Annotated in this window: 42 protein-coding genes; 23 read left to right on the top strand and 19 right to left on the bottom strand. The window is 63.9% G+C overall.

Features of this window, described 5'->3' with window-relative positions:
- Window positions 1-51: 51 nt before the first annotated feature.
- Entirely contained in the window at window positions 52-540 is a 489-nt protein-coding gene (bkdR, locus tag PVZ78_RS18350) for a Bkd operon transcriptional regulator BkdR (RefSeq protein ID WP_009048410.1), read from the bottom strand.
- A gap of 197 nt (window positions 541-737) precedes the next feature.
- On the opposite strand from bkdR, the gene PVZ78_RS18355 reads away from it, so the two are divergent.
- The 5 genes from PVZ78_RS18355 (at window position 738) to PVZ78_RS18375 (ending at window position 7,054) form a co-directional block, all read left to right on the top strand.
- The gene (locus PVZ78_RS18355; RefSeq protein ID WP_016702794.1) at window positions 738-1,973 is read left to right on the top strand and encodes a 3-methyl-2-oxobutanoate dehydrogenase (2-methylpropanoyl-transferring) subunit alpha; all 1,236 of its coding nucleotides are present in this window, start codon (window positions 738-740) and stop codon (window positions 1,971-1,973) included.
- Window position 1,974: 1 nt separating this feature from the next.
- Window positions 1,975-3,033 carry an alpha-ketoacid dehydrogenase subunit beta gene (locus tag PVZ78_RS18360; RefSeq protein WP_028682773.1) on the top strand — a complete coding sequence of 353 codons (1,059 nt, stop codon included), beginning with the start codon at window positions 1,975-1,977 and terminating at the stop codon, window positions 3,031-3,033.
- A complete protein-coding gene (locus PVZ78_RS18365; protein ID WP_273829032.1) occupies window positions 3,034-4,323 on the top strand; it encodes a dihydrolipoamide acetyltransferase family protein in 1,290 nt (429 codons plus the stop codon).
- 18 nt (window positions 4,324-4,341) lie between these two features.
- On the top strand, window positions 4,342-5,733 hold the full coding sequence (gene lpdA / locus PVZ78_RS18370) for a dihydrolipoyl dehydrogenase (protein ID WP_273829033.1): 1,392 nt from the start codon (window positions 4,342-4,344) through the stop codon (window positions 5,731-5,733).
- Window positions 5,734-6,034: 301 nt separating this feature from the next.
- On the top strand, window positions 6,035-7,054 hold the full coding sequence (locus PVZ78_RS18375) for a branched-chain amino acid aminotransferase (RefSeq protein WP_009048405.1): 1,020 nt from the start codon (window positions 6,035-6,037) through the stop codon (window positions 7,052-7,054).
- Between the two features lie 91 nt (window positions 7,055-7,145).
- Here PVZ78_RS18375 and PVZ78_RS18380 read toward each other — a convergent pair whose 3' ends face one another.
- The 4 genes from PVZ78_RS18380 to PVZ78_RS18395 form a co-directional block, all read right to left on the bottom strand.
- Window positions 7,146-8,030 carry an N-acetylmuramoyl-L-alanine amidase gene (locus PVZ78_RS18380; protein WP_273829034.1) on the bottom strand — a complete coding sequence of 295 codons (885 nt, stop codon included), beginning with the start codon at window positions 8,028-8,030 and terminating at the stop codon, window positions 7,146-7,148.
- Window positions 8,031-8,257: 227 nt separating this feature from the next.
- Window positions 8,258-9,055 carry a transglutaminase family protein gene (locus PVZ78_RS18385; RefSeq protein ID WP_016702799.1) on the bottom strand — a complete coding sequence of 266 codons (798 nt, stop codon included), beginning with the start codon at window positions 9,053-9,055 and terminating at the stop codon, window positions 8,258-8,260.
- On the bottom strand, window positions 9,052-10,002 hold the full coding sequence (locus PVZ78_RS18390) for an alpha-E domain-containing protein (protein ID WP_007925069.1): 951 nt from the start codon (window positions 10,000-10,002) through the stop codon (window positions 9,052-9,054). The genes PVZ78_RS18385 and PVZ78_RS18390 overlap by 4 nt, the downstream gene beginning before the upstream one ends.
- 3 nt (window positions 10,003-10,005) lie before the next feature.
- A complete protein-coding gene (locus PVZ78_RS18395) occupies window positions 10,006-11,415 on the bottom strand; it encodes a circularly permuted type 2 ATP-grasp protein (RefSeq protein ID WP_009048402.1) in 1,410 nt (469 codons plus the stop codon).
- 215 nt (window positions 11,416-11,630) lie between these two features.
- Between PVZ78_RS18395 and PVZ78_RS18400 the strand changes: the two genes are divergently transcribed.
- Window positions 11,631-12,167 (top strand): hypothetical protein, encoded by a 537-nt coding sequence (locus PVZ78_RS18400; RefSeq protein ID WP_273829035.1) that lies wholly within the window; start codon window positions 11,631-11,633, stop codon window positions 12,165-12,167.
- A 312-nt stretch (window positions 12,168-12,479) separates the two neighbouring features.
- Here the strand turns inward: PVZ78_RS18400 and PVZ78_RS18405 are convergent, their stop codons facing one another.
- Both PVZ78_RS18405 and PVZ78_RS18410 read right to left on the bottom strand, forming a co-directional pair.
- Entirely contained in the window at window positions 12,480-12,977 is a 498-nt protein-coding gene (locus PVZ78_RS18405) for an AAA family ATPase (protein ID WP_273829036.1), read from the bottom strand.
- Window positions 12,978-13,048: 71 nt separating this feature from the next.
- Window positions 13,049-13,822 carry an ArsR/SmtB family transcription factor gene (locus tag PVZ78_RS18410; RefSeq protein ID WP_009048399.1) on the bottom strand — a complete coding sequence of 258 codons (774 nt, stop codon included), beginning with the start codon at window positions 13,820-13,822 and terminating at the stop codon, window positions 13,049-13,051.
- 81 nt (window positions 13,823-13,903) lie between these two features.
- On the opposite strand from PVZ78_RS18410, the gene PVZ78_RS18415 reads away from it, so the two are divergent.
- From PVZ78_RS18415 to PVZ78_RS18425, 3 genes are all read left to right on the top strand, one after another.
- The gene (locus PVZ78_RS18415; RefSeq protein ID WP_273829037.1) at window positions 13,904-15,046 is read left to right on the top strand and encodes a cytochrome P450; all 1,143 of its coding nucleotides are present in this window, start codon (window positions 13,904-13,906) and stop codon (window positions 15,044-15,046) included.
- Window positions 15,046-15,393 (top strand): antibiotic biosynthesis monooxygenase family protein, encoded by a 348-nt coding sequence (locus PVZ78_RS18420; protein ID WP_009048397.1) that lies wholly within the window; start codon window positions 15,046-15,048, stop codon window positions 15,391-15,393. The genes PVZ78_RS18415 and PVZ78_RS18420 overlap by 1 nt, the downstream gene beginning before the upstream one ends.
- 91 nt (window positions 15,394-15,484) lie before the next feature.
- Window positions 15,485-16,459 (top strand): alpha/beta fold hydrolase, encoded by a 975-nt coding sequence (locus PVZ78_RS18425; RefSeq protein ID WP_273829038.1) that lies wholly within the window; start codon window positions 15,485-15,487, stop codon window positions 16,457-16,459.
- A gap of 2 nt (window positions 16,460-16,461) precedes the next feature.
- Here the strand turns inward: PVZ78_RS18425 and dmeF are convergent, their stop codons facing one another.
- The 3 genes from dmeF to PVZ78_RS18440 all read right to left on the bottom strand — a co-directional run bounded on the left by dmeF (window position 16,462) and on the right by PVZ78_RS18440 (window position 18,282).
- A complete protein-coding gene (dmeF, locus tag PVZ78_RS18430; RefSeq protein WP_273829039.1) occupies window positions 16,462-17,418 on the bottom strand; it encodes a CDF family Co(II)/Ni(II) efflux transporter DmeF in 957 nt (318 codons plus the stop codon).
- A gap of 14 nt (window positions 17,419-17,432) precedes the next feature.
- Window positions 17,433-17,705: a metal/formaldehyde-sensitive transcriptional repressor gene (locus PVZ78_RS18435; RefSeq protein ID WP_009048394.1), complete on the bottom strand. Its 273-nt coding sequence runs from the start codon at window positions 17,703-17,705 to the stop codon at window positions 17,433-17,435.
- A gap of 238 nt (window positions 17,706-17,943) precedes the next feature.
- Window positions 17,944-18,282 (bottom strand): FKBP-type peptidyl-prolyl cis-trans isomerase, encoded by a 339-nt coding sequence (locus PVZ78_RS18440; protein WP_016702805.1) that lies wholly within the window; start codon window positions 18,280-18,282, stop codon window positions 17,944-17,946.
- A 269-nt stretch (window positions 18,283-18,551) separates the two neighbouring features.
- Between PVZ78_RS18440 and PVZ78_RS18445 the strand changes: the two genes are divergently transcribed.
- The 3 genes from PVZ78_RS18445 to PVZ78_RS18455 all read left to right on the top strand — a co-directional run bounded on the left by PVZ78_RS18445 (window position 18,552) and on the right by PVZ78_RS18455 (window position 20,493).
- Window positions 18,552-19,745, top strand: coding sequence for an S-type pyocin domain-containing protein (locus PVZ78_RS18445; RefSeq protein ID WP_041986772.1), 1,194 nt, complete (start codon window positions 18,552-18,554; stop codon window positions 19,743-19,745).
- An 18-nt stretch (window positions 19,746-19,763) separates the two neighbouring features.
- Window positions 19,764-20,120 (top strand): DUF6572 domain-containing protein, encoded by a 357-nt coding sequence (locus tag PVZ78_RS18450; protein ID WP_009048391.1) that lies wholly within the window; start codon window positions 19,764-19,766, stop codon window positions 20,118-20,120.
- 121 nt (window positions 20,121-20,241) lie between these two features.
- A complete protein-coding gene (locus PVZ78_RS18455; protein WP_016702807.1) occupies window positions 20,242-20,493 on the top strand; it encodes a bacteriocin immunity protein in 252 nt (83 codons plus the stop codon).
- 91 nt (window positions 20,494-20,584) lie between these two features.
- Here the strand turns inward: PVZ78_RS18455 and PVZ78_RS18460 are convergent, their stop codons facing one another.
- On the bottom strand, window positions 20,585-22,228 hold the full coding sequence (locus PVZ78_RS18460) for an ABC1 kinase family protein (RefSeq protein ID WP_273829040.1): 1,644 nt from the start codon (window positions 22,226-22,228) through the stop codon (window positions 20,585-20,587).
- Between the two features lie 280 nt (window positions 22,229-22,508).
- On the opposite strand from PVZ78_RS18460, the gene PVZ78_RS18465 reads away from it, so the two are divergent.
- On the top strand, window positions 22,509-23,105 hold the full coding sequence (locus PVZ78_RS18465; RefSeq protein ID WP_101282196.1) for a LemA family protein: 597 nt from the start codon (window positions 22,509-22,511) through the stop codon (window positions 23,103-23,105).
- A gap of 24 nt (window positions 23,106-23,129) precedes the next feature.
- Window positions 23,130-25,082 carry a M48 family metallopeptidase gene (locus PVZ78_RS18470; RefSeq protein ID WP_273829041.1) on the top strand — a complete coding sequence of 651 codons (1,953 nt, stop codon included), beginning with the start codon at window positions 23,130-23,132 and terminating at the stop codon, window positions 25,080-25,082.
- Window positions 25,083-25,134: 52 nt separating this feature from the next.
- Here the strand turns inward: PVZ78_RS18470 and PVZ78_RS18475 are convergent, their stop codons facing one another.
- The 4 genes from PVZ78_RS18475 to PVZ78_RS18490 all read right to left on the bottom strand — a co-directional run bounded on the left by PVZ78_RS18475 (window position 25,135) and on the right by PVZ78_RS18490 (window position 30,365).
- Window positions 25,135-26,388 (bottom strand): OprD family porin, encoded by a 1,254-nt coding sequence (locus tag PVZ78_RS18475; RefSeq protein WP_273829042.1) that lies wholly within the window; start codon window positions 26,386-26,388, stop codon window positions 25,135-25,137.
- A 100-nt stretch (window positions 26,389-26,488) separates the two neighbouring features.
- Window positions 26,489-27,793, bottom strand: a complete 1,305-nt coding sequence (locus PVZ78_RS18480; protein ID WP_009048385.1) for a CitMHS family transporter — start codon at window positions 27,791-27,793, stop codon at window positions 26,489-26,491.
- 127 nt (window positions 27,794-27,920) lie between these two features.
- On the bottom strand, window positions 27,921-29,243 hold the full coding sequence (gene dctA / locus PVZ78_RS18485; protein WP_009048384.1) for a C4-dicarboxylate transporter DctA: 1,323 nt from the start codon (window positions 29,241-29,243) through the stop codon (window positions 27,921-27,923).
- 45 nt (window positions 29,244-29,288) lie between these two features.
- Window positions 29,289-30,365, bottom strand: coding sequence for a 4-oxalomesaconate tautomerase (locus tag PVZ78_RS18490; RefSeq protein ID WP_009048383.1), 1,077 nt, complete (start codon window positions 30,363-30,365; stop codon window positions 29,289-29,291).
- Between the two features lie 168 nt (window positions 30,366-30,533).
- Here PVZ78_RS18490 and PVZ78_RS18495 point away from each other — a divergent pair, with 168 nt between their 5' ends.
- From PVZ78_RS18495 to PVZ78_RS18515, 5 genes are all read left to right on the top strand, one after another.
- The gene (locus PVZ78_RS18495) at window positions 30,534-31,424 is read left to right on the top strand and encodes a LysR family transcriptional regulator (protein WP_009048382.1); all 891 of its coding nucleotides are present in this window, start codon (window positions 30,534-30,536) and stop codon (window positions 31,422-31,424) included.
- Between the two features lie 219 nt (window positions 31,425-31,643).
- Entirely contained in the window at window positions 31,644-33,467 is a 1,824-nt protein-coding gene (locus PVZ78_RS18500) for a monovalent cation:proton antiporter-2 (CPA2) family protein (RefSeq protein ID WP_038631611.1), read from the top strand.
- A gap of 191 nt (window positions 33,468-33,658) precedes the next feature.
- Complete coding sequence (locus PVZ78_RS18505) at window positions 33,659-34,762, top strand: DNA alkylation repair protein (RefSeq protein ID WP_273829043.1); 1,104 nt, start codon at window positions 33,659-33,661, stop codon at window positions 34,760-34,762.
- A gap of 17 nt (window positions 34,763-34,779) precedes the next feature.
- A complete protein-coding gene (locus tag PVZ78_RS18510; protein WP_025809552.1) occupies window positions 34,780-35,175 on the top strand; it encodes a YybH family protein in 396 nt (131 codons plus the stop codon).
- Window positions 35,176-35,550: 375 nt separating this feature from the next.
- Complete coding sequence (locus PVZ78_RS18515; RefSeq protein ID WP_273829044.1) at window positions 35,551-37,431, top strand: DUF3857 domain-containing transglutaminase family protein; 1,881 nt, start codon at window positions 35,551-35,553, stop codon at window positions 37,429-37,431.
- Between the two features lie 133 nt (window positions 37,432-37,564).
- On the opposite strand, the gene PVZ78_RS18520 is transcribed toward PVZ78_RS18515, so the two are convergent.
- On the bottom strand, window positions 37,565-38,467 hold the full coding sequence (locus tag PVZ78_RS18520; protein WP_273829045.1) for a LysR family transcriptional regulator: 903 nt from the start codon (window positions 38,465-38,467) through the stop codon (window positions 37,565-37,567).
- 131 nt (window positions 38,468-38,598) lie between these two features.
- Here PVZ78_RS18520 and PVZ78_RS18525 point away from each other — a divergent pair, with 131 nt between their 5' ends.
- Together PVZ78_RS18525 and PVZ78_RS18530 are read left to right on the top strand one after the other, a co-directional pair.
- Window positions 38,599-40,245, top strand: coding sequence for a GMC family oxidoreductase (locus PVZ78_RS18525; RefSeq protein WP_273829046.1), 1,647 nt, complete (start codon window positions 38,599-38,601; stop codon window positions 40,243-40,245).
- A gap of 176 nt (window positions 40,246-40,421) precedes the next feature.
- Window positions 40,422-42,044, top strand: a complete 1,623-nt coding sequence (locus PVZ78_RS18530) for an MFS transporter (protein WP_009048375.1) — start codon at window positions 40,422-40,424, stop codon at window positions 42,042-42,044.
- Window positions 42,045-42,175: 131 nt separating this feature from the next.
- On the opposite strand, the gene PVZ78_RS18535 is transcribed toward PVZ78_RS18530, so the two are convergent.
- Window positions 42,176-43,609 carry a serralysin family metalloprotease gene (locus tag PVZ78_RS18535; RefSeq protein ID WP_016702821.1) on the bottom strand — a complete coding sequence of 478 codons (1,434 nt, stop codon included), beginning with the start codon at window positions 43,607-43,609 and terminating at the stop codon, window positions 42,176-42,178.
- Window positions 43,610-43,888: 279 nt separating this feature from the next.
- On the opposite strand from PVZ78_RS18535, the gene PVZ78_RS18540 reads away from it, so the two are divergent.
- Window positions 43,889-44,185, top strand: a complete 297-nt coding sequence (locus PVZ78_RS18540) for a hypothetical protein (protein ID WP_038580002.1) — start codon at window positions 43,889-43,891, stop codon at window positions 44,183-44,185.
- 174 nt (window positions 44,186-44,359) lie between these two features.
- Here PVZ78_RS18540 and PVZ78_RS18545 read toward each other — a convergent pair whose 3' ends face one another.
- Window positions 44,360-46,720, bottom strand: coding sequence for a DNA polymerase II (locus tag PVZ78_RS18545; protein ID WP_273829048.1), 2,361 nt, complete (start codon window positions 46,718-46,720; stop codon window positions 44,360-44,362).
- A gap of 569 nt (window positions 46,721-47,289) precedes the next feature.
- Here PVZ78_RS18545 and PVZ78_RS18550 point away from each other — a divergent pair.
- On the top strand, window positions 47,290-47,619 hold the full coding sequence (locus PVZ78_RS18550) for a hypothetical protein (RefSeq protein ID WP_009048371.1): 330 nt from the start codon (window positions 47,290-47,292) through the stop codon (window positions 47,617-47,619).
- Window positions 47,620-47,766: 147 nt separating this feature from the next.
- Here the strand turns inward: PVZ78_RS18550 and PVZ78_RS18555 are convergent.
- Window positions 47,767-48,243: isochorismatase family protein (locus PVZ78_RS18555; protein WP_273829047.1), on the bottom strand; the 477-nt coding region annotated here is incomplete at its 5' end.

Here is a 48,243-nt window from a genome sequence, read left to right on the forward strand (position 1 = left end):
GTAGGAGCGAGCTTGCTCGCGAGAGGCCGGGCCTGCGGTTCGCCCATCAAGTCAATTCCCCAGCGTCAGACCATTAGCCGGCAACGGCAGCGCAGTCTTGTAGCGCACCTGCTTGAGGGCGAAGCTGGAACGGATATTGGCCACGCCGGGCACCTTGGTCAGGAAGTCCATCATGAAGCGCTCCAGGGCCTGGATGGTCGGCACCAGCACGCGGATCAGGTAGTCCGGATCGCCGGCCATCAGGTAGCACTCCATGACTTCCGGGCGGTCGGCGATCGCCTCTTCGAAGTGCTGCAACGCCTCTTCCACCTGCTTCTCCAGGCTGACGTGAATGAACACGTTGACATGCAGCCCCAGCAGGTCGGCATCCAGCAGGGTCACCTGCTCGCGGATCAGCCCCAACTCCTCCATGGCACGCACGCGGTTGAAGCACGGGGTGGGCGAAAGGTTCACCGAACGGGCGAGGTCGGCGTTGGTGATGCGGGCGTTCTCCTGGAGGCTGTTGAGAATGCCGATGTCGGTACGGTCCAGTTTGCGCATGAGACAAATCAACCTGTTTTTTATGTTTATGCAGTTTTTTTATCTGCAAATCGTCTTTAGCGCAACGAAACAGAGATAAATATTCTCCTTGGCCCGGCCTATGATTGTTGTAGGACAAGATTTCTTTTACCCAAAGAATGACTGTCAGCTAAGCGCGCCCACTACAAGAAATTCACAAGATCGAGCGTAGACAAGCCATGACCCAAGCGTACGAACCGCTGCGCCTGCACGTGCCCGAACCCTCAGGCCGTCCCGGTTGCAAAACCGACTTCTCCTACCTGCGTCTGACCGACGCTGGCACGGTGCGCAAACCCCCAATCGATGTAGAACCCGCTGACACCGCCGACCTGGCCCGTGGCCTGATTCGCGTGCTCGACGACCAGGGCAATGCCTTGGGCGAATGGGCCGAAAGCGTGCCGAGCGAGGTGCTGCGCCAGGGCATGCGCGCCATGCTCAAGACGCGGATCTTCGACAACCGCATGGTGGTCGCCCAGCGCCAGAAGAAGATGTCGTTCTACATGCAGAGCCTCGGCGAGGAAGCCATCGGCAGCGCCCAGGCCCTGGCGTTGAACATCGACGACATGTGCTTCCCCACCTACCGCCAGCAAAGCATCCTGATGGCCCGCGACGTGCCGCTGGTGGACATGATCTGCCAGCTGTTGTCCAACGAGCGCGATCCGCTCAAGGGCCGCCAGCTGCCGATCATGTACTCGGTGAAAGAGGCCGGTTTCTTCACTATCTCCGGCAACCTGGCCACCCAGTTCGTGCAAGGCGTGGGCTGGGGCATGGCCTCGGCGATCAAGGGCGATACCAAGATCGCCTCGGCCTGGATCGGCGACGGCGCCACCGCGGAGTCGGACTTCCACACCGCCCTGACTTTCGCCCACGTGTACCGCGCGCCGGTGATCCTCAACGTGGTCAACAACCAGTGGGCGATCTCCACCTTCCAGGCCATCGCCGGCGGTGAAGCCACCACCTTCGCCGGACGCGGCGTCGGTTGCGGCATCGCCTCGCTGCGGGTGGACGGCAACGATTTCATCGCGGTCTACGCCGCGTCCCGCTGGGCCGCCGAACGCGCCCGGCGCAACCTCGGCCCGACCCTGATCGAATGGGTCACTTACCGCGCCGGCCCGCACTCCACCTCCGACGATCCGTCCAAGTACCGCCCGGCCGACGACTGGAGCCACTTCCCCCTCGGCGACCCGATCGCCCGCCTCAAGCAGCACCTGATCAAGATCGGCCAGTGGTCCGAAGAGGAACACGCCGCGGTCAGCGCCGAACTGGAAGCCGAAGTCATCGCCGCGCAGAAACAGGCCGAGCAGTACGGCACCCTCGCCGGCGGGCAGATCCCCAGCGCCGCGACCATGTTCGAGGACGTCTACAAGGAAATGCCCGAGCACCTCAAGCGCCAACGCCAGCAACTGGGAATCTGACATGAACGACCACAACAACAATATCCAGTTGGACACCGCCATGACCACGACCACCATGACCATGATCCAGGCCCTGCGCTCGGCCATGGATGTGATGCTAGAGCGTGATGACAACGTGGTGGTGTTCGGCCAGGACGTCGGTTATTTCGGCGGCGTGTTCCGTTGCACCGAAGGCCTGCAGGCCAAGTACGGCACCTCGCGGGTGTTCGACGCCCCGATCTCGGAAAGCGGCATCGTCGGCGTCGCCGTCGGCATGGGTGCCTACGGCCTGCGCCCGGTGGCAGAAATCCAGTTCGCCGACTACGTCTACCCGGCCACCGACCAGATCATTTCCGAAGCGGCGCGCCTGCGTTATCGCTCCGCCGGCCAGTTCACCGCGCCGCTGACCATGCGCATGCCTTGCGGCGGCGGCATCTACGGCGGCCAGACCCACAGCCAGAGCATCGAGGCGGTGTTCACCCAGGTCTGCGGCCTGCGCACCGTGATGCCGTCCAACCCCTACGACGCCAAGGGCCTGCTGATCGCCTCCATCGAAAACGATGACCCGGTGATCTTCCTCGAGCCCAAGCGCCTGTACAACGGCCCGTTCGACGGCCACCACGACCGCCCGGTAACCCCCTGGTCGAAACACCCCTCGGCCCAGGTGCCGGACGGTTACTACAAGGTGCCGCTGGACGTCGCCGCCATCACCCGGCCGGGCAAGGACGTCACCGTGCTGACCTACGGCACCACGGTGTATGTCTCGCAAGTGGCCGCCGAGGAAACCGGGATCGACGCCGAGGTCATCGACCTGCGCAGCCTGTGGCCGCTGGACCTGGAGACCATCGTCAAGTCGGTGAAAAAGACCGGCCGCTGCGTGGTGGTCCACGAAGCCACCCGCACCTGCGGCTTCGGCGCCGAGCTGGTGTCGCTGGTGCAAGAACACTGCTTCCACCACCTGGAAGCGCCTATCGAACGCGTGACCGGCTGGGACACCCCCTACCCGCACGCGCAGGAGTGGGCGTATTTCCCTGGCCCGTCCCGAGTGGGCGCGGCTTTGCAACGGGTCATGGAGGTCTGAATGGGCACGCACGTTATCAAGATGCCGGACATCGGCGAAGGCATCGCAGAAGTAGAACTGGCGCAGTGGCACGTCAAGGTCGGCGACCTGGTGGTCGAGGACCAGGTGCTGGCCGACGTCATGACCGACAAGGCCATGGTGGATATCCCCTCCCCGGTGCATGGCAAGGTCCTATCCCTGGGCGGCCAGCCCGGCGAAGTGATGGCGGTGGGCAGCATATTGATCAGCATCGAGGTCGAAGGCGCCGGCAACCTCAAGGCGTCCGATCATCTGGTCAAGGAACCTGCCCCTATTAAAGAAGCAGCACCAGCAGTAGCAGCGCCTAAGGTCGAAGCCGCGCCAGTGCTGGAAAGCAAACCCGCCGCCGCGTGCCGCCCCGCGCCACAGGCGCCGGTAGCCCGCGACGCCGACGAGCGCCCGCTGGCCTCCCCGGCCGTGCGCAAGCATGCGCTGGACCTGGGCATCCAGCTGCGCCTGGTGCAGGGCAGCGGCCCGGCCGGACGCATCCTCCACGAAGACCTGGACGCCTACCTGGCCCAGGGCACCCAGAACGCGCACCGCGGTTCGGCGCCGTCCGGTTATGCCCAGCGTCACGACGAGGAGCAGATCCCGGTGATCGGCATGCGTCGCAAGATCGCCCAGCGCATGCAGGAAGCCACCCAGCGCGCCGCCCACTTCAGTTATGTCGAGGAAATCGACGTCACCGCCGTGGAAGAACTGCGTGCGCACCTCAATGAAAAACACGGCGCCACTCGCGGCAAGCTGACCCTGCTGCCGTTCCTGGTGCGGGCCCTGGTCGTGGCCCTGCGCGACTTCCCGCAGATCAACGCGCGTTACGACGACGAAGCCCAGGTCATCACCCGCCACGGCGCGGTGCATGTCGGGGTGGCCACGCAAAGCGACGTCGGCCTGATGGTGCCGGTGGTGCGCCACGCCGAAGCCCGCAGCCTGTGGGACAGCGCCGCGGAAATCTCGCGCCTGGCTACAGCCGCGCGCAGCGGCAAGGCGGCCCGTGACGAACTGTCCGGCTCGACCATCACCCTGACCAGCCTCGGCGCCCTGGGCGGCATCGTCAGCACGCCGGTGCTGAACCTGCCGGAAGTGGCAATCGTCGGGGTGAACAAGATCGTCGAACGGCCGATGGTGATCAAAGGCCAGATCGTGGTCCGCAAGATGATGAACCTCTCCAGCTCCTTCGATCACCGGGTGGTCGACGGCATGGACGCGGCGCTCTTCATCCAGGCCATTCGCGGCCTGCTCGAACAACCCGCCAGTCTCTTTGTTGAATAGGCATTTCTGGAGTAAGGCATGCAACAAACTCTGAACACTACCTTGCTGATCATCGGCGGTGGCCCCGGCGGTTATGTGGCGGCGATCCGCGCCGGCCAGCTGGGCATCTCGACCATCCTGGTGGAAGGCCAGGCGCTGGGCGGCACCTGCCTGAACATCGGCTGCATCCCGTCCAAGGCGCTGATCCATGTCGCCGAACAGTTCCAGCAGACCCGCCATCACAGCCAGGGCTCGGCCCTGGGCATCAACGTCTCGGCACCGACCCTGGACATCGGCAAGAGCGTGGAATGGAAAGACGGCATCGTCGACCGCCTGACCACCGGCGTCGCCGCCCTGCTGAGAAAGCACAAGGTCCAGGTGATCCATGGCTGGGCCAAAGTCATCGACGGCAAGACCGTGGAAATCGAAGGCGCCGACACCCGCATCCAGTGCGAACACCTGCTGCTGGCCAGCGGCTCGAAAAGCGTCAACCTGCCGATGCTGCCGCTTGGCGGGCCGATCATCTCCTCCACCGAAGCCCTGGCGCCCAAGGCCCTGCCCAAGCGCTTGATCGTGGTCGGTGGCGGTTATATCGGCCTGGAGCTGGGCATCGCCTACCGCAAGCTTGGCGCCGAAGTCAGCGTGGTCGAGGCCCAGGAGCGCATCCTGCCGGCCTATGACGCCGAGCTGACCCAACCGGTGCTCGAATCGGTGAAACAACTGGGGATCAAGCTCTACCTCAAGCACAGCGTCGAAGGTTTCGATGCCGCGACCCACACCTTGCAGGTGCGCGACCCGAACGGCGACAGCCTGAAGCTGGACACCGACCAGGTGCTGGTGGCGGTCGGGCGCAAGCCGAACACCCAGGGCTGGAACCTCGAAGCGCTGAACCTGGACATGAACGGCTCGGCCATCCGCATTGACCAGCGTTGCCAGACCAGCATGCGCAATGTCTGGGCCATCGGCGACCTCGCCGGCGAACCGATGCTCGCGCACCGGGCCATGGCCCAGGGCGAGATGGTCGCCGAGCTGATCGCCGGCCAGCACCGGGAATTCAACCCGACGGCCATTGCCGCGGTGTGCTTCACCGATCCGGAACTGGTGGTGGTCGGCAAGACCCCGGACGAGGCCAAGGCCGCCGGCCTGGATTGCATCGTCTCGAGCTTCCCGTTCGCCGCCAACGGCCGCGCCATGACCCTGGAATCGAAAAACGGTTTCGTGCGGGTGGTGGCACGCCGTGACAATCACCTGATTGTCGGCTGGCAGGCGGTGGGCGTCGGCGTGTCCGAACTGTCCACGGCCTTCGGCCAGTCCCTGGAAATGGGCGCGCGCCTGGAAGATATCGCCGGCACCATCCACGCCCATCCGACCCTGGGCGAGGCGGTGCAGGAAGCGGCATTGCGCGCCCTGGGCCACGCGTTGCATCTATAAACACCGGGTCTGTAGGAGCGAAGCTTGCTCGCGATAGGGCCAGTGAGCACGGCAGGGATATCAAGCCGTCTGTGCCGACGCTATCGCGAGCAAGCTTCGCTCCTACAGAAACAGCTCGCCGCAGCCTTTGGGGTTCGCGCCACAGGACGACAGGAGGGTTCATGAGCAGGCTAAGTTTTTTTGCTTCCCCTCCCATCGCCCGGGATGCGGTGGCCCCCCGGAATGCAGTATTGTTGTGCCCATCCAAAAAACGTCAGAAGCCTTGAGCCGTTGCGACGGTTGTTAAGCGATAGAGGGTGTCATGGGTAACGAAAGCATCAATTGGGACAAGCTGGGTTTTGACTACATCAAGACAGACAAGCGCTATCTGTCGCACTGGCGTAACGGCGAGTGGGACAAAGGCACCCTGACCGAAGATAACGTGCTGCACATCAGCGAAGGCTCCACCGCCCTTCACTATGGCCAGCAGTGCTTCGAAGGCCTGAAGGCCTACCGCTGCAAGGACGGTTCGATCAACCTGTTCCGCCCGGACCAGAACGCCGCCCGCATGCAGCGCAGCTGCGCGCGCCTGCTGATGCCGCAGGTGTCCACCGAGCAATTTGTTGCCGCCTGTCAGGAAGTGGTTCGCGCCAACGAGCGCTTCATCCCGCCTTACGGCACCGGCGGCGCGCTGTACCTGCGCCCGTTCGTGATCGGCGTGGGTGACAACATCGGCGTGCGCACCGCCCCCGAGTTCATCTTCTCGATTTTCGCCATTCCGGTCGGTGCCTACTTCAAGGGCGGCCTGACCCCGCACAACTTCCTGATCTCCAGCTACGACCGCGCGGCGCCACAAGGCACCGGCGCGGCCAAGGTCGGTGGCAACTACGCCGCCAGCCTGATGCCAGGTTCGGAAGCCAAGAAGAAGCACTTCGCCGACTGCATCTACCTGGACCCTTTGACCCACTCGAAGATCGAGGAAGTCGGTTCGGCCAACTTCTTCGGCATCACCCACGACGACAAATTCGTCACGCCGAAGTCGCCGTCGGTACTGCCGGGCATCACCCGCCTGTCGCTGATCGAGCTGGCCAAGACCCGCCTGGGCCTGGAAGTGATCGAAGGCGACGTGCTGATCGACAAGCTGTCGGACTTCAAGGAAGCCGGCGCCTGCGGTACCGCCGCGGTGATCACGCCGATCGGCGGCATCGAGTACAAGGACAAGCTGCACGTGTTCTACAGCGAAAAAGAAGTCGGCCCGATCACCCAGAAGCTCTACAAAGAGCTGACCGGCGTACAGACCGGCGACATCGAAGCGCCAGCGGGCTGGATCGTCAAGGTCTGACCCTAGCCACCAGGTGCTGAAAAGCCCGCCCTTCGCAACCGCGAACGGCGGGCTTTTTCATAGTCGCCGCAGGCCGTCGAAACCTGTGCCCCTAGCCGAGCGCCGCCACTTCCGGCGGTAGCAGAATGGCGCTCGCCTTGTCCTTGCCGTGATATTTGTCGATCAGGGAAAACAGGATGGCCGCCGTGCGGATATCCACGATCCCGCTGACATTTTCCTGGTTGAAGCGCATCTGGAAGGCTTCCACCACCCTTTCCGGTTGTTGGTCCAGATAGCCATAACCATAGGTTTGCAGCGCCTTCGTGACCTGGATCATGCTCGGCGGCGCCACGCTGAAGCGGGCCAGGTAGTCGTCGAGGGTGCGCTCGTCGGGCCAGGCGCCAATGCCGGCTTCGGCAAGCCGTTTCCAGGGAAAGAACGGCCCCGGATCGATCTTGCGCCCGGGGGCGATATCCGAGTGCCCGACGATGTCCGTCGGCTGTATGTCGTACTTACTGACCAGGTCGCGGGCCAGGCTGATCAGCAGTTCTATCTGCTGCTCGTTGTAGGGCTCGCCCAGCAACTGGCCGGTGTCCTGGTCCCAGCCAGCGTTGACGATCTCGATCCCGAGCGAGGTGTCATTCAGGTTGCTGCGGTTCTTCCACTGGCTCACTCCCGCATGCCAGGACCGGTCGTGGTCATCGACCAACTGGTCGGCCACCGGCAGGCCCTTGTGGGTCTTCGGCCGGTCGGGAATCAGGTAGTTGGCGCTAACGTGTTCCGATCGCGTCAGCGTTTCGAAGGACTGTGCCTGATCGAGCGCGGTGTAGTGCAGGACCAGGAAACGGATCCGGTGGTTCTTCGCCACCGCCCTTTCGCCTTTCGAAAGGACGTAGCCATCTTTCTCCGTGAGCGTGGCCTCGGAGGTGTCTTGGTGGCTGCTGGTACAACCGGTCATCGCCAGCAAGAGGCTTAAGACCGTGGTGTATTTCTTCATGACTTGCCCTTGAACGTTGCTTTCCTTTCCCCGCCTGGCTTGCTGCGTTGCAGGCCTGCGGAGCGGCGCATGCTAGGAGCCGGGGGGAAAGACTGTCTTTAGGAAAAGTCCGAAAGTCGCTGAGAAAGTCGACGACAGAAAGCGCAGATGGGCCATGCAGGGCTGCTGCGCCCCAAGGGGTGGGCATGCCGGGGCCGGCATGCCCGATGGTGCGGGAAAGGCCGCGGCTACTGGTGCTGGACCTGGAACATCGAGTTCACCTGGACCTGTGCCAGCATGTGCTCGGCGCCGCCGCCGCGACGCATGCCACGCACCGGGCAGGCGTCGAGGTAGTCGAGGCCGACCGCCAGCTTCAGGTGCCGTTCCGGCCGCGCCAGGCGGTTGGTCACGTCGAAGCTGTACCAGCCGCCGTCGATCCAGGCCTCGGCCCAGGCGTGGCTGGCCAGGTGGCTTTCGTCTTCGGTGCACAGGTAGCCGGAGACATAACGCGCGGGAATCCCCAGGCCGCGGGCGCAAGCCAGGAACGCATGGGTGTGGTCCTGGCAGACCCCGACCCCGCCGGCGAAAGCCTCGGCCGCGGTGGTGTCCACCGTGGTCGCGCCCGGGCTGTAGACCATGTGTGCGGCCAGGGCGTGCATCAGCTCGATCAGCGCCGCGCGGTCGCGCCGGGTGCCGCAGTGCTGCGCGGCGAAGGCGCTGAGGGCGGCGTCGGCCTTGGTCAGCGGGCTGCTGCGCAGGAATGGCAACGGCGACAGGCTGTCGTGCTCCACCTCCCGGGCCTGGTCGATTTCCACCTGGCCATAGGCGCTCAGGACCAGGGCGCCATGGGGTTCATCCATGGTCAGCACGTGCAGGATATTGCCGTAGGGGTCGAGCTGGCTGCGCACCAGGCGCGGCAGTTCCAGATGCCATTCGAGGATGTGCTGGCGCTCGCTGTTCTGCGGGGTCAGGCGCAGGAACTGGATGCTGGTGCAGACTTCATCGGCGTAGCTGTAGGTGGTGTCGTGGCGTATGGAAAGTTTCATACAACCTCCAGATAGGATTCGTGGACGGTCTGCCCCAGGTGACGGATCTGCGCGATGAAATCGCTCAGCCACAGGTGCAGGCCCGACGCGAGGATCTCGTCGATCCCGGTGTAGCGCAGGCGCGCGTTCAGCTCGGCGGCCAGGCGCTGGGCCGGACGGCCGTTGTTGCCCGGCAGGCTGGCGAGGATCTGGTCCAGCTCCTCGACGCAGGCATGCAGCGAGCGCGGTACGTCGGCACGCAACAGCAGCATCTCGGACACCTGCTCGGCTCCCGGTGCATTGCGGTAGATCTCGTTGAACGCCTCGAACGAGGACAGGGCACGGAGCAAGGCGCTCCACTGGTAGTAGCCACGGGCCGAGTTGTCGCTGACCTCCTCCGACTCCTCGCCGAACATTTCGTAGCGCGCGTCCAGCAGGCGCAGGGTGTTGTCGGCCCGCTCGATAAAGGTGCCCAGGCGAATGAAGCAATAGGCATCGTTGCGCATGATGGTGCCCGAGGTCGCGCCACGGAACAGGTGCGAACGCTCCTTGACCCATTCGCAGAAATGGCTGATGCCGTAGCGTCCCAGGCCACTCTTGGCGATGTTGCGCATCTCCAGCCAGGTGGCGTTGATGTTTTCCCACATGTCGGCGGTGATCCGCCCGCGCACCGCATGGGCGTTGGTCCGTGCCGCCCGCAGGCAGCAATAGATGCTGCCGGGGTTGGTTTCGTCGAGGGCGAAGAAGTGCAGCATGCGTTCGGTGTTCAGCTCGCCGTAACGCTGGTTGTAATCGTCCAGGGTGCCGGCGGCCAGCAGCGACATCGCCAGCTCGGCATGGCCATCGCTACGCCCCGCCTGGGGCATCAGCGACAGCGAGTAACTGACTTCGAGCATGCGCGCCAGGTTCTCGGCGCGCTCCAGGTAACGGGACATCCAGTAGAGGTCTGCAGCGGTTCTTGAAAGCATCGGTCAATCCTCCACGACCCAGGTGTCTTTGGTGCCGCCGCCTTGCGACGAGTTCACCACCAGCGAGCCTTCGCGCAAGGCCACGCGGGTCAGGCCGCCCGGCACCAACCGGGTTTCGCTGCCCGACAGCACAAACGGGCGCAGGTCGATATGCCGCGGCGCGATGCCGTTCTCGACAAAGGTCGGGCAGGTCGACAGGCACAGGGTGGGTTGGGCGATATAGGCTTCCGGACGGGCCTTGAGCCGGGCGCGGAAGTCTTCGATCTCCGCCGCCGTGGCCGCCGGCCCCACCAGCATGCCGTAGCCGCCGGAACCCTGGGTTTCCTTGACTACCAGGTCCGGCAGGTTGGCCAGTACGTGGGACAGCTCCGCGGGCTTGCGGCATTGCCAGGTCGGCACGTTCTTCAGGATCGGTTCCTCGCTCAGGTAGAAACGGATCATCTCGTCGACATAGGGGTAGATCGATTTGTCGTCCGCCACCCCGGTGCCCACCGCGTTGGCCAGCACCACGTTGCCGGAACGGTAGGCGGCGATCAGCCCGGGCACACCAAGCATGGAGTCGGGGTTGAACGACAAGGGGTCGAGGAAGGCGTCGTCGAGGCGACGGTAGATCACATCCACCGCCTGGGCGCCGGAAGTGGTGCGCATGAATACGCGGTCATCGCGCACGAACAGGTCGGCGCCTTCCACCAGTTCCACGCCCATCTCCCGGGCCAGGAACGCATGCTCGAAATAGGCGCTGTTGAAACGCCCCGGGGTCAGCACCACCACCGTCGGGTTGTCCAGCGGGCTGGAGCTTTTCAGGGTATCGAGCAGCAGGTTCGGGTAGTGGTCGATGGGCGCCACCCGTTGCGCGGCGAAGAGCTCGGGGAACAGGCGCATCATCATCTTGCGGTCTTCGAGCATGTAGCTGACGCCGCTGGGGGTGCGCAGGTTGTCTTCCAGCACGTAGTAGCTGCCGTCGCCGTCACGCACCAGGTCGACGCCGGAGATGTGCGAATAGATATTGCGATGCAGGTCCAGGCCGCGCATCGCCACCTGGTAACCCTCGTTGGCCAGCACCTGCTCGGCCGGGATGATGCCCTCCTTGAGAATTCGTTGCCCGTGGTAGATATCGGCCAGGAACATGTTCAATGCCTGGACCCGCTGGATGCAGCCGCGCTCGACGTTCCGCCATTCGCTGGCCTTGATGCTGCGCGGGATGATGTCGAAGGGAATCAGCCGTTCAGTGCCTTGCTCGTCACCGTACAACGTGAAGGTGATGCCAGCGCGGTGGAACAGCAGGTCGGCTTCGCGCCGACGCTGGTCCAGCAGCTCCACGGGGGTGTCCGCCAGCCAGCGGGCGAACTCCTGGTAATGTGGGCGGCAGCCACCACTCGCATCATACATTTCGTTAAAAAAAGCACGGGACATACCCCAACTCCTCGCCGTGGTTTAAACGGCTTTTTTATTTAAACTCTCTGTTTCAATAAATCGGGCCTTACGCTGAGCGATAGAAACTGTTCTGTTGTGCACCTCATTGTGCGGCTTGAATATTCCGCTCGATGCCGACGGAAATACCCCCACTTATTGACGCCAGTCGTTTGGCGAAACTTCCCGTATGGATTTTCGGCAATGGATCGCCCGCGATGACGTCCATTGGTTGTGGAACTCGTCACCTCCTTTTTCGTTTTAATGTGAACTTTCAAACTGAAAGTTTTCCGAAACTTCAACAGCACACTTCGTTGGATTTCAAAGGCTGTCTATCTGCTTTAGCAATCGCTGTGCCCAAATCCCGTCTCCCCGCGAATAAAGTCCCCAAGGGTGGAAAAACGACAGTTTGGCGACACTTTTCACTCAACCAGGGGGCTCCACTCCCTGTTGATGCTGAAACGTTTTATCCGGAAGGCCGCCGGAACGGCCTTGCACAACACTGGCGCGAACGAAAAAAGTGCAGAAACTGTCGAGGAAGGTTTTTTTGCCCTGACACGGGGATTTTTGGCAAAGCAGCTGTTATCGCTTTGCACAAAGCAAGAGTTGACGCGGCCTGCCGAGAGAAAGAACAGCGCACCATTAGCGGTCCGGAAAACGCACCAACGGCGAACGAAACACCCAATAGCGCCAACTATTGGCGCAATTTCGGCTTTTCGCCAGCGCTACTTTGTAAAAGTGTCGGACAGGATTGAATCGGGTAGTTCCGACTGTGCACGGTTCGCGCCCAAAGGAATAACGTTCGCCGACGTTATCCGCCGAACTCTTCATTCCACTTTTTATTGATTCAGTGCAATCAGCCAGGATTTATCGCCGCCCTACCCCCACCACCGAACCTGTAGGAGCGCAGCTTGCTCGCGATGCAGGCACCAGGGTGAATCAGGCACGCCGCCATCGCGAGCAAGCTCGCTCCTACAGTGATTCGCGGATAAATAGCTACTCGCACACACCGCAAAACGTGTAGGAGCCAGCTTGCTGGCGATCCAGGCATCGCGGTGGGTCAGGTACTACAAGGTTTCCAGGTGTTCGAGGATGATCCGCACCGCCTCGGCTGGCGACAGCAGGGAGCTGTCCAGCCTCAAGCACTCGCTGCTCCAGGCCTGGTAATCATGATCGAGCACCGACTGCCAGCTCGGCGGACGCAGGCCGGGCACATCCGCCTCACGGCTTTCCACCCGGCGCCGGTGCTCGGCGAGGTCCGTGCAGACCACCTCGACATTCAGTAAAGGGCTCTGCTCGGCCTCGGCAATGTCCTGCCAGGCCTGGCGGCTCTCGGCGAGCGGATTGACGCAGTCGGCCACCACCCGGTTGCCCAGGGCCAGGTTGCTGCGGGCCAGGGCATTGGCGACCTCGTACCCGGCCTTGCCGACCTCCGCCAAGCCGCCGTTGCGCAGCGCCTGCTCGATAGTGTCGATGCGCAGATAGGCGGCCCGCAGATGGCTGGCCAGTGCCCGGGCGATGGTGGTCTTGCCGCTGCCGGGCAGGCCACTGAAGACGATGAGCATAGGGAGAACTCCAAGCAAAGCACTGCATGCGCAGGCTGACGGCAGCGCCAGCCATGGGGTTGTGGACCGGCCTATGAAGCCTGGGTAACGGACGGCCGATCCGGTTTGGCAGCGCTCCCGACCCGCAGGGTTGGGCTGTCCGGTTCTTCGAGCTGGACCGCGAACCGAGTGGCAAGCTCCTTGCGCCCCAGGGCGGTCAATCCCAGCGCCCGGCTGTCCAGGTCCTGGGTCAGCCATTTGCGCCGGATCGCCTCCTGCAACAACGCGGCTCCCAGCGCACCACCCAGATGCGGGCGGCGCATGCTCCAGTCCAGGCACGGGCAGGCAAAGCGTCGACGCAAGGTCGCCAGGGCCTGCACATCGATACCCAATCCGGCGAAAAACCCTTCGCCGGCCGGGCTCAGGCTGTACTCCTGGGCGCCCTCCTGCGGCTCCTGCAACCAGCCGGCGTCGAGCATGCGGTCATGCAACTGCACCGCCAGGGTGCCGGCCATATGGTCGTAGCAGGTACGGGCGAACTGCAGGCGGTCCGGGGTGCGCGGGCTGAAAGCTGGCATGGCGTTGCGGCCGATCACCATCAGGGCCTCCAGGGCCTGGGCCACGCGCTGGTCGGCCAGGCTGTAGTAGCGATGGCGGCCCTGCACATGCAGGCGCACCAGGGCCAGGTCCTTGAGCTTGCCCAGGTGCGCGCTGGCGGTGGAGGCGCTGACATCGGCGATCGCCGCCAGCTCGGTGCTGGTGCGCGCGTGGCCGTCCATCAACGCGCAGAGCATCTTCGTCCGCGCCGGCTCGGCAATGGCCGCGGCGACCTGGGATACGGCGTTGTCGTGCTGCTGTGCATTCATATTTCGCTCCCGAACGAATCGTGCCCTTCGCAGGTTGCCGATAGTAGCAACACTTCTCCCCCGCGAATAAGGCCGCCCGTCATGGACCCGATCACCGCCGTCACCCACGCCGATCCCTACCCTTACTACGCCAGCCTGCGGGCCCGGAGCGGGCTGGCCTTCGACCCCGGACTGGGGATGTGGCTGGCCAGCAGCGCCGCAGCGGTGGCCGCGGTGCTGGCCCATCCCGAGTGCCGGGTACGTCCCGCCCGCGAGCCAGTGCCCCGGGCCATAGCCGACGGCGCCGCCGGCACAGTGTTCGGCCAACTGATGCGGATGAACGACGGCGAACGCCAGCGTTGCCCGCGGGCCGCGGTCGAGCCGGGCCTGCAACAGGTATATGCCGAGGAAATCCAGCAGCGGGTCGCCGCCCTGCTGCTGGGCCTGCCAAGGGATACCACTGCCAGGCTGCACGATTGCCAGTTCCGCCTGCCGGTGGCGGTGGTCGCCGGGCTGCTAGGCTTTGCCGCGCACCAGTTGCCCGAGATTGCCGGGCTGACCCGGGACTTTGTCGCCTGCCTGTCGCCGGCCAGCAATCAGGCACAACGGGAGGCCGCCCACCGGGCAGCCGAAGCGTTGAGCCGACACTTCGAGGTATTGCTCGATCAGGCCCCCGTCAGCCCGCTGTTGCAGCGGATCGTCAACGGCTTCGGCAGGCAGGAGCATGACAGCCTGATCGCCAACCTGATCGGCCTGTTGTCCCAGACCTTCGAGGCCAGCGCCGGGCTGATCGGCAACAGCCTCTGCGCCCTGCTGAACGATCGCCAGTTACTCGCGGACCTGCAGGCGACGCCCAACCGGATCGCCGACCTGCTGGCCGAAGTGCAGCGTCACGACCCGCCGGTGCAGAACACCCGGCGCTTCGTCGCCGCCCCTTGCAGCATCGCCGGGGTGACGCTGGAGCCGGGCGCTGTGGTGCTGGTGCTGCTGGCCTCGGCCAACCGCGACCCGCAACTGAACCCGGAGCCGGACCGCCTGCTGCTCGAACGCGAGGCCCGGCGCAGTTTCAGCTTTGGCAGCGGCCGCCACCAATGCCCCGGCCAGGCCCTGGCCCTGAGCATCGCCAGCGCGGTGGTCGGCGCGCTGCTGCGGCAATCGCCCCTCGACCAGCCCATCGCCTGGACCTACAAGCCCTCGCTCAACGGGCGCATCCCCCTGTTCACCCCCCTGCCGGAGTCGCACTGATGATCGCCGTGATATTCGAAGCCCTGCCCCGCCCGGAACATCGCCAGCGTTACCTGGACCTCGCCGCCGCGCTGAAACCGCTGCTGCTGGAGATCGACGGCTTCATTTCCATCGAACGTTTCCAGAGCCTGAGCGAGCCGGACAAGCTGCTGTCCCTGTCGTTCTGGCGCGACGAGCAGGCGGTCGAGGCCTGGCGCACCCTGGAACGCCATCGCACGGCCCAGGCCCTGGGGCGGACCCAGGTGTTCGCCGACTACCGGCTGCGGGTCGCCGCAGTGGCGCGCGACTACGGGCTGACCCAGCGCGACCAGGCGCCGGCGGACAGCCGCCGGGCCCATGCCGGGTAAAACTGCTGGGCGCCTATTCGACCAATGAATGGTGGTCAGAGGGTCATCGTGCTTCTGCTAGGGTCAGGCTTGGACTTGGGAGGACACCATCATGAGCCAGATCACCCAACACGCCCTGAAGCTCAACGGCATCGAATTGCACCTGCATGCCGATGGCCCGCTGGATGGACCGCCGGTGTGGCTGCTGCACGGTTTTCCCGAGTGCTGGTATTCGTGGCGCCGGCAGGTCGCGCCGCTGACGGCCGCCGGCTACCGGGTGCTGATCCCGCAGATGCGCGGCTACGGCGACAGCAGCGCCCCAGAGGAGGTAGCCGCCTATGACGTGCTGACCCTGTGCGCGGATATCCAGCAGGCGATGGATGCCCTGGGCCAGGAGCAGGCCTGCATCGTCGGTCACGACTGGGGTGCCGTGATCGCCTGGCACCTGGCGCTGCTGGAACCGCAGCGGGTCAAGGCCCTGGTGACCCTGTCGGTGCCTTTCGCCGGCCGCCCCAAGCGTCCGGCCGTGGAGATCATGGCCGAGCTGTTCGCCGAGCGTTTCAACTACATCCTGTACTTCCAGGAGCCCGGCGTCGCCGAGCGGGAACTGGACGCCGACATCGACCGCAGCCTGCTGCATTTCATGCACGACTGCGAACACCTGCTGGATGAAAAGAGTCCGTCGGCCCTGCTGTTCGACGGCATGCCGCCGCACCAGGCACCGCCCGCCTGGTGCACGCCGGAGGACTTTGCGGTGTACCGACGCACCTTTGCGGGGCGAGGTTTTCGCGGCGCCTTGAACTGGTACCGCAACTTCGAGCGCAACTGGCAGCGGACCGAACACCTGGGCGAACGCCAGGTGAGCCAACCGACCCTGTTCATGATCGGCGACCGCGACCCGGTGGGTCAGTTGGAAGCTCGCACTATGGAGCGCATGCCCGGCAAGGTGCCACGCCTGGAACAGCATCGGCTGGCGGATTGCGGGCACTGGATCCAGAGCGAACGGGCGGAAGAGGTCAATCTGCGGTTGCTGGATTTTCTTGGGAGAAATTACCCCTGCCCGCCTGCGGTGCAGACAGGGGCCTAGCGTTACAGGCTGCGATATTCGAGGGTGAGGTGCGACAGTTCGTGGACCGGCGCCAGGCGCTGGCGAATGGTCTCGGCACTGACGCCGGCAGCCGCTACCACACTGACGATCGCCGCCCGCGCCTGCGGGCCCACCTGCCACACATGCAGGTCGGTAATGCGCGCATCGCCGGCGGCTTCCACCGACTGGCGAATCTCGCCGGCCAGGTGTTCGTCCGTGGTGTCGAGCAGCACCGCCGCGCTGGACTTCATCAAGCCATAGGCCCAGCGGCCGATGACCAGCGCGCCGACCACACCCATCACCGGGTCGAGCCAGACCCAGCCCAGATAACGCCCCGCCAGCAAGGCGGCGATAGCCAGGACCGAGGTCAGGGCATCGGCCAGCACATGGACGTAGGCCGAGCGCAGGTTGTTGTCGTGGTGATGGCCGTGCCCGTGTGAATGCGGGTGCGGATGCTCATGAGCAGGCTGATGAGCGTGATCATGGCCGTGATGGGCATGGCCGCCGGAAAGCAGCAAGGCGCTGACAATATTCACCAGCAGCCCGACCACGGCGATCACGGTCGCCTCAGTGAACGCCACCTGGGTCGGCTGCAACAGCCGCAGCAACGACTCGCCGGCGATGCCGATGGCCACCAGGCCGAGGATCAGCGCCGAGGCGAACCCCGCCAGGTCGCCGACCTTGCCGGTGCCGAAACTGAAGCGCGCATTGTCGGCATTGCGCCGGGCGAAACCGTAGGCCGCCGCCGCGATGCCCAGGGCCCCGGCATGGGTCGCCATATGGAAGCCGTCGGCCAGCAAGGCCATGGAACCGGTGAGATAACCGGCGGCGATTTCGCCGATCATCATGATGAAGGTCAGCGCCACCACCCACAGCGTGCGTCGGGCGTTTTCATCGTGGGCGGCACCGAGGAAGTGGTGGTCGTGGGTCAAGCCTGCAGAGGGCAAGGTGGGGCGCATGGGGTGGTCTCCGGTCAGGAATAACGGCGAATGGCTTCGAGCAATTCGTTCACGCCCTTGGCCCGCTCTTCATCACTGAGCTCAGGGTGAGCCACATGCTCCAGGGCGTGGGCCTCGATGATTTCCCCCATCAGGCCGTTGATCGCACCGCGGGTGGCCGCCACCAGATGCAGGGTCTTGGCGCACTCCGCGCCGGACTCCAGGGCCCGCTCCACGGCCTGCACCTGGCCAAGAATGCGCCGGACCCGTTTGAGCAGATCGTCTTTCTGTGCGTGCGTATGCGACATACCTATACCCCCTATACCTATATGGCGCCCATCCTGGCCGATGACTGGAACAGACGCAAGAGGCCAAAGCCCGCTGCGTTTCAACCAGCCACAACCTGGCCCCGCCTGGCGAAAGCACGGAAGCACGATTTCAAGGGAGATCTAGGGAGCAAGGGCGTGGCGATTCTGTTCGAGCCCACACCCAGCCCGGGTAACGCGGCCCGATCAGGCAGAGCCCTGATCTGGCCAATAAGCGAAATCAGTCGTCGCGAGTCAGGACTTCCAGCAACTCGATCTCGAACACCAGATCGGAATTCGGCGGGATCTTGCCCATCGAGCGCTCGCCGTAGCCCAGGTGCGCCGGCACCAAGAGCTTGCGCTTGCCGCCGACCTGCATGCCCATCAGGCCCTGGTCCCAGCCCTTGATCACCCGCCCGGTGCCGATCACGCACTGGAACGGCTTGCCACGCTCCCAGGACGAATCGAAGGGCGTGCCGTCTTCCAGGAAACCGCGGTACTGGGTGGTGATCAAGGCGCCCTTGACCACCGCCTTGCCCTCGCCCACTTCGATATCGATCACCTGTAACAGGTCGCTCATCTATTCACTCTCTGTTGGAGGCAGCCAGCAGCGGCCACCGAGGGTGCGGAAAATAACAAATTTTCCGCCTCGCGACTTGTCAGGCATGCTCCTGGAAGGGGCTGAGGCAGGGCACATTATCGATGCCTCCTGGCCCAGCCAGCATTTTTCAGATTGTCCCTACAGACCCTCCATAGCCGAATCCAATAGCGTCCCTAAGCCAACTGCAAATGCTCTTCGCTCCCCTCTGACGGGGGCTTTCTTTATGGACAATGTGGACGCGAACAGGGATGAGTGGCTACGTACCGAACGCCCCGAAGGGCTATCGCAACAAGGGTGTAGAGCCCGTCGATCTTGGCGCCCAGCGCTGGGCGGAATACAAGGACCTGCCGCCAAAGGCAGAAGACAAGCCCGCCACCATGGGTTGTGTCTTTGCCAAAAGCTGCAACCTGCCTGACGGTGTGATCGATCACAAGAATCCGGCCGGATTTGTGCCTGTTGAGAAGCTGGCTGATTACGGGCTATGGGCTGTATTAGCTACCGGGACGGCAATCACAGCGCAAGGTTCCTCTCTCCAATTGGTGGGCGGCTCTGCCACTGGCAGCGCCATTGCCAAACGTCTTGGCGGATCATTGGCTCTCACATTGCTGGAAGGGTCAGGTGTTGTTGCTACTGGCGCTGTAGTGGGCACTGTTGCGTTGCTGATTCCAAACACCAGCATTTCGCCTGACAGTGCCTTCTATAAGAATGAGCAGTACGCAATGCTCAAGACAGGCCGCACACGTGTTCGTGTCAATGTGAAGACCTTGCCGGATGGCTCCGTTAACGCCTATGGCTTCTACACGGGCGGCAAGACGGATTGGGAAAATGTCCCAGTCATTGAGGGCAGGAAGGACGGTGAGAAGTTTATCGCCGACATTGGCAACGGGATCGGCCTCACTTGGACACCAGCGGCAAGCGGTGACGGTGTACTGGGTATTCCTGCACTGGAAGGCGCGTCACAGTTGCCACCTGTTTGGGTGTATCCACCTACAGCACAATCTGACACGGTGTTGGCGAACCCCGCACATCCACCTGAATTCCGAGATGCAATTATCTGGTTCCCTGACTCGGGGATTGAGCCAATCTACATTGTGCTCAGTACACAGTTGGAGAAGAACAAGACGGCTGGCGCTGCTTTTGAAGATAAGGCTTACCCTCCATTTGCCGAAGAAATGAACGAGTCAACTCAACAGGTAACGCTGAAAACAAAGAGCGGCACCAGAACTCGTCTCGATATGATTGGCAGGGACGCGAACGGAGACATTGCGTGCGTCGAATGCAAAGCCTCCGACACAGCACCACTTACACGCAATCAAAAGCTGGCGTTCCCGGAAATCGAAGAGAGCGGCGGAGTCATTGTTGGTAAAGGTAAACCTGGCTTCCCCGGAGGAACGGTTATACCGCCAACCCGAGTACAAATCTTGCGACCGAAAATAGACTAACGCAATCAAGGAACAGCTATGTCAGTTACAGATACCGAAGTCATCGACATGTGGGGAATCCCAAAATGGGATCACAACAAAATAGTTCTCGGGATCACAGACCATCTTGGGTGGGCTGACAAAACCGAACAGGGCGAGCACCTTCTTGCGCTTCAAGAAAAGCTGAATGCGTACATCGCTTTCATCGAAAGCGGCGACATCTACACCGAGATTCCCGGCGCCCTTGGTAAGTCCCCCATCATCCGCATCATCGGGAAGTATGAGCTTTCAGAGCAAGGTGAACTCCTTGTTGATCGCGCTACCGAGGTGTTAAAGGAAGTAGGCATTGGCCTAGAGTTCGTGCTTAAACAAGACGATGTGACAGACAACGAGTGACCGGCGATGCGCTCCAGCTTAGGGGAGAGGGCAAGGCGCCAAAGCTCTGGCTACAGGGATCAAGAACTGACAGAAAAAGAAAAGCCTATTCAATGTGGGCTCTCATAGGGGGAGTTGAGTAATGGAATTGAAGAGCCATTTGGCTTACTACACCGAACAGGAATTCAAGGCCCTGATCCAAGCGATTGAAAATGCACGAACTGAGGAAGAGCGAGCCGAGCTTGTCGATCACTTCAACAAGATCGTTCCCCATCCAGCAGGGAACGATTTAATGTTCTATCCAGAGGCTGGGGAAGACGATTCAGCCGATGGCGTAACGCGGACTGTCAGCAGCTATTGCCGTGACAAGGGCCTACCGGGTTTCAAGATCTGATCAAAGGTGCTGAACGCAAACACCAAGGAGGAACTCAGGCACATCTGGAATGTGCAGCACCGGACATGATCCCCACGCTCAACCTCCCCCCTCAAGATCGCTTGAACAAACTCCAGACAAACGCCATCAACCCACCCACAGTCGCCCCTCCCGCCAGCCAGCCCACCACCGACAACCCCTGCCAGGCCGGGCCGGCCGCGGCGAGCTGTGGGCCGAAGGCGATCAGCAGTGCGCTGATCAGCAGGGCCAGGGACACGCGGGTCGAGGCCAGGCGCAGGGATTTTTCCAGGCGCTCGACGCCCGGCATGTCGAGGCGCAGGTCGACCACGCCGTGTTTCAGGCGGTTGATCAGCAGGCGGGTCAACTGTGGCAGTTCGACGGCGACGCCGCGGCCCAGCTCCAGGCCGTCGAGGCCCAGGCGGCGAGCGAGCTTCCAGCTGAACTGCTGCTTGAGCATCTGGCTGATGGCCGGGCGCGCGGTGGCCACCAGGTCCAACTGAGGATCGAGACGGGTGAGCACGCCATCGGCGGTGATCAGCGCCTTGAACAGCACCAGCAGGTCGGCCGGCAGCAACAGTTGGTATGCGCGCATCAGGCCGAGGAAGTCCTCGATCATCGCACTCATGTTCAGCGCCTTGCCGCCGTGCCGGCCCATGAACTCCCGCGCAGCCTGTTCGATGGCGGACAGGTCGCGCACCTGCTCGCCGCTCCAGTCGATCAGCACCGCCACCAGCGCTTCGGTACTGCCCTCGGTCATGGCCCGCATAAAGCCCATGACCTCCAGGCGCCGGCGCTCGTCGAGGCGCCCGACCATGCCAAAGTCGATAAACCCGACGCGGTTGTCGTCCATGGCCCGCAGGTTGCCGGGGTGCGGATCGCCATGGAACAGGCCGTCCTCCAGCAGCATCTTGATAAAGGCCTGGGCCCCGCGCTGCGCCAGCAGGCTCGGGTCCAGCCCCTGCTCGATCAGGGCCTGGCGCTCCAGTGGTGTATGGCTGGGCAGGAATTCCTGGACCAGCAGGCGCTCGCTGCTGTGCAGCCAATGGATACGCGGAATGGCGATCTGCGGATGCTCGGCGAAATTCGCCGCCACGGTGTCGCAATGCTGGCCTTCCTGGGTGAAGTCCAGTTCTTCAAGCATCGCCCGGGCCAGTTGCCGGACCATCTGCCGCGGCTGGTAATGAGCCAGGGCGGCGTTCTCTTCCACCAGCATCGCCACGCCTTCCAGCAGTTGCAGGTCGGCGCTCATCTTGCGCCGCAGGCCGGGGCGCTGCACCTTGACCACCACCGCCTCGCCGCTGAGCAGGCGCGCGCGATAAACCTGGGCGATGGAGGCCGCCGCCAGGGGCTCGGTGTCGAATTCGGCGAACACCTGGTCCAGCTCAAAACCCAGGTCCTCGCGTACCTGGTCCTCCAGCTCGCTCCAGGGCAAGGTCGCGGCGCTGCTGTGCAACGACTCCAGTTCGCTGATCCAGTGCGGCGGCAGGATGTCGCTGCGGCTGGCGAGGATCTGCCCGAGCTTGATAAAGGTCGGCCCGAGTTTTTCCAGGGCCAGGCGCACCCGTTGCGGCGTCGAGTCCTGCGGCTGCGTTTCAGTACCGGCTTGCGACTCGCCCAGCAGGCGCCCCAGGCCCAGGCGCAGCAGCACATCCTGGGCACCGAAGGCCGCGAGCACGGCGACTATCTGATGCACCCGCTTATGGTGTTTGAGTGCCGTCCAGGTGGGTTCGAGCATGGTCGGGATGATCCTTCACAAGGTGACGCCCGCGGCGTGGCCGGCGGACTCAAGGTTGGGTGGCGCGCCTGCCGGGGACTCCGGCACCGACAACGCACCCTGCAAGGTCCGACCACAACGAGCGGCAATCATTCAGAACGCGGCAGCGCCGCTTGCAGGTCCTGCCTGGTTCGAGGTGCAGCCGAAGACCGCATGCCGGCGGTTGCCCATGGCGGCGCCCGCGATAAATTCGGTTACCATGGCGCCCCCCTGAAATCCGCACGCCGATAAGGACATCCGTATGGCTGTTTCAACTATTGTGGTTCTGCTCGCGCTCGCCCTGCTGGTGATCTACGTCATCACCGTCTACAACGGCCTGGTGGCCCGCCGGAACCGCTTCAAGAATGCCTTCGCGCAGATCGAAGTCCAGCTCAAGCGCCGTTACGACCTGATCCCCAACCTGGTGGAAACCGCCAAGGCTTACCTCAAGCACGAGCGCGACACCCTCGAAGCCGTGACCGCGGCGCGCAACGCCGCGCTGGCGGGTCTCAAGGCTGTCGCGGCCGAGCCCGGCAACCCGCAGCACATGGCCCAGCTGGGCCAGGCCGAAGGCGCGCTGTCCAGCGCCATGGGCCGGCTGAACCTGAGCATGGAGGCCTACCCGGACCTCAAGGCGTCGCAGAACATGCAACAGCTGAGCGAAGAACTGACCAGCACCGAAAACAAAGTGTCCTTTGCCCGCCAGGCCTTCAACGACACGGTGATGGATTACAACAGCTACAAGCAGAGTTTCCCGCCGGTGATCCTGGCCGGCCTGTTCGGCCATGGCGCCGATGCCAGCCTGCTGCAATTCGCCGACAGCGCCCTGATCCAGGAAGCCCCCAAGGTCGCCTTCTAACCCCCTGTCACCCTGGATGGTCCGATGAATTTTTTTGAACACCAGGCCCGGGCCAAACGGCGTACCGGCACCCTGGTGCTGCTGATGATCCTGGCCGTGCTGTGCCTGGTGACGGTCACCAGCCTGGCGCTGAACCTGCTCTGGCTGCAATTTCTCAAGGAGATGAAGCAGTCGCCGAGCTTCGACTGGCAGCTGACCGCGATGATCGCCGCGGTGGTGTTCCTGGTGGTGATCGGCAGCAGCATGGGCAAGCATTCCGAACTGAAAGCCGGCGGCAAGGTGGTCGCCAAGCGCCTGGGTGGCCGGCTGATCAACCTGCACCCGGACGGCCTGGAAGAACAACGGCTGCTCAATGTGGTCGAGGAAATGGCCCTGGCCTCGGGCACGCCGGTACCGCAGGTGTACGTGCTGCCCGATGCCGGGATCAATGCATTCGCCGCCGGCTTTACCCCACAGGAAGCGGTGATCGGGGTCACCCGCGGCGCCATCATGGTGTTCAACCGTGAGGAACTGCAGGCGGTGATCGCCCATGAGTTCAGCCATATCTACAACGGCGACATGCGCCTCAACACCCGGCTGGTGGCGATTGTCCACGGCATCCTGGTTATCGGCTTGACCGGCGAGGCAATGGCCAACGGGGTCAACCAGGCCGGCCGGCTGGCACAGAATCGGGTCGGCGGGCTGGCGATGTGGAGTGGCCTGGCGCTGATCCTGCTGGGCTCGGTCGGGACCTTTTTCGGCAATATGATCAAGGGCGCCATCAGCCGCGAGCGCGAGTTCCTCGCCGATGCCTCGGCGGTGCAGTTCACCCGCAACCCGGCCGGCCTGGTCGGCGCGCTGAAAAAAATCGGCGGTTATGCCGCCAGCTCGAAACTCGACAGCGCTTTCAGCTCCGAATACAGCCACTTGTATTTCAGTGAAGGGGCCACCCTCTCCGTCTACGGCCAGTCCGCGACCCATCCGCCCCTCTCGGCGCGGATCCGCCGCCTGGAACCCGGCTGGGACGGCCGCTTGCCCACCGTCGAAGCCGTCGAACTGCCGGCCGAGCCCGCCCGCGCCGGCCTGGACAGTTCCGGGGAGTTCAGCCGCCAGTCGCAAGCGACCAGCGCCCTGGTCTTCGACCTGAATGCGATCAAGCAGTCGATTGCCAGCATCGGCAGCCCGAACGCGCAACATCTGCTGGCGGCACAAGCGGCGCTGGTCAGCCTCGACCCGGCGCTCCAGCGCAGCGCCCACAGCACCACCGGCGCCCAGGCGCTGGTCTATGGCCTGCTGCTGTCCGCCAACGATTCGATACGCCGCCGGCAACTCGCGCAGCTGGAGGCCAACAGCCCCACCGAGGTCTTCGGTTGCCTGCAAGCCCTGCAAAAACAGCTGGCGGCCCTCGACCCGAACCTGCGCCTGCCGCTGCTCGACCTGTCGATACCGGCCCTGCAGCAGCTGGACAAGAAAGCCTGCAAGCCGTTCATGGACAACCTGCGACAACTGATCGACGCCGACGACCAGGTCGAGCTGCTGGAGTGGACGCTGCTGCGCATCGTGCAGCGCAATGTCGAAGGCCTGCCGGCGCCCGAATACAAATGGGGGCTGTTCCAGCGCAGCGAAGAACTGGCGGTCCTGCTCGGCGCCCTGGCCAGTGCCGGGCAAAAGACCGCGCAGCAGGCCCAACTGGCATTGGCCCATGCCTGGACCGGCCTGCCCTTCGCCCAGCCGCAACCGGCGCAGGTCGACCTCGAACACCTGGATGCCGCCCTGGTGCGCCTGCGCCAGCTGATGCCCGAGGAACGGCCGACGCTGCTGCAGGCCATGGCCCGTTGCGTCTGCTACGACGGCCAGGTCACCGTGGCCGAAGCCGAGCTGATGCGCGCCGTGGCCGATGTGCTGGATTGCCCGATGCCACCGCTGCTGTCCTCGGCAGTCGCCGAGCCAGCGTCTTCCCCGGCATCTGCCAGCGCCCCCCAGACCGCCACGCTCTGAGTACCGGTCAAGCATGCCTGCCCAGCGCCAGCCTGGGCAGGCACCGCCATCCTTACCAGAGCGCGATCTCGTAGGTGAAATAGAGGCGGTTGCTGTCGCGTCCCCGGGCGAATTCGGAACGGTACACGTAGTTGCGCAGCTTCACCCCCAGCCCCTTGAATCGGCCTTGCTGCACCACATAGGCCAGTTCGGCATCGCGCTCCCATTCCTTGATCGCGGTGTTCGAGCGGCCGTCGCTACCGCTCAGGTAGCGGGTGGAAAACGCCAGCCCCGGCACCCCGAGCGCGGCGAAGTTGTAGCCGTAGTTGAGCATCCAGGTTTTCTCGTCCTCCTCGATGAACTTGCCAATGCCCACGTTGCTGAACGAGTACACCGTGGCGCCGCTGATGTAAGGCAACCCGGCATCCCCGTTGAGCACCTGGTAGCCGCCGCCCAGGGTATGGCCGGCAATGGCATAGGACAGCAGGCCGCTGAGCATATCGTTGTCGATGTTGCCGCCGTAGGCCGAACCGCTGTCGCTGCTGTGGAAGTAACGCAAGTCACTGGTCAGTACGCCGGCGCCCAGCTTCAGGTCGTGCTGGATACCGGCGAAGTGCTGCCGGTAGAAGTTCTCGAGCTCGCCGTAGAAGTAGCTCAAACGCAGGTTCTTGCCGAGCTTGTAGTCGCCCCCGGCATAGGTGAAGTCCCCGGACTTGTCGCCGGCATAACCGTCCGCGACGATCGGCACGCTGTCGCTGGAATCGCGCAGCTTGAAGCGATCCAGCCGGCCAGCGGTGAGCGTCAGGTTGTCGATGTCGCTGCTGGTGAGCTGCGTGCCCTGGTAGGTCTGCGGCAGCAGGCGCGCGTCGTTGTAGATCAGCACCGGGTTCCTGGGTAGCAAGGTGCCGTACTTGAGCGTGGTCCCGGCCAGCCTGGCCTTGGCCGTGACACCGGCACTGGCGAACTCGTCGGCGGCGCGACCGTCGTCATGCACCGGCAACAAGCCGGTACCGCTGCGGCCCCGTCCCGAGTCGAGCTTGACCCCGACCAGGGCCAGCCCGTCGACGCCCAGGCCGAGGGTGCCGGGGGTGAAACCCGACTGGAAATCCAGCAGCAGGCCCTGGGCCCACTCCGTGCGCTCGCTCTTGGCCGTGCGTGCCGCACGGGCACTCAGGCCATGCTCGTCACGGAAGTTCTCATTGAAATAGACATTGCGCAGTTGCAGCTTGAGCGTGCTGTCGTCGCCGAAACCTGCCGCGCCAACGGTTGTCAGCGGCAACAGCGCGGCCAGGGGCAGCAACGCCCCACGGGTGATCGAAAGGGTCATATCGGACTACTCATTGTTGTTATTCGAGGTGTTGCGCGCGCCACGCCCGTGGCGCGCCGGGGAACCCTTGGTGGTTCAGGGATGGCCCAGGAGAACGGGCTCAGGAAAACAGGGTCAGCGCGCCGGTCAGCAGGGCCAGGGCGGTAATCACCAGGGAGGTCAGCACCGCCCATTTGACGGTGGCTCTCTGGAAGTCGCCGATGTCGCGATCGACCATCCCCACCAGCAGCAGGGTCGAGGCCACCAGCGGGCTCATCAGGTGCACCGGCTGGCCGAGGATCGAGGCCCGGGCGATTTCCAGCGGATCGATGCCATAGGCCGCCGCGGCATTGGCGAGGATCGGCACCACGCCGAAGTAGTAGGCATCGTTGGACAGCACGAAGGTCAGCGGCATGCTGGTGATGGCCACCACCAGCGGGAACAGGTGCCCCCACGACGGCGGAATCCACTCCACCAGGGTCTGTGCCAGGGCATCGACCATCTTGGTTCCGGAGAAGATCCCGGCAAAGATGCCAGCGGCGAACACCAGCAGCACCACCGTCATGGCATTGCCCGAATGGGCGAGGATCCGCTCTTTCTGCAGCTCCAGCTGCGGGTAGTTGATCATCAGCGCCAGCACGAAGCCGATCAGGAACAGGATCGCCGAATGCATCAGCCCCATCACCAGCGCCACCATCACCGCCACCACCAGCATCAGGTTGACGTAGGCCAGCTTCGGTCGCTTGCAGGGTGTGTCCTCGACTATGGCCTTGATGTAGCAGTTGCCTCCACCGCTCTGCAGTTGAGTGTTGCCGATGCGCTTGCGCTCGGCGCGGCCCAGCAGAAAGGCGCTGAACACCACCCAGGCCGCACCGCCGATCATGGTCGGCAGCAACGGCACGAAGTACTCGCCGGCATCCAGCCCGAGGGCGGCAATGGCCCGGGTGGCCGGACCGCCCCAGGGGGTCATGCCGCTCATGATGCTCAGGGAGAGCATGGCGATGGTGGCAAGGATCATCGGGTTCATGCCGATGCGCTTGTACAGCGGCAGCATCGCCGCGCAGGTGATCATGTAGGTGGTGGTGCCGTCACCGTCCAGGGCCACCAGCAGCGACAGCAACGCGGTGCCGACGGCGATCTTCACCGGGTCGCCGTTGACCCGCTTGAGGATCTTGCGGATCAGCGGGTCGAACAGGCCCGCGTCGATCATCAGGCCGAAGAACAGAATCGCAAACAGCAGCAGCGCCGCGGAGGGGGCGACCATTTTCAGGCCGTCGAGCATCATTTTTCCGGTGCTGCCGGCAAACCCGCCGATCACCGCGAAGACGATCGGCACCAGGGTCAGGGCAACGATCGGGGACAAGCGCTTGGTCATGATCAGGAACGTGAACACGACCACCATGGCCAGGCCGAGTAATGCAAGCATGAGGGATTTCTCTTGTTGTTATGGACAAGCATGGCCGACGCCCAGGCGCACGGCCCCCTACCCGCCAGGCGGAGCCTGGCGAGGGTTGCAACCGGGTCGAACGGTGTTGTGAGGGCGCCGCGAACGGCTAGAGGTGTTTGCCGGTCTGCACCGGCTCCCAGGCTTCGTCACTGGCCTGGGCATTGTTCGCCGCCTGGCCATCCAGGGCCTGCAGCAGCACCTGGCGTTCGCAGGCGTTTTCCGACAGCGAGATCACGACCGTGGCCACGGCATTGCTGGCCAGGCTGGTGAGCGCCCGGGCCTCGGACATGAAGCGATCGATGCCGATCAACAGCGCCAGCCCCGCCAAGGGGATGTCGTGGATCACCGTCAGGGTCGAGGCCAGCGCGACGAAGCCGCTGCCGGTGACACCCGCCGCGCCCTTGGACGACAGCAGCATGATCGCCAGCATCGTCAGCACCTGCCCCAGGCTCAAGTCGATGTTGCAGGCCTGGGCAATGAAAATCGCCGCCAGCGACAGGTAGATGGCCGTGCCGTCGAGGTTGAACGAGTAGCCGGTGGGCAGTACCAGGCCTACCACGCCTTTCTTGCAACCCAGCGCCTGGAGCTTTTCCAGCATGCGTGGCATCACCGGCTCGGTGGACGAGGTACCCAGCACCACCAGGAATTCTTCACGCAGGTAGCGCAACAGCTTCCACAGGCTGAACCCGTGGGCGCGACAAAGGCCGCCCAGCACCACGAAGACGAAGAATCCACAGGCGATGTAGAGGGTCATGATCAGCTTGGCCAGGGCGCCCAGGGAGGTAATGCCGTACTGGCCGACCGTGAAGGCCAGCGCGCCGAACGCTCCGATCGGGGCAAAGCGCATCAGGTAGGAGAAGATCTTGAACACCATGTGCGAGGCGGCTTCCAGCACATCCAGCACCGGCTTGCCGCGCTCGCCCAGGGACGACAGGGCAAAGCCGCAGAGCACTGCGATGAACAAGACCGGCAGCACCTCACCCTTGTTGAAGGCGCCGATAAAGGTCTCGGGAATGATGTGCATGAAAAACTCCACCACACCCAGCTTGGCCGCCGACTCGGTGTACTGCGACAGGCCCTGGGTACTCAGCTGGGTGGGGTCGATGTTCATCCCCGCGCCGGGCTTGAACAGGTAGACCGCCACCAGGCCGATGATCAGGCTGATCACCGTCAACGCCAGGAACAGCAGCAAGGTCTTGCTCAGGAGGCGCCCCAGGGAGCGCTTGTCGTTCATCCCGGCGATCCCGGTGACGATGGTGCAGAACACCACCGGCGCGATCATCATCTTGACCAGCCTGATGAAGGCATCGCCCAGGGGCTTGAGGGCAATGGCCTGCTGGGCCCAGAAGTGCCCGACCACCACGCCCAGCAGCACGGCACAGATGATCTGGAAGTAGAGCGATTTAACGACTTTCATGGCATCACCCATTTTTAGAATTGTTCTGATGCGAACGACTGTCACTGCGGTGCAGGACTATCCGGCCAGGCGTTGTGACGCCGGGGCGTAGACGAAACCGGAGAACAGCCTTCGCGCGGTGCGAACCACCGAGGCGCGAATGGTCTCTCCCTGGTTGCCGGTGTAGGACAATACGACATCGATCCCGCCACTGGGGTGCTCCAGGCGCACTTGCTTCAGTTGCGTGGCTCCGCCCAGCAGTTCGGCGGCGACACTGCCCGCGCTGACACAGGCGGTGGCCAGGCCGATGGAGCCGGTGATAGCCAGCGCGCGATGGCAACTGTGGGGCATGAAATAGCGCACCTGCAAGGTTCCGCCCGCCTTGGCCGGGGAAACCAGCACCGGTTTGGGAATCACCTTGTCACTGACGTCGCCCAGTCCCATGGCCAGGCCGGCCTGCAAGCGCAAGGACTCCAGCCGCTCCAGAAAGGCTTTGTCGGCGTCCAGCTCGGCGGGAGACTCATCGCCGCGCTTGCCCAATTGCCCTGCCTCGACGATCAGCATCGGCATGGCCATGTCGATGCAAGTCACCGGTACGCCATCGATCAGGTCCAGGGTGTTCCCGGTGGGAAAGAGTTTGCCGGTCTTGCTGCCCGCGGCGTCGAGGAACGTCAGTTGCACAGGAGCGGCGGTGCCGGGCACGCCATCGATGGCGGTATCGCCTTCGTAGCTGACCTTGCCCGCCGGCGTCTGCACCAGGGAGTGGACGAAGGTGCCGGTATTGAGATTGCGGATCCGCACCTGGGTCTGCTCGCCAGTGGCCTTGACCAGGCCTTGCTCGACGGCGAAGGGGCCGACCGCGCACAGCATGTTGCCGCAGTTGGGCGCCGTATCGACCCGGCGCTGGGACACCATCACCTGCACGAACAGGTAGTCGACATCGGCCTCGGGGTGCAGCGACGGGCTGACGATCGCGACCTTGCTGGTCTGCGGACTGCCACCGCCAATGCCGTCGATTTCCAGCTCATGCCCCGAGCCCATCAGGTCGAGCAGCAGCTCATCGCGCTGCTCGATGGACACCGGCAGATCCCAGGCGAGAAACACCGGTCCCTTGGAGGTACCGCCGCGCATGAGCACACAAGGAATTCGTTGCATGGACATAGACTCTTGTTAATCAATCGGGTTAATTGATGTTCTGGGCACAAGAGTGTCAGGGAACGAACGATGTTTCCAATGCAAAGATCGTAGCGATTATTGCGCTTCACACATGAAAATTCTAAAGTGGCAGCGCCTGCCTTCCTGCCCTCGCCTGAGACGAAAAACATGGAATATGAGCTCCAGGACATAAGATCCTTCGTGAAAATCGCCGAACTCGGCAGTTTCCATGAAGCCGCCGATGCCCTGCACTTGTCCCAACCGGCCCTGAGCCGCCGGATCAAGAAGCTGGAGGAAGGCCTGGGCACCGCCCTGCTCGACCGCACCACGCGCAAGGTCAGCCTGACCAGCGTCGGCCGGGATTTCCTGCCCAAGGCCCGGCGCCTGCTGGATGACTTCGACGATTCGATCCTCAATATCCGCGAACTGGCGGAACGGCAGATCGGCCAGGTGACCCTGGCCTGCATTCCCACCGCGGCCTTCTACTTCCTGCCGTCGGTGATCCGCCTTTATAACGAGCGCTATCCGAAAATCCGCATCCGCCTGCTCGACCTCAGCGCCAACGAAGGGCTGGAAGCGGTGCTGCGCGGCGAGGCGGACTTCGGTATCAACATGATGAGCGGCCAGCACCCGGACATCGAGTTCGTGCCCCTGGTCAACGAACCTTTCGTACTGGCGTGCAGGCGTGACCATGAGCTGGCGAAAAAGACCTCGGTCACCTGGTCGGAACTCAGTGATTACCGGCTGATCGGCGTCGGCCGCCTGAGCGGCAACCGCATGCTGCTGGACCATGCCCTGTCCGGCCTGAGCTGGCGTCCCCAGTGGTTCTACGAGGTGCAACACCTGTCCACCTCGCTGGGCATGGTCGAGGCCGGGCTCGGCGTGTCGGCCATGCCCAGCCTGGCCATGCCCGCGGCCGACCACCCGACCCTGGTGAGCATTCCGTTGAGCGAACCGGTGGTCAACCGCACCCTGGGCCTGGTCTACCGGCGCGGCGCCTCGCTGTCGCCCGCCGCGGAAAAGTTCGTGTCGATCCTGCTCGAGCAGTGGCCGCATTGACGGTTCGTGGCGCAGGCAAGCCAATGTGGAATAGCACGAACACCTGAAACCTGCGCCTGACAACCTGCGGCGTATCGGCCATTAACGGCTGACTGCGCCGGGCCCAGACTTTATGCTGCACAGCCATCCCCCCATGGAACCTGCGGGCCAAACGGTTGCCTGAGGCGCAGCCGTTTTTTCCGTGCACCACCCAATACCCGTTTTCCCAGGAGTAAGCCCATGCCCCATGAAGGCAACCTGTTGCAAGCCGCTGTCGTGTTCCTGTTCGCGGCGGTGCTGACCGTCCCCCTGGCCAAGCGCCTGCAACTGGGGGCCGTGCTTGGCTACCTGCTGGCCGGGGTGATCATCGGCCCGGCGGTGCTGGGGCTGGTGGGCAACCCGCAGAGCATCAGCCATGTGTCGGAACTGGGCGTGGTGTTGCTGCTGTTCATCATCGGCCTGGAGCTGTCGCCACGGCGCTTGTGGGTGATGCGTAAATCGGTGTTCGGCGTCGGCCTGGCCCAGGTGCTGCTGACCGGGGTGGTGATCGGCTGCGTGGCCCTGTTCCTGTTTGGCCAGCCGCTGAACAGCGCCATCGTGCTGGGCCTGGGCCTGGCGTTGTCGTCCACCGCCTTCGGCCTGCAAAGCCTGGCCGAACGCAAGGAGCTGACCAGCCCCCACGGGCGCCTGGCCTTCGCCATCCTGCTGTTCCAGGACATCGCGGCGATTCCGTTGATCGCCATGGTCCCGGTACTGGCCGGGGTCGACCACAACACCAGCAGCGCCGAAGACCTGCGCCATGGCCTGCAAGTGCTGGGCAGCATCGCCGTGGTGGTGATTGGCGGTCGCTACCTGTTGCGCCCGGTGTTCCGCGTGGTGGCGCGCACCGGCCTGCCGGAAGTATCTACCGCCACCGCCTTGCTGGTGGTGATCGGCACTGCGTGGCTGATGGACATGGTGGGCGTGTCCATGGCCCTCGGCGCCTTCCTCGCCGGCCTGCTGCTGGCGGACTCGGAATACCGCCACGAACTGGAAGCGCAGATCGAACCCTTCAAGGGCCTGCTGCTGGGGCTGTTTTTCATCAGCGTCGGCATGGGCGCCAATATCGGCCTGCTGTTCAGCGCGCCGATCGCGGTGCTGGGCCTGACCCTGCTGCTGATCGCCATCAAGCTGCCGCTGCTGTTCGTGGTCGGGCGCCTGGCCGGTGGCCTGGGGCGCTTGAGCGCGGTGCGCCTGGGCGTGGTGCTGGCGGCCGGCGGTGAATTCGCTTTCGTGGTGTTCAAGATCGGCCGCGACCAGGGCCTGTTCGAGGCGCGCCTGTATGACCTGCTGGTGCTGACCATCACCCTGTCCATGGCCGTGACCCCACTGCTGCTCCTGGCCTGCGCGCGCTTCTTGCAGCCCAAGGCCAAACCCGTGGAGATGCCCGCCGAGTACCGCGAGATCGAAACCGACGCGCCACGGGTGGTGATCGCCGGCATGGGCCGGATGGGCCAGATCGTCGCGCGGATCCTGCGGGCGCAGAAGATCCCCTTCGTCGCCCTCGACACCTCGGTCGACACCATCGAGCTGACCCGCAGCTTCGGCGGCATGCCGGTGTTCTACGGCGACCCGATGCGCGCGGAAATCCTCAAGGCGGCCAAGGTCGGCGAAGCGGAATATTTCGTGATCGCCACCGACGACCCGCAGACCAACATCAACACCGCGGCGGTGGTGCGCAAGCTCTATCCGCACATCAAGATCATCGCCCGCGCCCGTAACCGCCAGCACGTGCACAAGCTGGTGGACCTGGGTGCCGAGGCGGTGCGGGAAACCTACTACTCGAGCCTGGAAATGAGCCGCAAGGCGCTGATCGGCCTGGGCCTGACCCACGCCCAGGCCGACTCGCGGATCAAGCGCTTCACCGCCCACGACGAACAGGTGCTCGAAGCCCAGCACGCGATCTACGACGACCACGCCAAGATCCTGCAATCGGCCCAGGAAGCCCGGGCCGAACTGGCGCGGCTGTTCGAGGCGGATGAGCAGGACGAGCAGGCCGAAGGCGTGTTGCCGCCACCGCGCTGAGCATCGAGCTATGCGGTGCGGCTGAGATCTTTCGCGAGCAAGCTCGCTCCTACAGAGAAGCACCACGATCCCTGTAGGAGCGAGCTTGCTCGCGATGGCGTCGGGCCTGACTCCATCCCCTGGGCTCCTGACACCATCTGTCAGTCAGTTGCGCTACAGTGCTCGACGCCCCGTCCCGAATGGATACGCCGATGACCGCAGCCAGCCCCAGCGCCCCCGCCCTCAAGGAAATCTTCAACGTCGAACGCCTGGAACACATCGCCCGGGAAATGCTCGCGGTGTACCCGGCGTTCGACCACCGCGGCTTTCTCGCCCAGGCGAAACAGGGCCTCGCTGACCTCTCGGTGATGCAACGCCTGGCGCGGGTCAGCGAAAGCCTGCAGGCGGTACTGCCGGCGGATTACGAGGCCAACCTCGCACGGCTGTACGACCTGGCCCCGCGCCTGAACAGCCGCTTCGTCTGCATGTTCCTGCCGCACTATGTGGCCAGCTACGGCAGCCACGCCTTCGAGCGCTCGATGCAGGCGCTCAAGTATTTCACCGCCTTCGGCTCCTCGGAGTTCGCCATCCGCCCGTTCCTCGCCAATGACCTGCCGCGCACCCTGGCGGTGATGCGGGACTGGGCCCGGGACGACAACGAACATGTGCGCCGCCTGGCCAGCGAAGGCAGCCGCCCGCGCCTGCCCTGGTCGTTCCGCCTGGAGCGGATCCAGGCCGACCCAAGCCTGGCGGCGCCAATCCTCGAACGCCTCAAGGCCGACCCCAGCCTGTATGTGCGCAAGTCGGTGGCCAATCACCTCAACGACATCACCAAGGACCATCCCGACTGGGTCCTGGCGCTGATCGAAGGCTGGTCCCTGGACAACCCGCACACCGCCTGGATCGCCCGCCACGCCTTGCGCAGCCTGATCAAGCAGGGCAATCGCCGGGCGCTGGCGATCGTCGGCGCCGGCCAGGCGCCGCAGGTGAAGTTGCAGGGTCTGCGGGTCGAGCCGGCGGTGATCCGCCTGGGGGAACGGATCAACCTGTCCTTTGCCCTGGAGTCCACCGCCGACGCCAGCCAGCGCCTGGTGGTGGATTACGCCATCGACTACGTCAAGGCCTCCGGCGGCACCAGCGCCAAGGTGTTCAAGCTCAAGGCCTTCACCCTGCCCGCCAAGGCCCGGGAACAGCTCGGCCGCGCCCAGCACATCCGCGAACTGACCACCCGCCGCCACTATCCCGGGCGTCATGAGCTGCATATCCTGGTCAACGGCGAGCGCCTGGGCAGCACGGCGTTCGAGATCCACAACTGAAACCGCAAGGAGCGAGCATGCCGGCCCATCCGCTGAAAACCCTGATCGAAGCCGCCGACCGCGCGATCACCGCCGAAGACTTCGACAGCCTGATGGATTTCTACGCCGAGGACGCCACGCTGGTGGTCAAGCCGGGCCTGGAAGCCCGGGGCAAGGAACAGATCCGCCGGGCCTTCGTGGCCATCGCCGAGCACTTCAACCACAGCATGGTGGTCCGGCAAGGCGCGATGCAGGTCATCGAAGGCGCCGGCACCGCGCTGGTGATCATGCACACCCTGCTCGACACCCTGGACCGCGACGGCATCGCCAGCACCCTGGAACGGCGCGCCACCTATGTCTTTCGCCATGAGCCGTCGGGCGCCTGGCGCTGTGTGATCGACAACTCCTACGGCACCGACCTGCTCGACGGCTGAGCCCGCGGGCGGCGATCTCGTAACAAATTGTTTCGCAAAATCCGCCGAGCGACTTCTTGCGAAAACAACGGAAAACCACCTGGAAGCGTTCAGCTTGCAGATATGGCTTTGCGCCATATCTGCGGGGACGAAAACCCTGTTTCAAGGAAAAAATCCAGCGCCGCGAACGCCCTCTCCCGCTGTCCAACGATCTCGACTGATCCGAATAAACCGCTCTATCTCGGGCATTACAGCCGACACTAATTGTCAGACAATGCTGTAAATCCGTATTGCGATAAATTATCATTTGGCGCCTCCCCCGCTAGCCACCCCGCCTGTCACGCGCGATTCGCCGTGTGCGAGGTGGCTGATTTCAATGATTCACCCGAGGCGCTCATGTACCGTTTTCCGCTTTACCGTCCCCTGATCTGCGCCGGTCTCGGACTGCTCTCCTGGCAAGCCCTGGCTGCCTATCAACCGCAATCGGAAGCCGCCCTGGCCGCCGACGCCGTGATGGAATGCCAGTTCAACGCCGACCACAGCAGCGACTGCACCACCACCCAGCACTACACCATCCTCACCCCGGCGGGCCGGGAAATGCTTTCGCGCATCGACTTCAGCTATGCCGAAACCGATGGCTTCGAACTGCGCAAAGCCGAATTCACTCAGCCGGGCGGCAAGCCCGTGGCGCTGGCGCCGGCGCAGATCGATACGCGTACCGCACCGAATCCGGAACAGGGTTTCCTGCGCGAGAAACAGACGTCCCTGGCCTTCCCCAACCTGCGGGTCGGCACCCGGCTCAGCTATACCGTGCAGCAGCACTACGCGGCCAAACCGCTGCTGGGGCAGTTCCACTCGGTGCTGCAGTTCGGCCCCAAGCCGGTGCGCCAGGACAGCTTCAAGATCACCTACCGCGCCACGCGCCCGATCATCTGGCGCAGCGAGCAGATGGACGACTACCGCTTTACGGCCTCCAGCGATCGGAAAAAACTCACCATCGAGCAGAAGGCCCCGGTCTTCCTCAACTACATCAATGAACCCTCGATCGGCTTTATCCGGCAGGTGCCGCGGGTCGAGCTGGGCAGCAGCACCGAGGTGCAGGACTATTTCGGCCCACTGGCCCAGCGCTACCAGCAGATACTCGCCACGCCCCTGCCGCCGGCCAGCGCCAAGGCCGTGGCCGCCTTGCGCGAGCTGCCGCCCGCCGAGAAAGTCGCCGGGCTGATGCAGCACATCAACGACAACTACCGCTACCTGGGCGACTGGCGCGCCACCGAACGCGGTTACGTGCCGTTCGAGCTGGAGCAGATCGAACAGCGCGGCTATGGCGACTGCAAGGACCTGGCGGTGCTCCTGGCCGCCATGCTAAAGGCCAGCGGGATCAAGGCCGAGCCGGCCTGGGTCAGCCGCGAGAACGTCGTCGCACCGCTGTTGATCCCTGGCACCCACGCGCCGAACCATGCCATCGTGCGGGCCGAGGTCGACGGCAAAGTGTGGTGGCTGGACCCGACCAACCCGGTGTTCGACCCGGGCCGCAGCATGCCGGACATCCAGGAGCGCTGGGCCTTTGTCAGCGACGCCAACGGCCAGGTGCGCCAGGACTACATTCCGCTGGAAGCGCCGGACACCAGCATCGTGCTGGACAAGCAGGAGCACTTCGACCGCGCCGGCCAGGCTCGGGTCAACGCCCGTATCGAATTCAGCCACATGGAGCTGATGCGACTGATGGTGTCCGACAACCAGAACGGCATCGCCAGCAACGACCAGAGCCTGTGCGAGCGTTTCACCCGGGAACTGCGCGACTGCCAGATCGATCGCGAGCCGACCGCCTTCGTCGCCCCCAGGACTTACCGGGTCAAGGCCTCCCTGACCGACCTCAAGCCACTGGAAAACATCTCCGGCAGCTACTTCTACAAGAGCCCGGCCCTGGAGGGCGACTGGGACTTCCTGGTCAACTATCGCCGCAACGGCCAGCTGGCGGACCTGTACATCGGTGACGCCAATACCCTGCGCTACACCATTACCCTCTCCGGCGCCCAGCTGGACAAGGACGTCAAGGCCTGCAACGTGCGCTCGCCCTGGTTCGACATGGACCTGCGCAGCGAACGGGTCAAGGGCGAGTACCGCTACCACTACCGCCTGAGCCAGAAAAAACGCTGGCTGAGCCATGAGGACATCGTCAGCGCGCCGTTCGAGGCCATGGTCAGCCAGGCCAAGGACTGCTCCGAGCAAGCGCGGCAGTTGGTCCAGCTCAAGGCGGCCGGGAAAAAGACCTGATCCGCCCCCCCTGTAGGAGCGAGGCTTGCCCGCGACGAACGTCAACGATGACGCGTATCACCTGGATGAACGCGTTGTTCTTGCGCTCATCGCGGGCAATCGAGCGTCGACCGGCCGCTCCTACAGAAGACGATCAGGCCAGGGAGTTCGACTCCGCGAGCAGCAAGCCCTGCTCGGCCGCGCACAGCTCGACCAGGTAATCCCACACCACCCGCAGGCGCACGGATTTGTGCAGGTCGCGCCGGGTGCTGATCCAGTAGGCGCGCTGGATGCTCTCGCCGGGCAGCAAGGGCACCAGCTGCGGATCGCCGGCGGCCATGTAGCACGGCAGCACGGCAATGCCCAGGCCGGAGCGCGCGGCCTGTTGCTGGGCGATCACACTGGTGCTGTGGAACACCACCTGGGGGTTGCGGCAGAAACTGTTGAGGAACTTCAGTTCCTGGCTGAACAGCAGGTCGTCGACATAATCGATCCAGGCATGTCGCCCCAGGTCCTCGCGGCTGCGCAGCGGCGGCGCGCGGTCCAGGTACGCCTGGCTGGCGTACAGGGCCAGGCGGTAGTCGGTGAGCTTGCGAGTCACCAGCATGTCGGCGTTGGGCCGCTCCAGGTGGATGCTGATCTCCGCCTCGCGGTTGAGGATGCTGACAAAACGCGGCACCGCCACCAGTTCCACCTCCAGCCCCGGATAACGCTCGAACAGGCCGCGCAGACGGCTGGCGAGAAACATGATGCCCAGGCCCTCGGTGACGCCCACGCGGATCTTGCCCAGGGGCGCGGTGGACTGGGTGATTTCCTCCTGGGCCAGCAAGGCCACGTTCTCCATGGCCTCGGCATGCTTGAGCAAGGCTTCCCCGGCCGGCGTCAGTTCGTAGCCCTGGGCATGCTGGACAAACAGCGCGGTGCCCAGGCTTTTCTCGATCGCCTCGATATGCCGGGCCACCGTGGCGTGGGTGGTCTTCAGCCGCTGGGCCGCGGTCAGCAAGCGACCGCTGCGTTGCAGCTCGAGAAAAAACCGCAGGTCGTTCCAGTCGAACATGACTCTTCCTTGCAGATGCCGGGGGAAGCCACTGTTTAAAAACGCACAGCGGCTGAGCAAAAACTAACATTCTTTTAACGAAAGCTAACAACTAGGATGAGCCCAACAAGAACGATAAAGCGAGGTCATGGATGCTGCCTGCCTTCGATCCATACGACTACATAGTGGTCGGCGCCGGCCCCGCCGGTTGCCTGCTGGCCAATCGGCTGTCCGCCAACCCGGCCCACCGCGTCCTGCTGCTGGAAGCCGGTGGCCGCGACAACTACCCCTGGATTCACATTCCCGTCGGCTACCTGTTCTGCATCGGCAACCCGCGCACCGACTGGTGCTTCAAGACCGAAGCCGAACCCGGCCTGCAAGGCCGCAGCCTGAGCTACCCGCGCGGCAAGGTGCTGGGCGGCTGCTCGTCGATCAACGGCATGATCTATATGCGCGGCCAGGCCGGCGACTATCAGCGCTGGGCCGCCGACGGCAATCCCGGCTGGAACTGGCAGGACGTTCTGCCGCTGTTTCGCAAAAGCGAAAACCACTTTGCCGGCGACTCGCAGTTTCACGGCGCCGCCGGCGAATGGCGGGTCGAGCGCCAGCGTCTGTCATGGCCGATCCTCGATGCCTTCCGCACTGCCGCTGAACAGAGCGGCATCGCCAGCGTCGACGACTTCAACGGCGGCGACAACGAAGGCTGCGGCTACTTCCAGGTCAACCAGAAAGCCGGGGTGCGCTGGAACGCCGCCAAGGCCTTCCTCAAGCCGATCCGCCAGCGGCCCAACCTTACCGTGCTGACCGGGGTCGAGGTCGATCGCGTGCTCCTGGAAAACGGCCGCGCGGCCGCGGTCAGCGCCCGTCACCAGGGCCAGCCGCAGACCTTCAAGGCGCGTCGCGAAATCATCCTCAGCGCCGGCGCCATCGGCTCGCCGAGCATCCTGCAACGTTCGGGAATCGGCCCCGCCGCGCTGCTGCAACGCTTAGGCATAGGCGTCGCCCACGAGCTGCCGGGGGTTGGTGGCAACCTGCAGGATCACCTGCAACTGCGGCTGATCTACAAGCTGGAAAACGCCCGCACCCTGAACCAGATCGCCGGCAGCCTGTGGGGCAAGCTGGGCATGGGCCTGCGCTACCTGTACGACCGCAGCGGCCCGCTGTCCATGGCGCCGAGCCAGTTGGGAGCGTTTGCCCGCTCAGGGCCGGAGCAGACTTCGGCCAACCTCGAATACCATGTGCAGCCACTGTCGCTGGAGCGTTTCGGCGAACCGCTGCACGCCTTCCCGGCCTTTACCGCGTCGGTCTGCGACCTGCGTCCGCAAAGCCGTGGCCGGGTGGAAATCCGCTCCGCCGACCCGCAGGCGGCGCCGCTGATCCAGCCCAACTACCTGAGCCACCCGGAAGACCTGCGGGTCGCCGCCGACGCCATTCGCCTGACCCGGCGCATCGTCGCCGCGCCGGCCCTGCAAGCCTTCAAGCCCACGGAGTACTTGCCGGGGGCCGAGTTGCGCAGCGAAGAACAACTGCACCAGGCCGCTGCGCGCATCGGCACCACCATCTTCCATCCGGTGGGCACCTGCCGCATGGGCCAGGGCACGGATGCGGTGGTCGATGCCGAGCTGCGGGTGCATGGCATCCCCGGCCTGCGCATCGCCGATGCCTCGATCATGCCGTACATCACCTCCGGCAATACCTGTTCGCCGACGCTGATGATCGCCGAGAAAGCCGCCGAGCTGATTCTCACTACCTCGACCAGGAGCCCTGCCGCCGAAAAACAAACCGTTACCCCCGCCTGATCGTTGAACCCTTGTAGGAGCGAGCTTGCTCGCGATGATGGCCGCAAGAGCGATGCAAGGTTCAAGGGCCTATCGCGAGCAAGCTTCGCTCCTACAGAGGCAGGCACAGAAGATAGCGACGCCACGCCGGCGCCGACAGTGGAACAACAAAAACAATCACTGTGAGGGATATCGATATGTCGGAACATGCTCAATCGCTGGACGCGGCCGCCGCCGCGCCCACCAGCCAGGAAAGCCAGAAAGTCATCTTCGCCTCGTCCCTGGGGACGGTCTTCGAGTGGTATGACTTTTTCCTCTACGGCGCCCTCGCGGCGGTCATCAGCAAGCAGTTCTTCGCCGGGGTCAACGACACCACCGCCTTTATCTTCGCCCTGATGGCGTTCGCCGCCGGGTTCGTGGTGCGGCCGTTCGGCGCCCTGGTGTTCGGTCGCCTGGGGGACATGATCGGGCGCAAGTACACCTTCCTCGCCACCATCATTCTCATGGGCCTGGCGACCTTCGCCGTGGGCCTGCTGCCGACCTACTCGAGCATCGGCATCGCCGCGCCGATCATCCTGGTCGCCCTGCGCATGCTCCAGGGCCTGGCCCTGGGCGGTGAATACGGTGGCGCCGCGACCTACGTCGCCGAGCACGCGCCCCAGGGCAAGCGCGGTTTCCACACCAGCTGGATCCAGTCCACCGCGACCCTCGGCCTGCTGCTATCGCTGCTGGTGGTGCTGGGCTGCCGCTACTTCACCGGCGACCAGTTCGAAGTCTGGGGCTGGCGCCTGCCGTTCCTGCTGTCGATCGTGCTGCTGGGCATTTCCACCTGGATCCGCCTGAGCCTGCACGAGTCGCCGGCCTTCCTGAAGATGAAAGAAGAAGGCAAGGCCAGCAAGGCGCCGATCCGCGAGTCCTTCGGTAAATGGGAAAACCTCAAGGTGGTGCTGATCGCCCTGTTCAGCATCAACGCCGGGCAAGCGGTGACCTTCTACGCCGCGCAGTTCTACGTGCTGTTCTTCCTCACCCAGTTCCTCAAGATGGACCCGGCCCTGGCCAACATGCTGCTGATCATCAGCGTGGTGATCGGCGCGCCGTTCTTCATCTTCTTCGGCTGGCTGTCGGACAAGGTCGGCCGCAAACCGGTGCTGATGGTCGGCCTGTTGCTGGCCACCGCGCTGTACTTCCCGATCTTCAAGTCCCTGGCCCACTACGCGAACCCGGCCATCGACCAGGCCAGCCGCCAGGCGCCGATCAGCGTGCTGGCCGACCCCGCCACCTGCACCTTCCAGTTCGACCCGGTGGGCAAGGCGCGTTTCGACAGCCCGTGCGACAAGGTCAAGACCTTCCTGGTCAAGCAGGGCCTGCCCTACACCAGCGTCGCCGCGCCGGCCGGCAGCCCAGTGCAGGTCAACGTCGGCGAGGTGCAGATCGACGGCTTCGACGAAGCGGCCCTGCGCGGTGCCGTGACCCTGGCCGGCTACCCGCAATCGGCCGACATCCAGAACGTCAACAAAACCATGGTCGTGGTGTTGATCGTCGCCCTGATCCTGATCGCCGCCATGTGCTACGGCCCGCTGGCGGCGCTGATGGTCGAGCTGTTCCCGACCCGCATCCGCTACACCTCCATGTCCCTGCCCTACCACATCGGCAACGGCTGGTTCGGCGGCTTCCTGCCCACCGTGTCCTTCGCCCTGGTGGTGTACACCGGCGATATCTTCTACGGCCTGTGGTACCCGGTGGTGATCACCGGGGTCAGCCTGCTCGTCGGCCTGACCTGCCTGCGGGAAACCCGCAACGTCGATATCGACAAGAACTGAAAAGCCCCGGAAAACCCTCGCTGGCGATAGCGCCCCAAGGATGGTTGCAGGCCTTGGGGCCATCATCGTCAGCCAAGGGTAGCGGCCAAAAAAAACGGCGCGCCATGGCGCGCCGTTTTCGTTGCTATCGATCAGGCCACGATATCGGTGGTCGCCGCCTGGCCGATGGTGCCCACGGCGAAGTCCACCGCGCCAAGGCCAGTGAGGTCGACCAGCAGGCTGGTCTGGTCGGTCTCGGCGTAGTAGGTCAGGATCGCGTCGCCGGCGTGGCCGGTGAAGCCGCTGACGAAGTTCAGGGTCGCCTGCCCCGAGGCGAACTGCGCCAGGCCGCTGAGGTCGATCTTGTCCTGGCCGCTGGTGAAATCCATGATCCAGTCGGGCTCATCGAAGGTCGAATCGGATGCCGCGCCGAACACGAAGGTGTCCGCCCCTGCCCCGCCCCACAGCGTGTCGCGACCACCGCCGCCGTAGAGGATGTCGTTGCCGGCACCGCCTTCGAGGATGTTGGCCGCGGCGTTGCCGATCAGCAGGTCGTTGCCCGAGCCGCCAATGGCGTTTTCCAGGGTCACGCCATGGGCCACGGACACGTTGCCCACCAGGCCGCCGACGTCGGAGAACGAGCCCTCGTTGAGGTTGATCTTCTGGTTCTGGGTGAAGCCGGAGAAGTCCAGGGTGTCGTTGCCGCCGCCGTCCCACACCGAGAACACCAGCTTGGAGGCCGCCGAACTGGCGCTGTAGAAATCGCGCCCGGTGTTGGAGTTGAAGCCGTACACGGTGTCGTCGGCGCGGGTCTCGTGGTTGGCGCCGTAGAGTTTCTGCACCGCGACAATGTCGTCCATCAGCGGCGCCGAGGCATAGGCGCCACCGCCGTCCTTACTGAAGTTCTGCCCGGTGTTGCTCTCGCTCCAGTAGCTCATCAGGCTGTAGCCGCGAGTGTCCTGGGCGTAGGTGGCATCGTTGTAGGTCGGGTTGCCGTTGCCGGCGTTGTAGGCGCCCGGATGGGACAGGCCCAGGCTGTGGCCGATTTCGTGGGTCAGGGTCTGGCGACCGTAGTTGCCGTTGCCCGGGGTTTCGTTGACCCGGTACTGATCGTTGATCAGGTACCAGGACTGGCCGTCATAGCTGCTGCCCGAAGGCAGGTAGGCGAAGGCCGCGCCACCGGTGCTGACGTTGTAGTTGCCGAAACTCAGGTGCCCGTCACCGCCGCTCGCGGCTTCGTTGAAGCTCACATTGGCCACGTCCGACCAGGATTGCAGGGCCAGGAACGCCTGGGCTTTCTGCAACGCGCTGAACTCGCTGAAGGTGCCCAGCTTGGGGTTGTAGTTGGCCGGTTCGCGGGTGAGGAAGCTATAGCTCAGCTCGATCTTGCCGTCGCCGTTCTGGTCGTGCCAGGACAGGTTCTTGCGCAGGATCTGGTCGGCGGCCTGGTCCGCGGTGTACGACGGCTTGCCATTCACCAGCTCCGAGCCGCCACGGTCATAGGCATGGCTGAAGGCAGTGATCAGTTGGTAGGCATCGCTGCCTGGAGCTGCCGAAAAACCGGCATTTTCTTTGGCTTTTGACATCATTTACATCCTTGTTCAACGCTGAAAATTTCCGATAGACCACGGCGACCTGTTAGCGAGATCGTCCTATCACTCGCCCTATTCAAGGCGGGGAAAAACTGACACAGAGATCGGCGCCTCGTCCACGATTTTTATTGTCCGACAATATGCCCAGACAACCTTTCATATCATTAAAATCGCCGCCAATCCCTTACCCAGGCACGCCATACGCTAAGCTTCAGCGCTAACGGAGCCCCCTGCCGCACCCGGGCTTCTGCCTGTTTCCTGAAGGAGTCCACGATGAAAAAATTCCTCCTTAGCTGCGCCCTGTCGCTGGTCGCCAGCGCCGCCCACGCCGAAGGTATCCCGCTGTTCAACGTCGACTGTCCGGGCAATATTCCAGTCAGCGCGGAGGAAGGGGGACCGGTGTTCATCAACGGCAAAGAGGCCCAGACCAAGACCGTCAACGAGCGTTATTTCGAGGCCAAGGGCTCGGGCATCACGGTGGACATCAGCGTGGAAGATGACGACTCGGTGGTCGTGACCTACAGCGGCAAGCAAGGCGCCAGCGGCATTTGCACCTCGGTCGACGACTGAGCCCTTCCCTGTAGCCGCTGCCGAACCCGCGAGGCTGCGATCGGCCGCGAAGCGGCCGTAATGGGGGACATCGCGGTTATCCAGACTCAACGCGTTCTCAGGTTTTGCGCCTGCTGCGTCGGAATGCCGCCCAAGTCGTTCGCAGCCTCGGCAGCGGCTACGACGAGATACCTCCTAGAACAACCCCATCTGCCCACCCACCAGGGTGCTGAAGTCGTCCTGCACGAACGGCAGGATGGCATCCGCCACCGGCTGCAATTGGCGGGTCACGTAGTGATCGTAATCGATGGCCGCGGTGCGGTTTTCCAAGGGTTCGGGACCGGCCAGGGTGATCACGTAGCTGATCCAGCCGCCGTTCTGATAGCGCTGGGGCCGGCCATGCTGCTGGTTGTATTCGTCGGCCAGGCGCGCGGCGCGTACATGGGGTGGCACGTTGCGTTCGTAGTCGTCCAGCTGGCGGCGCAGGCGCTTGCGGTACACCAGTTGCTCGTCCAGCTCGCCGGCCAGGGTGCGCCGCACGTAGTCGCGCACATAATCCTGGTACGGCTGGCGATGGAAGATCCGCTGGTACAGCTCCTGCTGGAACTGCTGGGCCAGCGGCGACCAGTCGGTGCGCACCGCTTCCAGGCCCTTGTAGACCATCTCCTGGGTGCCGTCGGCGCGGGTCACCAGGCCGGCGTAGCGCTTCTTGCTGCCCTCCTCCGCGCCACGAATGGTCGGCATCAAAAAGCGGCTGAAGTGGGTTTCGAACTGCAGTTCCAGGGCGCTTTCCAGGCCGTATTCATCGCGCAGGTGATCGCGCCACCACTGGTTGACGTGCTGCACCAGCGCGCGGCCGATGCGCGCGGCATCCGCCTCGGCGTGGGCGCTGCCGAGCCAGACGAAGGTCGAGTCGGTGTCGCCGTAGATCACCTTGTGGCCCTGCGCTTCGATGAGCTGGCGGGTGCGGCGCATGATTTCGTGGCCGCGCATGGTGATCGACGAGGCCAGGCGCGGATCGAAGAAGCGGCAGCCACTGGAACCGAGCACGCCGTAGAAGGCGTTCATGATGATCTTCAGCGCCTGGGACAGCGGTGCGTTGTGTTCGCGCTTGGCCACCTCGCGGCTCTCGGCGACCCGGGCGACGATCGACGGCAGGCAATGTCGGCTGCGGGAAAACCGCGCGCCGCGAAAGCCCGGCACCGAGTCGTCGTCCGCCGGGTGGCGCAAGCCTTCCACCAGCCCCACCGGGTCGATCAGGAAGCTGCGGATGATCGACGGGTACAGGCTCTTGTAGTCCAGCACCAGCACCGACTCGTACAGACCCGGCCGCGAGTCCATGACAAAACCGCCGGGGCTGGCCTCCGGCGGCTTCTCGCCGAGGTTCGGCGCGACGAAGCCCTGGCGGTGCATCAGTGGCATGTACAGGTGGGTGAAGGCCGCCACCGAACCGCCGCTGCGGTCGGCCGGCAGGCCGGTGACCGTGGCCCGCTCGAGAAGAAAGGTGAGCAGCTCGGTCTTGGCGAAAATCCGCGTCACCAGCTCGCAGTCCTTGAGGTTGTAGCGCGCCAGGGCGGGCTTGTCCTCGGCGAACATGCGGTTGATTTCGTCCATGCGCTGGTAAGGGTTGTCGATCGACTTGCCTTCGCCGAGCAGGGTCTGGGCGACGTTTTCCAGGCTGAAGGACGGGAAGCTCCAGGTCGCCGAGCGCAGGGCTTCGATGCCATCGATGATCAGGCGCCCGGCGGCCGCGGCGAAATAATGGGTCCGGCTGCCGTGCTCGCGCCACTGCATCTCCTCGCCACCGCGTCCCAGGCGCAAGGGCACCGCCAGGCGGCGCGCGTGTTCGTGCAGCACCCGCAGGTCGAACTGCACCAGGTTCCAGCCGATGATCGCGTCCGGGTCGTGCCGCGCCAGCCACTGATTGAGCCGCTCGAGCAACTGCTCGCGGCTGGCGCAGAACTCCAGGTCGAAGTCCACCGCGCTGTCGTCCTCGCGAGCACGGCCGAGCATGTACACCTGGCGCTGGCCACAGCCTTCCAGGGCGATGGAATACAGCTCGCCGGTCTCGCTGGTCTCGATATCCAGCGACACCAGCTTCAACGACGGTCGGTAGTCCGGCGCCGGCTTCATCTGCGCCTCCAGCAGCATCCCGCCCTCGCCCGGAGTACCGCCGAACCACACCGGCGCGGTGATGAAGCGCTCCATCAGGTAGCGCTCGGGCGGCCGCACATCGGCCTCGAACACCTCGACGCCGGCGCGGCGCAAGGTCTTTTCAAGGCGGATCAATTGATTGTGCTGCGGGCAGTACAGGCCCAGCACCGGGCGGTGCTGGAAGTCGCACAGGCCCAGGGGACGCAATTGGACATCGCGATCGTCGGTCAGCAGGCGCCGGGCCTGTTCCTGCTGTTCGGCGGGAATGAAGGCCACGGAGGTCTGCACCGGCAAGCGGATCTGGCGCGGCCCGGCATCGGTCGCCAACCAGAACTCGACTTCCGTGCCTGCCGGCGTGTCACGCCAGTGCCGGGTCAGGACGAAGCCCTGCTGTAAATCCACCACTGCAACCTCAAGAACCTGTTTCAAGGCCTTGATTCTACCTGCCTTCGGTCGCGATAGCCCGTTCCGGGCATGTGCCGAAAGGTTTTGTCGGACAATATGTAGTGCTTGAAAATTTTCACTACAAAACCATTGACGAGGCGAATTTGCCCTTGCATGATGCAGGCGTCTCCCCGATCGGGAGACTTGGCAAAGGTGTTATGAGCAAGCTCGTCTGACCGCCGAGCTGTTAACCCGGATGTGTACTGCCCACAAGGCAGATTGATGAAACTGACCTGGCATGAACGTCCAGTACAAAGGGCGGGAAGCTGGCGAAAACTCCTCAAGATGCTTGTGGCCGAAACTGAAAACTTCGGCAGCTTGATCCAGGTTTACGCTGCTTCTCTTCGTTGTGACGCTATTGCGTAGCAGTTAATCAAGACGACTACACGCATCAGGCTCTGGGCCTTATCTGTATCCGACAGACACCCTCTGTCGCCCTGTTTCCGGTATCAGGGTTCAACTTACCGATGTAGCGATATCAATTAGCGACTCAACTAGATAGATCGAAATGGTCAAGGGGCTTACAAATGAATCTGAACAATCAACCTACTATTGATGAACTGGCTCGTATGTTCGCGGCACAGAAAGACAAACATGACAGCCACATCCTGTGGATTGCCAAGTCTGGCCAGGTCCATATCGACTGCCTGTCGCCCCACGCCCATGAAGAAGAGTTCGACAAGAACAACCAGGACCTGCTGGCCCGCCTGAAAATGTACCGCCGTGGCCAGGGCTACGTCGGCAAGAAGGCCGCCGCCGACAGGGACTTCATCGGACGGGTACTCGATACCCTGAAGAATGAATGGCAATCGCTGCAGAACAAGTCGGAAGTTCGGGTGATTGACCGGTTCTGCTAAGTGCAACTTGTCGTTGTCGCTGATCAACCGTTGATTCATTAAACAAGAAGGGACGCTCCAATAAGAGCGTCCCTTTTTTATTGCAACTTGCCGGTTATTTGGATGACGCGGTGCTTCTGCTAAACCGCGTTATCGTTGGTCGCTGGCTTACTTGACCTGACGCTGCGGGGCCTTGTGCACCATGGTGTAGGCGTAGTCCACGCCCATGCCGTAGGCGCCGCTGTGCTCGCGCACCAGGTCCATCACCGCGTCGTAGGTTTCCTTGTGCGCCCAGTCGCGCTGGAATTCGAGCAGCACTTGCTGCCAGGTCACCGGCACCGCGCCGGCCTGGATCATGCGCTGTACCGACATGTCATGGGCTTCCTGGCTGGTGCCGCCGGAAGCGTCGGTGACGATGTACACCTCGTAGCCTTCGGCCAGGGCTTCCAGGGCCGGGAAGTTCAGGCAGACCTCGGTCCACAGCGCGGCCATGATCAGTTTCTTGCGCCCGGTGGCCTTGACCGCTTCCACCAGCTTCTTGTCTTCCCAGGAGTTCATCGAGGTGCGCTCGATCGGCTGGTGATCCGGGAACACGCTGAGCAGTTCCGGCCAGATGTAGCCGCTGAAGCTCTCGGTTTCCACCGA

Source organism: Pseudomonas sp. SBT1-2 (assembly GCF_028640875.1).
Lineage (GTDB): Bacteria > Pseudomonadota > Gammaproteobacteria > Pseudomonadales > Pseudomonadaceae > Aquipseudomonas > Aquipseudomonas chlororaphis_I.

What these genes read in the sequence shown, in the direction of transcription:
- bkdR (WP_009048410.1), bottom strand. Translation starts at nt 540, where the DNA reads ATGCGCAAACTGGACCGTACCGACATCGGCATTCTCAACAGCCTCCAG.
- PVZ78_RS18355 (WP_016702794.1), top strand. Translation starts at nt 738, where the DNA reads ATGACCCAAGCGTACGAACCGCTGCGCCTGCACGTGCCCGAACCCTCA.
- PVZ78_RS18360 (WP_028682773.1), top strand. Translation starts at nt 1,975, where the DNA reads ATGAACGACCACAACAACAATATCCAGTTGGACACCGCCATGACCACG.
- PVZ78_RS18365 (WP_273829032.1), top strand. Translation starts at nt 3,034, where the DNA reads ATGGGCACGCACGTTATCAAGATGCCGGACATCGGCGAAGGCATCGCA.
- lpdA (WP_273829033.1), top strand. Translation starts at nt 4,342, where the DNA reads ATGCAACAAACTCTGAACACTACCTTGCTGATCATCGGCGGTGGCCCC.
- PVZ78_RS18375 (WP_009048405.1), top strand. Translation starts at nt 6,035, where the DNA reads ATGGGTAACGAAAGCATCAATTGGGACAAGCTGGGTTTTGACTACATC.
- PVZ78_RS18380 (WP_273829034.1), bottom strand. Translation starts at nt 8,030, where the DNA reads ATGAAGAAATACACCACGGTCTTAAGCCTCTTGCTGGCGATGACCGGT.
- PVZ78_RS18385 (WP_016702799.1), bottom strand. Translation starts at nt 9,055, where the DNA reads ATGAAACTTTCCATACGCCACGACACCACCTACAGCTACGCCGATGAA.
- PVZ78_RS18390 (WP_007925069.1), bottom strand. Translation starts at nt 10,002, where the DNA reads ATGCTTTCAAGAACCGCTGCAGACCTCTACTGGATGTCCCGTTACCTG.
- PVZ78_RS18395 (WP_009048402.1), bottom strand. Translation starts at nt 11,415, where the DNA reads ATGTCCCGTGCTTTTTTTAACGAAATGTATGATGCGAGTGGTGGCTGC.
- PVZ78_RS18400 (WP_273829035.1), top strand. Translation starts at nt 11,631, where the DNA reads ATGACGTCCATTGGTTGTGGAACTCGTCACCTCCTTTTTCGTTTTAAT.
- PVZ78_RS18405 (WP_273829036.1), bottom strand. Translation starts at nt 12,977, where the DNA reads ATGCTCATCGTCTTCAGTGGCCTGCCCGGCAGCGGCAAGACCACCATC.
- PVZ78_RS18410 (WP_009048399.1), bottom strand. Translation starts at nt 13,822, where the DNA reads ATGAATGCACAGCAGCACGACAACGCCGTATCCCAGGTCGCCGCGGCC.
- PVZ78_RS18415 (WP_273829037.1), top strand. Translation starts at nt 13,904, where the DNA reads ATGGACCCGATCACCGCCGTCACCCACGCCGATCCCTACCCTTACTAC.
- PVZ78_RS18420 (WP_009048397.1), top strand. Translation starts at nt 15,046, where the DNA reads ATGATCGCCGTGATATTCGAAGCCCTGCCCCGCCCGGAACATCGCCAG.
- PVZ78_RS18425 (WP_273829038.1), top strand. Translation starts at nt 15,485, where the DNA reads ATGAGCCAGATCACCCAACACGCCCTGAAGCTCAACGGCATCGAATTG.
- dmeF (WP_273829039.1), bottom strand. Translation starts at nt 17,418, where the DNA reads ATGCGCCCCACCTTGCCCTCTGCAGGCTTGACCCACGACCACCACTTC.
- PVZ78_RS18435 (WP_009048394.1), bottom strand. Translation starts at nt 17,705, where the DNA reads ATGTCGCATACGCACGCACAGAAAGACGATCTGCTCAAACGGGTCCGG.
- PVZ78_RS18440 (WP_016702805.1), bottom strand. Translation starts at nt 18,282, where the DNA reads ATGAGCGACCTGTTACAGGTGATCGATATCGAAGTGGGCGAGGGCAAG.
- PVZ78_RS18445 (WP_041986772.1), top strand. Translation starts at nt 18,552, where the DNA reads ATGAGTGGCTACGTACCGAACGCCCCGAAGGGCTATCGCAACAAGGGT.
- PVZ78_RS18450 (WP_009048391.1), top strand. Translation starts at nt 19,764, where the DNA reads ATGTCAGTTACAGATACCGAAGTCATCGACATGTGGGGAATCCCAAAA.
- PVZ78_RS18455 (WP_016702807.1), top strand. Translation starts at nt 20,242, where the DNA reads ATGGAATTGAAGAGCCATTTGGCTTACTACACCGAACAGGAATTCAAG.
- PVZ78_RS18460 (WP_273829040.1), bottom strand. Translation starts at nt 22,228, where the DNA reads ATGCTCGAACCCACCTGGACGGCACTCAAACACCATAAGCGGGTGCAT.
- PVZ78_RS18465 (WP_101282196.1), top strand. Translation starts at nt 22,509, where the DNA reads ATGGCTGTTTCAACTATTGTGGTTCTGCTCGCGCTCGCCCTGCTGGTG.
- PVZ78_RS18470 (WP_273829041.1), top strand. Translation starts at nt 23,130, where the DNA reads ATGAATTTTTTTGAACACCAGGCCCGGGCCAAACGGCGTACCGGCACC.
- PVZ78_RS18475 (WP_273829042.1), bottom strand. Translation starts at nt 26,388, where the DNA reads ATGACCCTTTCGATCACCCGTGGGGCGTTGCTGCCCCTGGCCGCGCTG.
- PVZ78_RS18480 (WP_009048385.1), bottom strand. Translation starts at nt 27,793, where the DNA reads ATGCTTGCATTACTCGGCCTGGCCATGGTGGTCGTGTTCACGTTCCTG.
- dctA (WP_009048384.1), bottom strand. Translation starts at nt 29,243, where the DNA reads ATGGGTGATGCCATGAAAGTCGTTAAATCGCTCTACTTCCAGATCATC.
- PVZ78_RS18490 (WP_009048383.1), bottom strand. Translation starts at nt 30,365, where the DNA reads ATGCAACGAATTCCTTGTGTGCTCATGCGCGGCGGTACCTCCAAGGGA.
- PVZ78_RS18495 (WP_009048382.1), top strand. Translation starts at nt 30,534, where the DNA reads ATGGAATATGAGCTCCAGGACATAAGATCCTTCGTGAAAATCGCCGAA.
- PVZ78_RS18500 (WP_038631611.1), top strand. Translation starts at nt 31,644, where the DNA reads ATGCCCCATGAAGGCAACCTGTTGCAAGCCGCTGTCGTGTTCCTGTTC.
- PVZ78_RS18505 (WP_273829043.1), top strand. Translation starts at nt 33,659, where the DNA reads ATGACCGCAGCCAGCCCCAGCGCCCCCGCCCTCAAGGAAATCTTCAAC.
- PVZ78_RS18510 (WP_025809552.1), top strand. Translation starts at nt 34,780, where the DNA reads ATGCCGGCCCATCCGCTGAAAACCCTGATCGAAGCCGCCGACCGCGCG.
- PVZ78_RS18515 (WP_273829044.1), top strand. Translation starts at nt 35,551, where the DNA reads ATGTACCGTTTTCCGCTTTACCGTCCCCTGATCTGCGCCGGTCTCGGA.
- PVZ78_RS18520 (WP_273829045.1), bottom strand. Translation starts at nt 38,467, where the DNA reads ATGTTCGACTGGAACGACCTGCGGTTTTTTCTCGAGCTGCAACGCAGC.
- PVZ78_RS18525 (WP_273829046.1), top strand. Translation starts at nt 38,599, where the DNA reads ATGCTGCCTGCCTTCGATCCATACGACTACATAGTGGTCGGCGCCGGC.
- PVZ78_RS18530 (WP_009048375.1), top strand. Translation starts at nt 40,422, where the DNA reads ATGTCGGAACATGCTCAATCGCTGGACGCGGCCGCCGCCGCGCCCACC.
- PVZ78_RS18535 (WP_016702821.1), bottom strand. Translation starts at nt 43,609, where the DNA reads ATGTCAAAAGCCAAAGAAAATGCCGGTTTTTCGGCAGCTCCAGGCAGC.
- PVZ78_RS18540 (WP_038580002.1), top strand. Translation starts at nt 43,889, where the DNA reads ATGAAAAAATTCCTCCTTAGCTGCGCCCTGTCGCTGGTCGCCAGCGCC.
- PVZ78_RS18550 (WP_009048371.1), top strand. Translation starts at nt 47,290, where the DNA reads ATGAATCTGAACAATCAACCTACTATTGATGAACTGGCTCGTATGTTC.